Origin of the sequence: Pseudomonas sp. GW456-12-10-14-LB2 (genome assembly GCF_002884345.1) — a bacterium.
In the GTDB taxonomy this organism is placed as follows: domain Bacteria; phylum Pseudomonadota; class Gammaproteobacteria; order Pseudomonadales; family Pseudomonadaceae; genus Aquipseudomonas; species Aquipseudomonas paraglycinae.
In genome coordinates, this window is sequence record NZ_POHV01000006.1 from 115,343 (window position 1) to 170,891 (window position 55,549).

General features: G+C 59.9%; 55 protein-coding genes and 4 tRNA genes (2 of these 59 cut by a window edge). 25 read left to right on the forward strand and 34 right to left on the reverse strand.

Translation table 11 applies throughout. From position 1 onward, the window contains the following. Positions 1-583: the beginning of an MFS transporter gene (locus C1X29_RS05740; protein ID WP_102717038.1), read on the reverse strand. 743 nt of this gene lie to the left of the window's left edge; only the first 583 of its 1,326 coding nucleotides appear in the window; its start codon is at positions 581-583; its stop codon lies off the left edge, out of view. 289 nt (positions 584-872) lie between these two features. Between C1X29_RS05740 and C1X29_RS05745 the strand changes: the two genes are divergently transcribed. Then, positions 873-1,772, forward strand: coding sequence for a LysR family transcriptional regulator (locus C1X29_RS05745; protein ID WP_007951543.1), 900 nt, complete (start codon positions 873-875; stop codon positions 1,770-1,772). On the opposite strand, the gene C1X29_RS05750 is transcribed toward C1X29_RS05745, so the two are convergent. After that, positions 1,742-2,602, reverse strand: coding sequence for a LysR substrate-binding domain-containing protein (locus tag C1X29_RS05750; protein ID WP_102717039.1), 861 nt, complete (start codon positions 2,600-2,602; stop codon positions 1,742-1,744). The two genes, C1X29_RS05745 and C1X29_RS05750, sit on opposite strands and share 31 nt — an antisense overlap. A gap of 113 nt (positions 2,603-2,715) precedes the next feature. On the opposite strand from C1X29_RS05750, the gene C1X29_RS05755 reads away from it, so the two are divergent. From C1X29_RS05755 to C1X29_RS05770, 3 genes are all read left to right on the forward strand, one after another. Further along, entirely contained in the window at positions 2,716-3,825 is a 1,110-nt protein-coding gene (locus C1X29_RS05755; protein WP_102717040.1) for a 2-aminoethylphosphonate--pyruvate transaminase, read from the forward strand. A gap of 152 nt (positions 3,826-3,977) precedes the next feature. After that, the gene (gene phnX / locus C1X29_RS05765; RefSeq protein WP_102717041.1) at positions 3,978-4,805 is read left to right on the forward strand and encodes a phosphonoacetaldehyde hydrolase; all 828 of its coding nucleotides are present in this window, start codon (positions 3,978-3,980) and stop codon (positions 4,803-4,805) included. Positions 4,806-5,001: 196 nt separating this feature from the next. After that, complete coding sequence (locus C1X29_RS05770; RefSeq protein WP_102717042.1) at positions 5,002-5,556, forward strand: cytochrome b; 555 nt, start codon at positions 5,002-5,004, stop codon at positions 5,554-5,556. Here the strand turns inward: C1X29_RS05770 and C1X29_RS05775 are convergent. Next, positions 5,553-6,461 (reverse strand): 1-aminocyclopropane-1-carboxylate deaminase/D-cysteine desulfhydrase, encoded by a 909-nt coding sequence (locus tag C1X29_RS05775; RefSeq protein ID WP_085745921.1) that lies wholly within the window; start codon positions 6,459-6,461, stop codon positions 5,553-5,555. The two genes, C1X29_RS05770 and C1X29_RS05775, sit on opposite strands and share 4 nt — an antisense overlap. A 41-nt stretch (positions 6,462-6,502) precedes the next feature. Beyond that, entirely contained in the window at positions 6,503-8,542 is a 2,040-nt protein-coding gene (locus C1X29_RS05780; RefSeq protein WP_085745920.1) for an NADPH-dependent 2,4-dienoyl-CoA reductase, read from the reverse strand. Between the two features lie 205 nt (positions 8,543-8,747). Here C1X29_RS05780 and C1X29_RS05785 point away from each other — a divergent pair, with 205 nt between their 5' ends. Continuing rightward, complete coding sequence (locus C1X29_RS05785) at positions 8,748-9,872, forward strand: nitrilase-related carbon-nitrogen hydrolase (RefSeq protein ID WP_102687140.1); 1,125 nt, start codon at positions 8,748-8,750, stop codon at positions 9,870-9,872. A 3-nt stretch (positions 9,873-9,875) separates the two neighbouring features. Next, a complete protein-coding gene (locus tag C1X29_RS05790) occupies positions 9,876-10,916 on the forward strand; it encodes an AraC family transcriptional regulator (protein WP_102717043.1) in 1,041 nt (346 codons plus the stop codon). A 320-nt stretch (positions 10,917-11,236) separates the two neighbouring features. On the opposite strand, the gene C1X29_RS05795 is transcribed toward C1X29_RS05790, so the two are convergent. Both C1X29_RS05795 and C1X29_RS05800 read right to left on the reverse strand, forming a co-directional pair. Beyond that, on the reverse strand, positions 11,237-12,094 hold the full coding sequence (locus C1X29_RS05795; protein ID WP_102717044.1) for a DUF2242 domain-containing protein: 858 nt from the start codon (positions 12,092-12,094) through the stop codon (positions 11,237-11,239). A gap of 92 nt (positions 12,095-12,186) precedes the next feature. Next, positions 12,187-13,086 carry a LysR family transcriptional regulator gene (locus C1X29_RS05800; protein ID WP_102717045.1) on the reverse strand — a complete coding sequence of 300 codons (900 nt, stop codon included), beginning with the start codon at positions 13,084-13,086 and terminating at the stop codon, positions 12,187-12,189. A 122-nt stretch (positions 13,087-13,208) separates the two neighbouring features. Here C1X29_RS05800 and C1X29_RS05805 point away from each other — a divergent pair, with 122 nt between their 5' ends. Continuing rightward, the gene (locus tag C1X29_RS05805) at positions 13,209-14,414 is read left to right on the forward strand and encodes an MFS transporter (RefSeq protein ID WP_102687136.1); all 1,206 of its coding nucleotides are present in this window, start codon (positions 13,209-13,211) and stop codon (positions 14,412-14,414) included. Positions 14,415-14,474: 60 nt separating this feature from the next. Here the strand turns inward: C1X29_RS05805 and C1X29_RS05810 are convergent, their stop codons facing one another. The 10 genes from C1X29_RS05810 to C1X29_RS05855 form a co-directional block, all read right to left on the reverse strand. After that, positions 14,475-16,346: a SurA N-terminal domain-containing protein gene (locus C1X29_RS05810; protein ID WP_102717046.1), complete on the reverse strand. Its 1,872-nt coding sequence runs from the start codon at positions 16,344-16,346 to the stop codon at positions 14,475-14,477. 231 nt (positions 16,347-16,577) lie between these two features. Then, a complete protein-coding gene (locus tag C1X29_RS05815) occupies positions 16,578-16,850 on the reverse strand; it encodes an HU family DNA-binding protein (protein ID WP_002552737.1) in 273 nt (90 codons plus the stop codon). 148 nt (positions 16,851-16,998) lie between these two features. After that, positions 16,999-19,395 carry an endopeptidase La gene (lon, locus tag C1X29_RS05820; RefSeq protein ID WP_085745914.1) on the reverse strand — a complete coding sequence of 799 codons (2,397 nt, stop codon included), beginning with the start codon at positions 19,393-19,395 and terminating at the stop codon, positions 16,999-17,001. Between the two features lie 163 nt (positions 19,396-19,558). Then, positions 19,559-20,842 (reverse strand): ATP-dependent Clp protease ATP-binding subunit ClpX, encoded by a 1,284-nt coding sequence (gene clpX / locus C1X29_RS05825; RefSeq protein WP_007951558.1) that lies wholly within the window; start codon positions 20,840-20,842, stop codon positions 19,559-19,561. A gap of 113 nt (positions 20,843-20,955) precedes the next feature. Next, positions 20,956-21,591 (reverse strand): ATP-dependent Clp endopeptidase proteolytic subunit ClpP, encoded by a 636-nt coding sequence (gene clpP / locus C1X29_RS05830; protein WP_007951559.1) that lies wholly within the window; start codon positions 21,589-21,591, stop codon positions 20,956-20,958. A gap of 92 nt (positions 21,592-21,683) precedes the next feature. After that, positions 21,684-22,994, reverse strand: coding sequence for a trigger factor (gene tig / locus C1X29_RS05835; protein ID WP_011335037.1), 1,311 nt, complete (start codon positions 22,992-22,994; stop codon positions 21,684-21,686). Between the two features lie 400 nt (positions 22,995-23,394). Then, positions 23,395-23,470, reverse strand: a tRNA-His gene (locus C1X29_RS05840). A 76-nt stretch (positions 23,471-23,546) separates the two neighbouring features. Then, positions 23,547-23,631, reverse strand: a tRNA-Leu gene (locus tag C1X29_RS05845). Positions 23,632-23,689: 58 nt separating this feature from the next. Continuing rightward, positions 23,690-23,765, reverse strand: a tRNA-His gene (locus tag C1X29_RS05850). A 32-nt stretch (positions 23,766-23,797) separates the two neighbouring features. Continuing rightward, positions 23,798-23,874: transfer RNA gene (locus C1X29_RS05855), tRNA-Arg, on the reverse strand. A gap of 274 nt (positions 23,875-24,148) precedes the next feature. Between C1X29_RS05855 and folD the strand changes: the two genes are divergently transcribed. Continuing rightward, the gene (gene folD / locus C1X29_RS05860) at positions 24,149-25,003 is read left to right on the forward strand and encodes a bifunctional methylenetetrahydrofolate dehydrogenase/methenyltetrahydrofolate cyclohydrolase FolD (protein ID WP_085608325.1); all 855 of its coding nucleotides are present in this window, start codon (positions 24,149-24,151) and stop codon (positions 25,001-25,003) included. A gap of 229 nt (positions 25,004-25,232) precedes the next feature. Further along, on the forward strand, positions 25,233-26,171 hold the full coding sequence (gene pbpG / locus C1X29_RS05865; RefSeq protein ID WP_007951562.1) for a D-alanyl-D-alanine endopeptidase: 939 nt from the start codon (positions 25,233-25,235) through the stop codon (positions 26,169-26,171). A 52-nt stretch (positions 26,172-26,223) separates the two neighbouring features. On the opposite strand, the gene C1X29_RS05870 is transcribed toward pbpG, so the two are convergent. From C1X29_RS05870 to C1X29_RS05880, 3 genes are all read right to left on the reverse strand, one after another. Continuing rightward, on the reverse strand, positions 26,224-26,430 hold the full coding sequence (locus tag C1X29_RS05870; RefSeq protein WP_085745912.1) for a hypothetical protein: 207 nt from the start codon (positions 26,428-26,430) through the stop codon (positions 26,224-26,226). 12 nt (positions 26,431-26,442) lie between these two features. Further along, on the reverse strand, positions 26,443-26,649 hold the full coding sequence (locus tag C1X29_RS05875; protein WP_064380821.1) for a DUF6021 family protein: 207 nt from the start codon (positions 26,647-26,649) through the stop codon (positions 26,443-26,445). 94 nt (positions 26,650-26,743) lie between these two features. After that, entirely contained in the window at positions 26,744-27,415 is a 672-nt protein-coding gene (locus C1X29_RS05880) for a peptidase C39 family protein (RefSeq protein ID WP_085648231.1), read from the reverse strand. Between the two features lie 231 nt (positions 27,416-27,646). Between C1X29_RS05880 and C1X29_RS29390 the strand changes: the two genes are divergently transcribed. Then, positions 27,647-27,814 carry a hypothetical protein gene (locus C1X29_RS29390; protein ID WP_007951566.1) on the forward strand — a complete coding sequence of 56 codons (168 nt, stop codon included), beginning with the start codon at positions 27,647-27,649 and terminating at the stop codon, positions 27,812-27,814. Between the two features lie 74 nt (positions 27,815-27,888). Here C1X29_RS29390 and C1X29_RS05885 read toward each other — a convergent pair whose 3' ends face one another. After that, entirely contained in the window at positions 27,889-28,638 is a 750-nt protein-coding gene (locus tag C1X29_RS05885; RefSeq protein WP_085745910.1) for a TerC family protein, read from the reverse strand. Positions 28,639-28,667: 29 nt separating this feature from the next. Beyond that, positions 28,668-28,907 carry a hypothetical protein gene (locus C1X29_RS05890; RefSeq protein ID WP_007951568.1) on the reverse strand — a complete coding sequence of 80 codons (240 nt, stop codon included), beginning with the start codon at positions 28,905-28,907 and terminating at the stop codon, positions 28,668-28,670. A gap of 146 nt (positions 28,908-29,053) precedes the next feature. On the opposite strand from C1X29_RS05890, the gene nhaR reads away from it, so the two are divergent. After that, positions 29,054-29,953, forward strand: a complete 900-nt coding sequence (nhaR, locus tag C1X29_RS05895; RefSeq protein WP_102717047.1) for a transcriptional activator NhaR — start codon at positions 29,054-29,056, stop codon at positions 29,951-29,953. On the opposite strand, the gene C1X29_RS05900 is transcribed toward nhaR, so the two are convergent. Then, positions 29,950-31,110, reverse strand: a complete 1,161-nt coding sequence (locus C1X29_RS05900; protein ID WP_102717048.1) for an MFS transporter — start codon at positions 31,108-31,110, stop codon at positions 29,950-29,952. The two genes, nhaR and C1X29_RS05900, sit on opposite strands and share 4 nt — an antisense overlap. Before the next feature lie 335 nt (positions 31,111-31,445). On the opposite strand from C1X29_RS05900, the gene sstT reads away from it, so the two are divergent. Further along, positions 31,446-32,678, forward strand: coding sequence for a serine/threonine transporter SstT (sstT, locus tag C1X29_RS05905; RefSeq protein ID WP_064384078.1), 1,233 nt, complete (start codon positions 31,446-31,448; stop codon positions 32,676-32,678). 65 nt (positions 32,679-32,743) lie between these two features. Here sstT and C1X29_RS05910 read toward each other — a convergent pair whose 3' ends face one another. Continuing rightward, positions 32,744-33,253: a DUF1993 family protein gene (locus C1X29_RS05910; RefSeq protein ID WP_007951572.1), complete on the reverse strand. Its 510-nt coding sequence runs from the start codon at positions 33,251-33,253 to the stop codon at positions 32,744-32,746. A 126-nt stretch (positions 33,254-33,379) separates the two neighbouring features. Between C1X29_RS05910 and C1X29_RS05915 the strand changes: the two genes are divergently transcribed. Beyond that, on the forward strand, positions 33,380-34,030 hold the full coding sequence (locus C1X29_RS05915) for a YceH family protein (RefSeq protein ID WP_085745907.1): 651 nt from the start codon (positions 33,380-33,382) through the stop codon (positions 34,028-34,030). A gap of 16 nt (positions 34,031-34,046) precedes the next feature. Here C1X29_RS05915 and C1X29_RS05920 read toward each other — a convergent pair whose 3' ends face one another. Beyond that, a complete protein-coding gene (locus tag C1X29_RS05920) occupies positions 34,047-34,565 on the reverse strand; it encodes a cupin domain-containing protein (RefSeq protein ID WP_102717049.1) in 519 nt (172 codons plus the stop codon). A gap of 97 nt (positions 34,566-34,662) precedes the next feature. Further along, positions 34,663-35,481: a shikimate 5-dehydrogenase gene (locus tag C1X29_RS05925; protein WP_102717050.1), complete on the reverse strand. Its 819-nt coding sequence runs from the start codon at positions 35,479-35,481 to the stop codon at positions 34,663-34,665. A 254-nt stretch (positions 35,482-35,735) separates the two neighbouring features. On the opposite strand from C1X29_RS05925, the gene C1X29_RS05930 reads away from it, so the two are divergent. The 3 genes from C1X29_RS05930 (at position 35,736) to C1X29_RS05940 (ending at position 36,824) form a co-directional block, all read left to right on the forward strand. Then, positions 35,736-36,086, forward strand: coding sequence for a hypothetical protein (locus tag C1X29_RS05930; protein WP_007951578.1), 351 nt, complete (start codon positions 35,736-35,738; stop codon positions 36,084-36,086). 258 nt (positions 36,087-36,344) lie between these two features. Next, positions 36,345-36,539: a hypothetical protein gene (locus C1X29_RS05935; protein WP_085745904.1), complete on the forward strand. Its 195-nt coding sequence runs from the start codon at positions 36,345-36,347 to the stop codon at positions 36,537-36,539. A 102-nt stretch (positions 36,540-36,641) separates the two neighbouring features. Beyond that, entirely contained in the window at positions 36,642-36,824 is a 183-nt protein-coding gene (locus C1X29_RS05940) for a hypothetical protein (protein WP_085745903.1), read from the forward strand. Here C1X29_RS05940 and C1X29_RS05945 read toward each other — a convergent pair. Next, the gene (locus C1X29_RS05945) at positions 36,821-37,882 is read right to left on the reverse strand and encodes an AI-2E family transporter (RefSeq protein ID WP_102687130.1); all 1,062 of its coding nucleotides are present in this window, start codon (positions 37,880-37,882) and stop codon (positions 36,821-36,823) included. The genes C1X29_RS05940 and C1X29_RS05945 overlap by 4 nt on opposite strands. Positions 37,883-38,038: 156 nt before the next feature. Between C1X29_RS05945 and yegQ the strand changes: the two genes are divergently transcribed. Both yegQ and C1X29_RS05955 read left to right on the forward strand, forming a co-directional pair. Beyond that, complete coding sequence (gene yegQ / locus C1X29_RS05950; protein ID WP_102717051.1) at positions 38,039-39,367, forward strand: tRNA 5-hydroxyuridine modification protein YegQ; 1,329 nt, start codon at positions 38,039-38,041, stop codon at positions 39,365-39,367. Between the two features lie 185 nt (positions 39,368-39,552). Next, positions 39,553-40,560: a hypothetical protein gene (locus tag C1X29_RS05955; protein ID WP_102717052.1), complete on the forward strand. Its 1,008-nt coding sequence runs from the start codon at positions 39,553-39,555 to the stop codon at positions 40,558-40,560. 59 nt (positions 40,561-40,619) lie between these two features. Here C1X29_RS05955 and C1X29_RS05960 read toward each other — a convergent pair whose 3' ends face one another. Further along, on the reverse strand, positions 40,620-41,486 hold the full coding sequence (locus C1X29_RS05960) for a LysR family transcriptional regulator (RefSeq protein ID WP_102717053.1): 867 nt from the start codon (positions 41,484-41,486) through the stop codon (positions 40,620-40,622). Between the two features lie 102 nt (positions 41,487-41,588). Between C1X29_RS05960 and C1X29_RS05965 the strand changes: the two genes are divergently transcribed. Continuing rightward, positions 41,589-42,482, forward strand: coding sequence for a DMT family transporter (locus C1X29_RS05965; protein WP_102717054.1), 894 nt, complete (start codon positions 41,589-41,591; stop codon positions 42,480-42,482). 18 nt (positions 42,483-42,500) lie between these two features. Here the strand turns inward: C1X29_RS05965 and C1X29_RS05970 are convergent, their stop codons facing one another. Then, on the reverse strand, positions 42,501-43,217 hold the full coding sequence (locus tag C1X29_RS05970) for a FadR/GntR family transcriptional regulator (protein ID WP_102717055.1): 717 nt from the start codon (positions 43,215-43,217) through the stop codon (positions 42,501-42,503). A gap of 364 nt (positions 43,218-43,581) precedes the next feature. On the opposite strand from C1X29_RS05970, the gene C1X29_RS05980 reads away from it, so the two are divergent. Then, the gene (locus C1X29_RS05980) at positions 43,582-44,928 is read left to right on the forward strand and encodes an MFS transporter (RefSeq protein WP_102687128.1); all 1,347 of its coding nucleotides are present in this window, start codon (positions 43,582-43,584) and stop codon (positions 44,926-44,928) included. A gap of 14 nt (positions 44,929-44,942) precedes the next feature. Next, positions 44,943-46,286: a glucarate dehydratase gene (gene gudD / locus C1X29_RS05985; protein WP_102687127.1), complete on the forward strand. Its 1,344-nt coding sequence runs from the start codon at positions 44,943-44,945 to the stop codon at positions 46,284-46,286. Here the strand turns inward: gudD and C1X29_RS05990 are convergent. Next, the gene (locus C1X29_RS05990) at positions 46,283-47,158 is read right to left on the reverse strand and encodes a LysR family transcriptional regulator (RefSeq protein ID WP_096822360.1); all 876 of its coding nucleotides are present in this window, start codon (positions 47,156-47,158) and stop codon (positions 46,283-46,285) included. The two genes, gudD and C1X29_RS05990, sit on opposite strands and share 4 nt — an antisense overlap. Before the next feature lie 159 nt (positions 47,159-47,317). Between C1X29_RS05990 and ampC the strand changes: the two genes are divergently transcribed. Beyond that, the gene (gene ampC / locus C1X29_RS05995) at positions 47,318-48,484 is read left to right on the forward strand and encodes a class C beta-lactamase (RefSeq protein ID WP_102687126.1); all 1,167 of its coding nucleotides are present in this window, start codon (positions 47,318-47,320) and stop codon (positions 48,482-48,484) included. 61 nt (positions 48,485-48,545) lie between these two features. Here ampC and C1X29_RS06000 read toward each other — a convergent pair whose 3' ends face one another. Next, positions 48,546-48,854 (reverse strand): hypothetical protein, encoded by a 309-nt coding sequence (locus tag C1X29_RS06000; protein ID WP_256584326.1) that lies wholly within the window; start codon positions 48,852-48,854, stop codon positions 48,546-48,548. A 487-nt stretch (positions 48,855-49,341) separates the two neighbouring features. Between C1X29_RS06000 and C1X29_RS06010 the strand changes: the two genes are divergently transcribed. Further along, positions 49,342-50,709, forward strand: a complete 1,368-nt coding sequence (locus C1X29_RS06010) for an AAA family ATPase (protein ID WP_102687124.1) — start codon at positions 49,342-49,344, stop codon at positions 50,707-50,709. Continuing rightward, positions 50,702-51,322, forward strand: a complete 621-nt coding sequence (locus C1X29_RS06015; protein ID WP_102717058.1) for a retron system putative HNH endonuclease — start codon at positions 50,702-50,704, stop codon at positions 51,320-51,322. The genes C1X29_RS06010 and C1X29_RS06015 overlap by 8 nt, the downstream gene beginning before the upstream one ends. A gap of 88 nt (positions 51,323-51,410) precedes the next feature. Here C1X29_RS06015 and C1X29_RS06020 read toward each other — a convergent pair whose 3' ends face one another. Continuing rightward, positions 51,411-51,977, reverse strand: a complete 567-nt coding sequence (locus tag C1X29_RS06020; protein ID WP_007951594.1) for a DUF4174 domain-containing protein — start codon at positions 51,975-51,977, stop codon at positions 51,411-51,413. A 210-nt stretch (positions 51,978-52,187) separates the two neighbouring features. Between C1X29_RS06020 and C1X29_RS06025 the strand changes: the two genes are divergently transcribed. Then, complete coding sequence (locus C1X29_RS06025) at positions 52,188-52,664, forward strand: GNAT family N-acetyltransferase (protein WP_085745894.1); 477 nt, start codon at positions 52,188-52,190, stop codon at positions 52,662-52,664. On the opposite strand, the gene C1X29_RS06030 is transcribed toward C1X29_RS06025, so the two are convergent. From C1X29_RS06030 to C1X29_RS06040, 3 genes are all read right to left on the reverse strand, one after another. Next, entirely contained in the window at positions 52,646-53,431 is a 786-nt protein-coding gene (locus C1X29_RS06030; RefSeq protein ID WP_011335062.1) for a sulfite exporter TauE/SafE family protein, read from the reverse strand. The two genes, C1X29_RS06025 and C1X29_RS06030, sit on opposite strands and share 19 nt — an antisense overlap. A gap of 105 nt (positions 53,432-53,536) precedes the next feature. Then, on the reverse strand, positions 53,537-54,751 hold the full coding sequence (locus C1X29_RS06035; RefSeq protein WP_102717059.1) for an MFS transporter: 1,215 nt from the start codon (positions 54,749-54,751) through the stop codon (positions 53,537-53,539). 81 nt (positions 54,752-54,832) lie between these two features. Further along, positions 54,833-55,549 carry the 3' portion of a hypothetical protein gene (locus C1X29_RS06040; protein ID WP_102717064.1) on the reverse strand. Its footprint extends 33 nt past the window's final position, so only the last 717 of its 750 coding nucleotides appear in the window; the start codon falls outside the window, past its right edge; the stop codon is at positions 54,833-54,835.

Below are 55,549 nucleotides of genomic sequence, written 5' to 3' on the forward strand. Positions count from 1 at the left end.
CACGCTGAAAGATGAAGAACAAAACCGCCACCACCGCGACCACCGCCGCGCTGGAAATGAACGCCGCGTGCCACGAACCGATCAGCGTGTACGCCCACCAGCCGGCGAACGGCGACGCCACCAGACCGCCGAATGCATAGCAGGAACTCCACAACCCGAGCACTCGCCCGCGTTGTTCGGAGGGGAAGAAACTGCCGAGGTTCTTGCACAGCCCCGACCAGCCGGTGGACTGCGCCAGCCCCTGAATCAGCATGCAGGTGGCGAAGATCGGCAAGGTTGCGAAGCTGCCCATCACCAGCGCCGCCGCGGCGGAAATCAGCAAACCACCGAGCACCACAACCCGCGGGCCGAAGCGGTCGGCGAGCATGCCCCAGGTGAACTGGCCGATGGCGTAGGCCGCCAGGTAAATCGCGTCGAGGTTGGCCATGGCCATTTTGTCGAGGGTGAAGCTTGGGTCTTCGGCGATGCCCAGTTTGGCCACCGAAAAGGCTTTGCGGGTGAAATAGAACGCGGCGTAAGCGAGCCAGGTGACAGCGAAGATCTGCATGCGCCAACGCGCAATGGTGCCGATGTGCTTGTTCATTGTGGTTCTGACCTCAGGGTGTGAGTGTGCCGGCAGAATCGATGAGTAAACGCCTGTGTTTTTTATTGTTGAGCACTGCGATATCACCCCGTCCCTTCGGCGATACCGGTCAGATGAGTCCTGGTGTTGCACGCACAGGCTCATGGCCAGCGTCGCTGCCCGACCGGGCAGTCAGCGTTGGCGTGAGCCGATCAAAGCAATTACTGTTTAATAAATAAAATCGATTTATCGTATTTCACACATAAGCTCAGCTTGTTACTGAAGTTCGCCTGTAAACGAGGAATCAGCCATGTCGGTTTCCCACGCCCAGCTCAAAGCCTTTCACGCCGTGGCCGTGCACGGAAGCTTCACCAAGGCCGCCGAGCGGCTTTATCTGACGCAACCGGCGATTTCCGACCAGGTGCGCAAGCTGGAAGAACGCTTCGGTGTGTTGCTGTTCCATCGCAACAAGCGCTCGGTGCGCCTGACGGATCTGGGGGAACGCTTGCTGGCGATCACCCAGCGCTTGTTCGTGGTCGAAGCCGAAGCCCAGGAGTTGCTGCAGGAATCCCAGGCCTTGCAGACCGGCAGCCTGATTCTGGCGGTGGATGCACCGGTGCATGTGCTGCCGCAGATTGCCCGGTTTTGTGAGCGCTATCCGGGGATCAGCGTGAAGATCGAGACCGGTAACACCGATGAATCGCTGTTTCGACTGTTCAACTATCAGGCTGATCTGGCGTTGCTCGGGCGCGATGTCAGCGATGAACGCCTGCTGTGCGTGCCGCTGCGCAACGATCCGATGGTGGCGTTCGTCTCGCGCCATCATCCATGGGCCGAGCGTGAATCGATCTGCCTGGAGGATCTGGACGACACGCCGCTGGTGCTGCGCGAACACGGCTCGGTCACCCGCCAGACCCTGGAAGAAGAAATGGCCCGCGCCGGTTTCCGCATCCGCCCGGCGATTCAGGTCGAAGGCCGGGAAGCGGCGCGGGAGGCAGTGGTGGTGGGGATTGGCGTGGGTGTGGTGTCGGCGGCGGAGTTTGGTGCGGACTCACGGGTTTGCGCGCTGCCGATCACCGATTGCACCCGCCGATTGACGGAGACACTGGTGTGCCTGCGCGAGCAGAGTTCGCGGCGGGTAGTGGCGACATTTCTCGAGATGGTTCGCGAAAGTCTTGTTCAGACCGGCGCCAACCCGAAAAACGCCTGAATCAACCGCAACTCTCGCCGCCGCTCCACGCAGCCAATCATGTGCCGGTTCACCAGCCCTTCTCCCGCGATGGGAATTGCGACGACACGGGGGTCATGACTGACCTCCACCGATGACACCACCCCAACCCCCAACTCAGCCGCCACCGCTTCCGTCACCGCCTCGCGACTGTCCAGTTCCAGCAACACCCGTGGGTTGACCGACGCCTGCGCACAGGCCTGATCAAACGTGCGCCGGGTAATCGAACTCGGCTCGCGCAACACCATGATCACCTGATCCAGCTCCTTGAGCCTGACCTCGCCGGAACGCGTCGCCCACGGATGCGCGGCCGGCACCAGCGCGCAAATCCGCGATTCACTCAGCGCTTGCAGATGCAGGCCCTTGCGTGGCTCGACCTCGGTCAGCACCGCCACATCGGCATGCTCGGACAACAACGCCGCCAACGTTTCCTGAGCATTGCCCAACCGCAGATTCACCGTAATCCCCGGATAACACGCCCGCAGGCTGGCAAGCATCGGCATGACCATGTGCGGACCGTCCGCCGCCACCTCAAGGCGTCCGGTCAGCAATTGCCGATTAGCCTCAAGCAGCGCCTGCGCCTCTTCGGCCATACCGAACATCGCCCGGGTGATCGCCGCCAGTTTGATGCCCTCTTCTGTCAGCTCGACCCGGCGCGCCGTCCGTCGCAACAGCGTGATCTGGTAATGCTCCTCCAGCGCCTTGATGTGCCCGGTGACCGCCGGCTGGCTGATGAACAAGCGTGCGGCGGCACGGGTGAAGCTGCCTTCCCGGGCCACGGCGTCGAAGGCGCGGAGCTGGAACAGGTTCATGAATAACCCTCACTGATGGCTGGCATAACAACAAACAATTTGATTGATGATCCGCCGAATTGCAACGTAGGCCCCGTAGCTTCATCCCACAGCGCTATCGCGAGGACACACGAATGAGTACTGCCGCACCCATCCTGCTCACTCCCGGCCCGTTGACCACCTCGGCCCGCACCCGCCAGGCGATGATGGTCGACTGGGGTTCATGGGATGACCGCTTCAACCAACTGACCGCCAGCCTGTGCGAACAACTGCTGGCGATCCTCAACGGCGCCGACAGCCATCACTGCGTACCTTTGCAGGGCAGCGGCACCTTCGCTGTCGAAGCCGCGATCGGCACCCTCGTCCCCCGCGACGGCAAGGTGCTGGTGCTGATCAACGGCGCCTATGGCAAGCGTCTGGCGAAAATCTGCGAAGTGCTCGGCCGCTCGTTCAGCACCTTTGAAACCGCTGAAGACGAACCGACCACCGCCGCTGACGTCGACCGCCTGCTGCGCGCCGACAGCGACATTACCCACGTCGCGCTGATCCATTGCGAAACCAGCACCGGCATTCTCAATCCTTTGCCGGAGATCGCCCAGGTTGTCGAGCAACACGGCAAACGCCTGATCATCGATGCCATGAGCTCGTTCGGCGCGTTGCCGGTGGATGCGCAAAAAGTCCCGTTCGATGCGCTGATCGCCGCATCGGGTAAATGCCTGGAAGGCGTGCCGGGCATGGGCTTCGTGTTTGCCCGCAAGGAATCTCTGGCTGCAGCCGCCGGCAATTCGCATTCGCTGGCGATGGACCTGTTCGACCAGCACAGCTATATGAAGAAAACCGGTCAGTGGCGCTTTACCCCGCCGACCCACGTGGTGGCGGCGCTGCATGAAGCGCTGCTGCAATACAACGAAGAAGGTGGTCTGCCGGCGCGGCATGCGCGTTACGCCGCCAACTGCCAGGCACTGATGGAAGAGATGGGCAAACTCCGCTTGCGCAGCTTCCTGCCTGCTGCGATTCAGGCGCCGATCATCGCGACCTTCCACGCACCGAAAGATCCGCGCTACCAGTTCAAGGACTTCTACGAACGGGTCAAGGCCAAGGGTTACATCCTCTACCCCGGCAAGCTGACCCAGGTCGAAACCTTCCGCGTCGGCTGCATCGGCCACGTCACCCCGGCGCAGATGCGCGAAGCCGTCGCGGCGGTGGGTGAAGTGCTGCGCGAGATGGAAGTGTTAGAGATTTAAACCACACCTCAAATCCCCTGTGGGAGCGGGCTTGCCCGCGATGAGGCCCTGGCAGTCGACATCCATGGTGAATGTCAGACCGCCATCGCGGGCAAGCCCGCTCCCACAGGTACACCGAACGCCAAAACAACTCATTCCTGCAGGATTTCTCCATGAACTACGACAACCCAACCCAGCTGCAAGCCGCCATCCTCGACTGGGCCGGCACCGTGGTCGATTTCGGTTCTTTCGCACCGACCCAGATCTTCGTCGAAGCCTTCGCCGAGTTCGACGTCCAGGTTTCCATCGAAGAGGCCCGTGGCCCGATGGGCATGGGCAAGTGGGATCACATCCGCACCCTGTGCGATCAGCCGCAGGTTGCCGAGCGCTATCGCAAGGCGTTCGGCCGCACCCCGACCGACGATGACGTGACCGCGATCTACAACCGCTTCATGCCGCTGCAGATCGAGAAAATCGCCGAGCATTCGGCGCTGATTCCCGGCGCGCTGGAGACCATCGCCAACCTGCGTCAGCAAGGGATCAAGATCGGTTCCTGCTCGGGTTATCCGAAGCAGGTGATGGACAAGGTTGTGGCACTCGCCGTCACCAACGGCTACGTCGCCGACCACGTCGTCGCCACCGACGAAGTGCCGAACGGCCGCCCATGGCCAGCCCAGGCGCTGGCCAACGTGATTGCGCTGGGCATCGACGATGTCGCCGCCTGCGTGAAGATCGACGACACCGTGCCGGGGATTCTCGAAGGCCGTCGCGCCGGCATGTGGACCGTGGCGCTGATCTGCTCCGGCAACGCGCTGGGCCTGGATTACGAAGGCTATCGCGCACTGGGCAGCGACGCCTTGGCCAGTGAGCGCAAGCGCATTCACGCGCTGTTCGAAGGTTCGCGCCCGCACTACATGATCGACACCATCACCGATCTGCCGGAAGTGATTGCCGACATCAACAAGCGCCTGGCCAACGGCGAGATGCCGCAAAGCAGCTGATAGCGCCGTCTGCCGCAAACAAAAACGCCAGTGTCTGCCCGACACTGGCGTTTTTTCATGGGCGTTTTCAGTCAAATCGCTGACTCAGCTCAGTGAAAGCTTTTTTAGCCTCGGGCAAACGCGCCAAAGGTGATTACAGTTAAGGCATGCCGTCGCAGAACGGCACGCTTGAGCCCTGAACCGTGAGGAACGCCGTATGCCGTGGACAAATTCCGAATCCCGTTACAGCACCGTGTCGATCCTGTTGCACTGGCTGATGCTGGTGCTGTTGGTGCTGGTGTACGCCAGCATGGAATTGCGCGGGCTGTTTCCCAAGGGCAGCGGTGGCCGCACGCTGATCCGCGAAGTGCATTACATGCTCGGGCTGACCGTGTTCGTGCTGGTCTGGTTTCGCCTGTTCGCCCGCAGCCTGGGCCCGGCGCCGAAAATCTTCCCGGCTTCGCCACAGTGGCAAATTACCCTCGCACGCCTGATGCACTGGGCCTTGTACCTGTTCATGATCAGCATGCCGATTCTCGGCTGGCTGATCACCAGCGCCGAAGGTCATCAGGTGATGTTCTACGGTTTCGACCTGCCGTTGCTGGTGAGTGAAGACAAGGTGTTCGCCAAAGACGTCGAGCACTGGCATGTGCTGATCAGCACCATCGGCTACTGGCTGATCGGCCTGCATGCGCTGGCGGGGATCTATCACCATTACGTGGTGCGCGATAACACGCTGCTGCGGATGATGCCCAAGCGCAGCCAGGGTTAACCGTCGAATCCACGCCGACCCTGCAAGCCGCCGGTGTGGACGAAGATCAAGCGTGAACCGCGGGCAAAGCGACCCGCCTCGATCTGTTGTTTGAGCGCCAGCAAGGCTTTGCCGGTGTACAGCGGTTCGAGGGGAATGCCGCTGGCCTGTTCGGTTTGCGCGATGAATTCAAGCAACGCCGGATCGACCTTGGCGAAACCGCCACGACTGGCGTCGATCAGTTCGTAGCCTCCAGCCTTGCCCACAATTGCCTCGAGATTGGCCGCGACGCCGTGATCGTCGGGCACGGCCATTGCGCCGTACACCGCATGTTGTCCGGACTCGGCCAACACCAATCCCGCGAGCGTGGTGCCCGTGCCGCAGGCCAGCCACCAACCGTGGTAGTCGTCCCAGCCGAGCTTACCGAGTTGTTGACTGACCTGATCCTTCAGTGCCGCGCAGCCCTGCGCGCCCGGCAACCCGCCGCCCCCTTCAGGCACCGGATGCAGCGTCGGATACTGCGCCAGCCACGGCTGCCAGAACCCCGGCTCGTGCCGCGCCCTATAGCCGCCGTAACCGAGCCAGTGCAGCTGCATGCCGAAATCCCGCAGATCCCTCACCGTCGGCGTGTCCTGCTGATGCCCGCGCAACAGCCCGACCGTTGCGAATCCCAGGCGTTTGCCCGCAGCCGCCAGCGCATGCAGATGATTGGAGTGCGCACCGCCCAGGCTGATGATGCCTTCGGCGCCCGCACGGTCGGCAGCTTTGAGATGTTCGACGAGTTTGAACCACTTGTTGCCGCTGATCAGCGGATCGATCCGGTCGAGACGCAGGATCGCGACTTCAACGCCGGCGGCGGTGAGCCAGTCCAGATGAAGCGCTTCGAGGGGGGCTTGAGGTAGCCAGTCGGTGGGAGGCAGAAACATGAAGGCCGGCTCTGTGCAAAGAGCCGGCATTCTAGGGTGGATCAGAGCTCGGCGGCCAGACGCGAACCCTGATTGATCGCACGTTTGGCATCCAGTTCGGCCGCCACATCGGCGCCGCCGATCAGGTGCACGTTCTGCCCGGCTTCGACCAGACCGTCGTGCAGCTCGCGCAGCGGATCCTGGCCGGCGCAGATGACGATGTTGTCCACCGGCAGCACTTGCGGCTCGCCGGTTTCGCCGATGCGGATGTGCAGGCCTTCGTCGTCGATCTTCAGGTATTCGACGCTGTTGAGCATCTGCACCTGCTTGTTCTTGAGACCGGTGCGGTGAATCCAGCCGGTGGTCTTGCCCAGACCGTCGCCGACCTTGGATTTCTTGCGTTGCAGCAGGAACACGTCGCGCGCCGGTGCGTGCGGTGCAGCCTTGATCCCGGCCACGCCACCACGGGCTTCCAGATTCGTGTCGATGCCCCACTCTTTCCAGAACGCGGCGCGATCCTGACTGGTGGCCACGCCTTCATGGACGAGGAATTCCGAGACGTCAAAACCGATACCGCCGGCACCGATCACCGCCACACGCTTGCCGACCGGTTTGCGCTCAAGCAACACATCCAGGTAGCTCAGCACCTTGGCGTTCTCGACACCCGGAATCGCCGGCAGACGCGGCGCAATGCCGGTCGCCAGGATGACTTCGTCGTAACCGCCCTCGACCAGTTTCGCCACGTCGACGCGGGTGTTCAGGCACACCTCGACGTTGGTGGTCTGCAGTTTGCGTTTGAAGTAGCGCAGGGTTTCGTAGAACTCTTCCTTGCCCGGCACACGTTTCGCGACGTTGAACTGGCCACCGATTTCGCTGGCCGAATCAAACAAGGTCACCTGATGCCCGCGCTCGGCGGCCACGGTGGCAGCGGACAGACCGGCAGGACCGGCACCGACCACGGCGATCTTCTTGATCTGCTTGACCGGCAGGTAGTTGAGTTCGGTCTCGTGGCAGGCACGCGGGTTGACCAGGCAACTGGTGAGCTTGCCGCCGAAGGTGTGATCGAGGCAGGCCTGGTTGCAACCAATGCAGGTGTTAATTTCGTCGGCGCGGCCTTCAGCTGCCTTGTTGACGAAGTCCGGATCGGCGAGGAACGGCCGCGCCATCGAGACCATGTCGGCATCGCCTTCGGCGAGGATCTGCTCGGCGACTTCCGGGGTGTTGATACGGTTGGTGGTGATCAGCGGAATACTCACCGAGCCACGCAGCTTGGCGGTGACCTTGCTGAACGCCGCACGCGGCACTTTGGTGGCGATGGTCGGGATCCGCGCTTCGTGCCAGCCGATACCGGTGTTGATGAGGGTCGCGCCGGCCTGCTCGATGGCTTTGGCCAGGGTGACGATTTCTTCCCAGGTGCTGCCGCCTTCCACCAGATCGAGCATCGACAGACGGAAGATGATGATGAAGTTCGGGCCGACCGCTTCACGTACGCGGCGTACGATTTCCACCGGCAGGCGCATGCGGTTTTCGTAGCTGCCGCCCCAACGGTCGGTGCGGTGGTTGGTGTGGGCGGCGAGGAACTGGTTAATGAAATAACCTTCCGAGCCCATGATTTCCACGCCGTCGTACTCGGCGGTCTGGGCCAGTACCGAGCAGGTGACGAAATCGCTGATCTGCTTCTCGATGCCTTCCTCGTCCAGCTCTTTGGGCTTGAACGGGTTGATCGGCGCCTGGATGGCGCTCGGCGCGACCTGTTTCGGGCTGTAGGCATAACGGCCGGCGTGGAGGATCTGCATGCAGATCTTGCCGCCCGCATCATGCACAGCGCGAGTGACGATGCGGTGCTTGAGCGCTTCTTCCTCGGTGGTCAGCTTGGCTGCGCCGGAGTACACACCGCCCTCGTCGTTCGGGCCGATACCGCCGGTGACCATCAGGCCGACACCGCCACGGGCACGCTCGGCAAAATACGCCGCCATGCGTTCGAAACCACCCGGCTTCTCTTCAAGGCCGGTGTGCATCGAGCCCATCAGGGTGCGGTTGCGCAACGTGGTGAATCCCAGGTCCAGCGGGGCCAACAGGTGCGGGTATTGAGTGGCGGTCATCGTTAACTCCACAGCGAGCGATCACGGAAAATGCGGGAGCTCTGCGTCCCCCGTCAGTCATGTTCGACAGATTAGGAGTCGCATCGCTGTCACTCAATGACCGTAACTGACAAGTTATTGATCCAAATGCGCAGCGCCCCTTGGCAAGCCGGGGCTGGCGCCCTACCCTGTCCGCACACCCTGTACCCGGTTGTTGTTGGATTTCATGCGCAAACTTCTGTACCTGACTTTTTCCATGGCGCTCATCGCCGCGCTCACCTTCTACGCCATGTGGGCGGCTGACCGCCCGGCCGGTCATTACCTGTCGGACCTGCGGATCAAACTGGCGGTCGATCAGGGCACGCCCGCCGATCGCGGCAACCTGCTGGGCATCCAGCCCGAGCTGTTCCCCACCGACTACCAAAGCCCCGAACGCCTGCACCGCAAGCTCGCCGCCTATTTGCAGCAGGCGCAGGATCAGGGGCTGTTGAATGATAAAACCGTGGTCATCCTGCCCGAGCATGTCGGCACCTGGCTGATGATCAGCGGCGAGAAAGACGAGCTGTACCAGGCCGCCACCCTCGCCGAAGCGATGAACTGGCTGGCCGCGAGCAATCCGGTGCAATTTGCTCGCGCCTGGCTCGCCGCCAAGGGCAGCAGCCGTCTGGATGACGCGCACCTGCGGATGAAATCCCGGGACATGGCCAAGAACTATCAGGCGCTGTTCGGTGGCCTGGCCAAGGAATTCCACATCACCCTGGTGGCCGGCTCGATCGTATTGCCTGAACCGAACATCATCGATGGCCGGCTCAAGACCGGCAGTGGTGAGCTGTACAACAGCACCGTAGTGTTTGGCCGCGACGGTGCCCCGCTCGGCCAGCCACAACGGCAGATGCGCCCGATCTTCGATCAGGACGACAGCTCCGGCGAGGCTTCCCGGATCAATGTGGTCGATACCCCGGCCGGGCGCCTCGGCGTGCTCATCGGCAGAGACAGCTGGTATCCGGACAACTACCGCAAACTGGACGAGCAAGGCGCGCAACTGATTGCGGTCCCGGCGCTGATCACAGGTCATGGCGTGTGGGATCAACCGTGGAAGGGTTACAAAGGCTTGAGCGTGCCGGACTCGGTCAGCCTGAAACCGGGAGCCGTCAGCGAGGGCCAGGCCTGGCACCAATTGACCCTGACCGCGCAACCGTCGGCCAGCAAGGCGCTGGCCGGCATGAGTGTGTTCCTGCGCGGGCAGTTCTGGGACAAACCGAGTTCCGGGCAAAGTTTCCTCAGCAGCAACGGCCAGCAATTCGCTGACAGCGAAGCCCGTGGCGCGCGCCTGCTGAACCTCTGGTTGTAACCCATGAAACCGCAGCCCATGCGTCTCGGGGATCTGTCGGTGGGCTTCGTCCACAGCCTGGCCGATGCCGTGCGCAGCCATGACGTCGATCCGCTGCCATTGCTCGAGCAGTACGGCCTGGATGCCGCACGACTGGCCGAAGCCGGGGCGCGCCTGTCGATCCCGCGCTACATGCGCCTGGGGCATGGCGCGATCCAGCTTACCGGCGATCCGGCACTGGGTTTGCGCATGGGCCGGCTCAGTCGCCTGAGTCAGGCCGGGCTGGCCGGTGTGACCGCCGCGCAGGCGCCAACCGTGCGCGAAGCCGCTCGCTGCCTGACTCGCTTCGAACCCTTGTACGGCTCCAACTATCGCGGCCAGTCGAGTTTCCACGAAGACGCCAGCGGTGCGTGGCTGCGCTTCTACTCGATCAGCCCGTACAACGCCTACAACCGCTTTGTGGTGGATTCGATCATCGCCGGCTGGCTGCAGCAGTTGTCCAGCGTCAGCCCCGAGCCCTTGCGCGCCGGGCGGATCGAGATCGAGTTCGACAGCCCGGATTATCGCGACGCTTATGCGGTGCTGGGCGATTGCCCGATCCAGTTCGGCGCCGAACACAATCAACTGCGTCTGAGCCTCATCAGCCTGGCCCAACGCAACCCGGAGCATTGCCCCAGCACCTGGAAACATTTGCTCGGTCTGTGCGAACGGGAACTGGAGCAATTGACCCGCACCCGCAGCCTGCGTGAACGCATCACGCAATTGCTCGGGCCATTGCTCAATGGCGGCCGGGAACCGGACCTGGAAGAAGTGGCGGCACGCCTGAAGCTGCCGACCTGGACGTTACGGCGAAAGCTGGCCGAGGAAGGCACGCAGTTTCGCGCGATCCTCAATGACACCCGCCGTGATCTGGCGATGACCTACATCCGCGACACCGAACTGGCATTCGGTGAAATTGCCTACCTGCTGGGTTTTGCCTCGGCCGAAGCTTTCCAGCGCGCCTTCAAGCGCTGGAACGGCCAGACACCGGGCGAATTTCGCCGCAGTCACCGCAAGACAGGCTGACGCCTCACAGCTCGGTGGCGTCTTCCGCAGGCTCTGGTGAATCCAGTTCGTAAGCCTGGAATTCGAGCAGTTCTTCTTGATAGTCATCCATTGCGTAATCCCCCTACTGCTTGCTTGAAATGGCCTGGAACAAATGACCAGTGCCTCGAGCATAAAGTGCCCGTGTGAAGGAAAAATGAAACGCGTCCTTCATGAAATAAACGTAGCAGGCGGTCAGGAATTTATCGCGGGAAATTTTTCGACACGGCTGGCAGGAAGAAGCTCAAGGGAGATAACAAAACGCCACGCGTCCGACAGAGGTCGGAGGCGTGGCGTTAAGTTTACTGCCCGGAGGCAGGCATGGCCGGAATCGGCTCGGAGGGCGGCGGCATGTCCGTCGGGTTGGCCGGCGGCGTGATGGTTTCCGTCGCAGGCGCAGGCTCCGCAACCGGCGCCGGGGTGATCGGTGCAGCTTCGGCCGGCGGTGCTACAGGTTCGGAGCTGGCCGGGGCCGCTTCTGCAGGCGCTGGTGCCGCAGCGGGCTCAGCGGCCGGCGCTGGGGCCGTGGTCGGTTCAGCCGCAGGGGCTGGAGCCAGCGGAGCCGGTGCCGCTTTGGCTTCCGGCACACCCAGGTCAGTCTTGGGTTTTTCGGTGATGTGCGCAGCTTTCTTCGCATCGGCCGGCAGGAACAGCTCAACCAGGGTGAAGAAACGCTCGTAGAACTTCTGCGACGACACCGTTTCGCTGGCCACCTTGACCATCGAATCGTCAGACGAGCCGATCGGCATCGACACCGAGCCCAGCACGCCGACACCGAGGCTGGCCGAGTTGTTGGTCTTCTTCAGCGCGTAGCGGTCCTGCAGGGCGTTGGCGAACACGGTGGCGTGATGGCCGGCGCTGCCATCATCGGCGCACACCACGTTGAAGCTGATCTCAAGGTGGGTTTCGCCGGTCTGCTGGAAGCTCTTGTGCCCGCTGACCAGTTTCGGGTCGTTGCTGGTAATGATATAGCCCTGGCTGAGCAACGCTCGGCGGGCCGCTTCGCAACTGGCGGTGTCGGTCACCGGGTAATTGCGCGAAAAGGTGCCGGAGTCGTCGAAATTCTCATGCTCGTAGATGGGCTTGTCCTTGGAGCAGCCGGCAGCGGCGGTCAGCAACAACGCCAACCCGATGAAACGCACGGGAATAGAATTCAACATTAAACATCCTGAGGGAAAACGGTCCGGGGCGTATTGTGCAACAGATCGCTGCCCCGCGGCGTATGGATTAGTGTCTTAAAACAGTTACAACTCTACCGGTCATGAGCGACAGGAAAAAGTCGCGCCGATAAATGATCGATGAACACCCGCAATTTGGCAGTTGCGTGCCGGCTCGACGGCCACAAAACCCAGAACTGCCCGACGTGCTGCAGATGCTCCTCCAGTACGCGCTGCAGGCGACCCTGTTGCTGAGATTCATGGATCATGAAGTCCGGCAGACAGGCGATGCCCATGCCCGCCAGCGCCGCATGCCGCACGGCTTCGATCGAGGTACTGACCAGACGTGTCGGCAGGGTCGGCTCGGGCGCGCCCTCCTCGCGTTTGAGCGGCCAGGACTCCAGTTTGCCCGTGGCGTGAAACGTATGGCGCAGGCAGGCGTGCTGCGTCAGTTCGGCCGGGGTCTGAGGTTCGCCGCACTCGCGCAGATACGCGGGACTGGCCACCAACACCATATGAAACTCGCCCAACGGTCGTGCCATCAGTCGCGAGTCTCGCGGTTTACCCGTTCGGATCACCGCATCGAAACCTTCGTCCACCACATCCACCATGCGATCGGTCAGGTCCAGATCCAGCTCGATCTGCGGATACAGCGCCATGAACTCGTTCATGACCGGCATCACCAGGTCATGCACCTGCGGCAGGCTGACCCGCAACTTGCCGTGAGGCGCCGCTGCGGCATCGCACATTTCAAATTCAGCCGCTTCGACCTCCGCGAGGATCTTGCGGCAACGTTCAAGAAACAGCGCGCCTTCGCTGGTCAGCGTGATGCTGCGAGTGGTGCGGTAAAACAACCGCACATTGAGCCGTGCCTCCAGGCGGGCGATGCTTTTGCCGACCGCCGACGAAGACACGCCCTGCAAGCGACCGGCCTCGGTAAAACTGCGGGTTTCCGCCACCTGCACGAACACCGAAATACTGCCCAGGCTGTCCATTTATCCCTCCCTGATTCACGACATTCTTGTCCGAGATGTTCGGAACCCTAACCTGTTTTTCCCGAATGTGCAGCGCCCTACCCTATGGCCTTCGTCTCCTTTGGCAAAATGGAAACCCGCCCATGAACGATGCGCCACTCACTTCCCCCACGCTCGCCGGCACCGTCGAGCCCGCAGAACGATTACCGCTGGGTGCATTGCTCGCACTGGCCACCGCCGGATTTATCACCGTGCTGACCGAGGCGATGCCCGCCGGCCTGTTGCCACAGATGAGCGCGGGGCTTGATGTCTCTCAGGCCCTGATCGGGCAACTGGTCACGCTGTACGCCATTGGTTCGATGCTGGCGGCCATTCCACTCACCATTGCCACCCGGGGTTGGCGTCGACGCCCGCTGCTGCTGTCGGCCATTGGTGGGTTCGCCATTGCCAACAGCATCACTGCGCTGTCGGAGCTGTACTGGCTGACCCTGATTGCACGCTTGATCGCGGGCGTATTCGCGGGGCTGCTGTGGGCGTTGCTGGCCGGCTACGCAAGCCGGATGGTCGCACCCCACTTGCAAGGCCGGGCCATTACGGTGGCCATGCTCGGGGCACCCCTTGCGCTGTCGCTGGGCATTCCGGCCGGGACGCTGCTGGGCACGGCGGTCGGCTGGCGCCTGAGCTTCGCGATCATGACCGGGCTGACCGTGCTGCTGGTGATCTGGGTGCGTTGGCAAGTACCGGACTTCGCCGGTGAACGCGCCGGCAAACGCCTGCCACTGCGCCAGGTGTTTACCCTGCCGGGCGTGCGATCCGTGTTGTTTGTAACCTTGTCCTACGTCGTCGCGCACAACCTGCTGTACACCTACATCGCGCCATTTCTGGAGCCATCGGGACTTGGCGGAGAAATCGACCGAGTGTTGCTGGTATTCGGCCTGGCGTCAGTACTGAGCCTGTGGATCGTCGGCAGTCTGATTGATCGCTGGCTGCGTCAGTTGGCGCTGGTCAGTGCAATGCTGTTCCTGCTGTCAGCGATCGCACTGGGCCTGTGGCGCGAATCGCCGGGCGTGGTCTACACCGCCACCGCCGTCTGGGGTCTGGCGTTCGGCGCGATGCCCTCGCTGTTGCAGACAGCCCTGGCGAAAACTGCCAAGGAGGCTGCCGATACCGCGCAATCGATGCTGGTGACTCTATGGAATGTCGGCATTGCCGGCGGCGGGCTTGCGGGCGGTCTGCTGCTGAACAACCTGGGCGTCGGGAGTTACCCGTGGATTGTCGCGGGTCTGTTGCTGCTGACTCTGTATGCGACCACCAATGCCCGGAGCCATGGTTTCCCGAACGCCGGATAGCGTGCATAAAAAAGCCCCGGATTTGCATCCGGGGCTCGGGTCTTGCGGCTCAGCCAGGCATCAGAAACGCTTGATGTCGGCTTCGGCTTCCAGCTGTTTGCGGTACGCCGCGAAGTCTTGCTGGCCCACACGCGATGCGAGGAAGCGACGGTATTGCGCTTTCTCTTCATCGGTCGGAGCCGCTGCTTCGTTCACGCCGTTCAGGCGCACGATGGTCAGGCTGCCGTCCGCCAGCGTTACGCTGGTGAAGGTCGGCTTGTCCTTCGCGGCCGGTTTCGGCATGCGGAACAACGCTTGCAGCACCGCCGGATCAACGCCTTCCTGAGCGCGGTTTGCTGCTTCGGTAACTTTCCAGCTCTGACCGTCCACCGCCTTGTCCAGCGGGGTCTTGCCATCACGCAGACTGGCGATCAGTTGCTCCGCCTTGGTCTTGGCAGCCGCGCTGGCGTGCTCTTTGGTCAACTGGGCGCGAATGGCGGTGGCCACGCTTTCCAGCGGCAATTGAGCAGGCTTCAGGTGCTCCTTGGCGCGCAGCACGATCACGGTTTCCGGATCCAGCTCGATGGCGGTGCTGTTGGCACCCTCTTCCAGCACTTCGGTGCTGAACGCAGCAGTCACAACGGCACGGTTGGCTGCAACGCCTTCGCCACCTTCACGGCCAAACGGCTTGGAGGTGTACACGGTCAGTTTCAGGTCCTGCGCTGGCTGGGCCAGGTCGGATGCTTCGAACGAAGAGTCTTCCAGTTGCTTGGTCGCCTCGACGAAACGCTGCTCGACTTGCTGGGTTTTCAGCTCGCGGGTCAGCTTGTCTTTCAGGCTGGCCAGCGTCGGCACTTCAGGCGCCTCGACACCCAGCAGCTTGATCAGATGGAAACCGAAGTCGGTGCGAACCGGCTCGGACACCTGATCCTTGTTCAGCGAATACAGGGCTTTCTCGAAGGCTGGATCGTAAACGCCAGGACCGGCATAACCCAGATCACCGCCGTTGTTGGCCGAACCCGGATCCTGCGAGAACTCCTTGGCCAGCGCTTCGAATTTCTCGCCCTTGGCCAGACGCGCCTGGACTTCTTCGATCTTCGCCTTGGCCTGAGCTTCGGTGGTCTTGTCGTTGACTTCGATCAGAATGTGCGCCGCACGACGCTGTTCCGACAGGTTGGCGATCTCTTTCTGATACGCCGCCTGCAGGTCTTCGTCCTTGACGGCGACCTGATCGAAGAACGAAGCCTTCTTCAGCTCCAGGTAATCGATGACCACTTGATCCGGGGTCATGAATTCCTTGGCATGCTCGTCGTAGTAAGCCTTGACCTCGTCATCGGTCAGCTTCACGGCCGAAGGGTCAGCCTTGATGTTCAGCGTGGCGAAATCGCGGGTCTGTTTTTCCAGACGGGCGAAGGCCAGCACCTGAGCGTCGGTCACGAAACCGCTGCCCGCCACACCAGCGCGCAGTTGGCCGATCAGCATTTCCTGAGCCAGCATCTGGCGGAACTGCATGCGGCTGTAGCCCAGTTGACGGATCACCTGATCGAAACGGTCGGAGCTGAACTTGCCGTCGACCTGAAATTCAGGCGTCTGCAGGATCACTTGATCCAGGGCCGCTTCGGAGAAAGCGAATTTCGATTGTTCTGCGCCTTGCAGCAGCAGCTTGCGATCGATCAGACCCTTGAGGGCCGATTCGCGCAGCATTTTTTCGTCCAGCAAGGAAGCGTCGAAGTCCTTGCCCAGTTGTTGCATCAGCTGACGGCGTTGCATATCCACCGCCTGGCTCAGCTCGTTCTGGCTGATTTCTTCACCGTTGACCTTGGCCGCCTCATTCTTGTGAGTCGTGGCCTGGAAAATGGCGTCGAAACCGGTCAGAGCCATCAGTGCAACGATGACTCCGATAATGGTCTTGGCAATCCAGCCTTGTGAATTGTCCCTGATATTCTGCAGCATGCGTCCCCCAGAAACGGTTGAACTTCAAAATTAGGCAACCGTGGAGCGTGGGTAGAATCCGGATAGAAGAAAGGCGCATCCGAGGATGCGCCTTCTCGTAACTGGCGGAGCGGACAGGGCTCGAACCCTCGATCCCGGTGTGACAGGCAGCTATTCCAACCGCCTGCTCTACCGCTCCGCTGCCAAGTCAGGCATGACCCCGACCCGGATGGGTAAAAACCTGAATCAAACTTAGTTGACGGCTTCTTTCAGGGCTTTACCGGCTTTGAAACCTGGCTTTTTGGCTGCCGCGATTTCCAGAGTCTTGCCGGTCTGTGGGTTACGACCAATGCGAGCTGGACGATCAGTCACGGAGAAAGTACCGAAACCAACCAGAACAACGGAGTCGCCAGCCTTGAGAGCGCCAGTGACGGATTCGATTACAGCGTCCAGCGCACGGCCAGCAGCAGCTTTCGGGATATCAGCGGATGCAGCGATAGCATCAATCAGTTCCGACTTGTTCACTCTAAGTCCCCTTATATCTATTTGAGTATGATTCTAAGTTTTTTGGTGAAAGCAAAAACGAGTGCTGAATGGCCTACAGACACTTAAGAGCCGCTTTATAACAAGGGCTCTAAAAAGCTGTCAAGGAAGCCCCCCAGGCAAAAGCGTATTAATGCGTGCTAATTCTTTCCTTAGAGTCAGACTCACGTTTTTCGTCCTTGGCAACTATCTCCGGAGCCACATCCGGCAAGGGCTCCGGCGCGTATTGCAGCGCAATTTGCAGGACCTCGTCAATCCATTTAACCGGTTTGATCTGCAGATCCTGCTTGATATTGTCAGGAATCTCCTTCAGATCGCGCACGTTCTCTTCCGGAATAATCACTGTCTTGATTCCGCCACGGTGAGCGGCCAGCAGTTTTTCCTTCAGACCACCAATGGCAAGGACTTGACCACGCAGGGTGATCTCGCCGGTCATGGCAACATCGGCGCGCACAGGAATACCCGTCAAAGCCGACACCAGCGCAGTACACATGCCTACACCGGCGCTCGGGCCGTCTTTCGGCGTAGCGCCTTCCGGCATGTGGATGTGCGTGTCACGCTTCTCGTGGAAGTCCAGCGGAATGCCCAGGCTCTTGGCACGGCTGCGCACCACGGTCAGGGCCGCAGTGATCGATTCGACCATTACGTCACCCAGCGAACCGGTCTTGATCAGTTGACCTTTACCCGGCACCACGGCGGCTTCGATGGTCAGCAGTTCGCCGCCCACCTGAGTCCAGGCCAGGCCGGTCACTTGACCGATCTGATCCTGTTGCTCGGCCAGACCGTATCGGAACTTGCGAACGCCGAGGAAATGCTCCAGCAGATCAGCTGTCACTTTTACCGAGAAGCGTTTTTCCAGCGCGTGCTCTTTGACCGCCTTGCGGCAGACCTTGGCAATCTGCCGCTCGAGGCCACGCACACCGGCTTCGCGGGTGTAGTAACGGATGATGTCGCGGATCGCTTCTTCGTCGAATTCCAGCTCGCCCTTCTTCAGGCCGTTGGCTGCAATCTGCTTCGGCGACAGGTACTTGACCGCAATGTTGATCTTCTCGTCTTCGGTGTAACCCGGCAGACGGATCACTTCCATCCGGTCCAGCAGCGCCGGCGGAATGTTCATCGAGTTCGAGGTGCACAGGAACATAACATCCGAAAGGTCGTAATCGACTTCCAGATAGTGGTCGTTGAAGTTGTGGTTCTGCTCAGGATCGAGCACTTCCAGCAACGCCGACGCCGGGTCGCCACGCATGTCGCTGCCCATTTTGTCGATTTCATCGAGCAGGAACAGCGGGTTGCGCACACCCACTTTTGTCATCTTTTGAATCAATCTTCCTGGCATCGAACCGATGTAAGTCCGACGGTGACCACGGATTTCCGCTTCATCACGCACGCCACCGAGGGCCATGCGCACGAATTTGCGGTTGGTGGCATGGGCGATCGACTCGGCCAGCGAGGTTTTACCCACGCCCGGAGGACCGACCAGGCACAACACCGGGCCACGGATTTTCTTCACGCGTTTCTGCACGGCGAGGTATTCAAGGATGCGTTCCTTGACCTCTTCGAGGCCGTAGTGATCGGCGTCGAGAATGTCTTCGGCACGAGCCAGGTCCAGACGCACCTTGCTCTGGGCCTTCCACGGCACCTGAACCAGCCAGTCGATGTACGAGCGCACCACGGTGGCTTCGGCAGACATCGGCGACATCTGCTTGAGCTTGTTCAGCTCGGCAGTGGCCTTGGCCAGAGCATCTTTCGGCAGACCGGCAGCGTCGATACGCTTTTTCAGGTCTTCGATTTCGTTGTGGCCTTCGTCGCTGTCGCCGAGCTCCTTCTGAATGGCCTTCATCTGCTCGTTCAGGTAGTACTCGCGCTGACTGCGCTCCATTTGCTTTTTGACGCGGCCACGAATGCGTTTTTCGACTTGCAGCAGGTCGATCTCGGCGTCCAGCAAGGCCAGAACGTGCTCGACCCGGGCCGACAAATCGATGATTTCGAGGATTTCCTGCTTCTGCTCGATCTTCAGCGCCATGTGCGCGGCCATGGTGTCTACCAGGCGGCCAGGCTCGTCGATGCTGTTGAGCGACGACAGGACTTCAGCCGGGACTTTCTTGCCCAACTGCACATATTGTTCGAACTGCGACAGCAGGCTGCGCACGAACACTTCGGATTCGCGCTCGGCGGCGTCGACTTCCTCGATCAGCGAGACTTCGGCACGGCAGTGGCCATCGACTTCGCTGAAGCGCTCGACAGCGCCACGCTGCTCGCCCTCGACCAGAACCTTGACGGTGCCGTCAGGCAGCTTGAGCAGCTGCAGAACAGTGGCGATGGTACCTACGCGATAGAGAGCTTCTTCACCGGGATCGTCGTCAGCCGGGTTTCTCTGGGCCAGCAGCAGGATCTGCTTGTCGCCCGTCATCGCGGCCTCGAGGGCTTCGATGGATTTCTCGCGCCCCACGAACAGCGGGATAACCATGTGCGGATACACAACGACATCACGCAATGGCAGGAGAGGCAATTCGATGGTGGTCTTCATGATTTCGCCTCTACGGCGGCCATATGGCCGTAATCAGATGGAATTAAGCTTGAAACCAAGATGGGGGCTGCCTTGAAAAAAAACAAGCGCAAAGCGGATGTAAAAAACGACATAAAAAAAAAGAGGCCCGAAGGCCCCTTCTTTGTACCGGCAGACCGGGCGCTTACGCGTCAGGTGCAGCCTTGGCAGCCGGCTCACTGTTTTCGTAGATATACAGTGGCTTGGACTTGCCTTCGATCACGCTTTCATCGATCACGACTTTGCTCACCTCGGACTGCGAGGGGATTTCATACATCGTGTCGAGCAGCACACCTTCGAGAATCGAACGCAGGCCACGGGCACCGGTTTTACGTTCCAGGGCACGCTTGGCGACCGATTTCAGCGCGTCGGAACGGAATTCCAGATCCACGCCTTCCATCTCGAACAGCTTGGCATACTGTTTGGTCAGGGCATTTTTCGGCTCGGTGAGAATCTGCATCAGCGCAGCCTCATCCAGCTCGTCCAGCGTCGCGAGGACCGGCAGACGACCGACGAATTCCGGGATCAGACCGAACTTGACCAGGTCGTCAGGCTCGACTTCACGCAGGGACTCACCGACTTTCTTGCCTTCTTCCTTGCTGCGCACTTCTGCGTTGAAACCGATGCCACCCTTGGTGGAACGGTTCTGAATGACCTTCTCCAGACCGGAGAATGCGCCACCGCAGATGAACAGGATGTTGCGGGTATCAACCTGAAGGAATTCCTGCTGCGGATGCTTGCGGCCACCTTGCGGCGGAACCGAAGCGACCGTGCCTTCGATCAGTTTGAGCAAGGCCTGCTGCACGCCTTCCCCGGAAACGTCCCGGGTAATCGACGGGTTGTCGGACTTGCGGGAAATCTTGTCGATTTCGTCGATGTAGACAATGCCCATCTGGGCTTTCTCTACGTCGTAATCACACTTCTGCAGCAGCTTCTGAATGATGTTCTCGACGTCTTCACCCACATAACCCGCCTCGGTGAGGGTGGTTGCGTCGGCGATGGTGAACGGAACGTTCAGCAAGCGGGCCAGGGTTTCGGCCAGCAGGGTTTTACCGGAGCCTGTCGGGCCGATCAGCAGGATGTTGCTCTTGCCGAGTTCGACGTCGTCAGCCTTTTTGTCACGCTGGTTCAGACGCTTGTAGTGGTTGTACACCGCTACTGCCAGAACCTTTTTGGCACGTTCCTGACCAATTACATACTGATCAAGGATGCCGCTGATTTCTTTAGGCGAAGGCAATTTATGCGCGCTGCTTTCGGCCTGTGCTTCCTGCACCTCCTCGCGGATGATGTCATTGCACAGGTCGACGCACTCGTCGCAGATAAAGACCGAGGGGCCGGCAATCAATTTGCGCACTTCATGCTGGCTTTTGCCACAGAAGGAGCAATAGAGCAGCTTGCCGTTGTCCTCGCCGTTGCGGGTGTCAGTCATTCGTTCGATCCAAATCCGATAGGCTTGCAACACAAGATGAAGGCTATTGCGGGCTTTTTCAAGCCCGCCGCTGATCAGACGCGCCGACCAAGCCTATTTTGAGCTGCTTATTTTTAAGCTGGGCGCTGGTTGATCACTTCGTCGATCAGACCGTATTCCTTCGCAGCTTCTGCACTCATGAAGTTGTCGCGGTTGGTGTCGCGCTCGATTTCTTCAAGCGTACGGCCGCTGTGCTTGGCCATCAGCGTGTTCAGACGCTCGCGGATGAAGAGGATTTCCTTGGCATGGATTTCGATGTCCGATGCCTGGCCCTGGAAACCGCCCAGTGGCTGGTGAATCATCACGCGCGAGTTCGGCAGGCAGAAACGCTTGCCAGGTGCACCGGCCGTCAGCAGGAATGCGCCCATGCTGCACGCCTGACCGATACAGGTAGTCGATACGTTTGGCTTGATGAACTGCATGGTGTCGTAGATCGACATGCCCGCTGTCACCGAACCGCCCGGGGAGTTGATGTAAAGATGGATGTCCTTGTCCGGGTTTTCCGCTTCAAGGAACAGCAATTGCGCGCAAATCAGGTTGGCCATGTAGTCCTCTACAGGACCCACCAGAAAGATCACTCGTTCCTTGAGAAGACGCGAGTAGATGTCATAGGCGCGCTCGCCACGAGCAGATTGCTCGACAACCATCGGGACCAGGCCGCCGGCGGCCTGGATATCAGAGTTCTGCTGAATATAGGAATTACGGAACATGCTCTGCAGTCACTCCCAAATAGTCATGTCTTGAATACGCATAAGCCAGCTCGAAGGCTGGCTTATGGTGTGTGCTTCTAACGCAAAAACAATCAGTCGGCTTTTGGAGCTTCTACCGGCTTGACCGCTTCTTCGTAAGAGACCGATTTGTCGGTCACGCTAGCTTTCTGCAGAACAGTATCCACAACTTGTTCTTCCAGCACAACCGAACGGACTTCGTTCAGTTGCTGCTCGTTCTTGTAGTACCAGGACACGACCTGCTCAGGCTCTTGGTAAGCCGAAGCCATTTCCTGAATCATTTCGCGAACGCGGGCTTCGTCTGGCTTCAGGTCGAACTGCTTGACCACTTCAGCAACGATCAGACCCAGTACAACGCGACGCTTGGCTTGTTCTTCGAACAGCTCGGCCGGCAGTTGGTCTGGCTTGATGTTGCCACCGAACTGCTGAACAGCCTGCACGCGCAGACGATCAACTTCGTTGGACAGCAGAGCCTTAGGCACTTCGATCGGGTTGGTGGCCAGCAGACCGTCCATTACCTGATTCTTGACCTTGGATTTGATCGCCTGACGCAGTTCACGCTCCATGTTCTTGCGAACTTCGGTGCGGAAACCGTCGATGCCGCTTTCCTTGATGCCGAATTGAGCGAAGAACTCTTCGTTCAGCTCAGGCAGTTTTGGCTCGGAAACGGTATTTACAGTCACGGTGAACTCGGCGGTTTTGCCAGCCAGGTCCAGGTTCTGATAGTCCTCTGGGAAGGTCAGGTTCAGAACGCGCTCTTCGCCGGCTTTAGCACCAACCAGGCCTTCTTCGAAGCCAGGGATCATGCGGCCGGAACCCAGTACCAGCTGAGTGCCCTTGGCGGAACCGCCAGCGAACACTTCGCCGTCAACCTTGCCAACGAAATCGATGTTCAGCTGGTCTTCGTTCTGGGCAGCGCGATCGGCTACTTCAAAACGGGTGTTCTGCTTGCGCAGGATGTCCAGCATCTTGTCCAGATCGGCGTCAGCCACGTCAGCGCTCAGGCGCTCGACGGTGATGCCTTCGAAGCCGGCAACGGTGAACTCGGGGAACACTTCGAATACGGCTACGTATTCCAGGTCCTTGCCAGCTTCGAGCGACTTAGGCTCGATCGACGGCGAACCGGCCGGGTTCAGCTTCTGCTCAACCACAGCTTCGTAGAAGGAGGACTGGATCACGTCGCCGATCGCTTCCTGGCGCGCATCAGCACCGAAACGGCGCTTGATTTCGCTCATTGGCACTTTGCCTGGACGGAAGCCAGCAATCTTGGCCTTTTGGGCAGTCTGCTGCAGACGCTTGTTGACCTGAGTCTCGATGCGCTCAGCCGGCACGGTGATGCTCATGCGGCGCTCAAGAGCAGTAGTATTTTCAACAGAAACTTGCATGGATATTCCTCGTTGCACAGACGTTAGCCGGCCGTTTCCGACCCAAGAATCAAGGGCAAGCATTCTAGTAGGTCAAACTCAAGAAGTCACCCTACTGAAAACGGGTAAAAAAACAGCAGGCCATTTGAAGGCGGGGACAAACGGTTGCGCCTCGCCCTGTTAGCAAATACAGCCAATTCAAGCCAGGGCTCTGCGCCAACCTCTTCTATATATAGAGGCGGTTGAATCATCTCCCTGACAGCCGACCTCGCAAGCAAGACCGGCAGGCAGCGCAGCATCATCGAGCAACATTGATACGACGAAGCACCCTGCCCTGCGACCCGAAACCTGCAGCCGCCAAAATCCGAAACCGTAAAACAAAAAAGGCGCCAGACTGTTAAATCTGGCGCCTTTCGGAATATGGGGTGGACGATGGGGATCGAACCCACGACAACGGGAGTCACAATCCCGTGCTCTACCAACTGAGCTACGCCCACCATATTGCGTGCCAAAGAAGCCAAACAACTTCTTTGTAGAACTTCACCCGGCCAACGGCATGAATGAAGCTTTGATTGGTGCGGATGAAGAGACTCGAACTCTTACGCCTCGCGGCGCTGGAACCTAAATCCAGTGTGTCTACCAATTCCACCACATCCGCGGATGAAGCTTTTTAAAGCAAAGGCGCCAGACTGTTACATCTGGCGCCTTTCGAAATATGGGGTGGACGATGGGGATCGAACCCACGACAACGGGAGTCACAATCCCGTGCTCTACCAACTGAGCTACGCCCACCATATCGCGTTACTTGTGCCAATGCTGCCTAATGGCGCACCCGGCAGGACTCGAACCTGCGACCATCCGCTTAGAAGGCGGATGCTCTATCCAGCTGAGCTACGGGCGCCTTGTTAGCTGTACCCTTGGAGGACTACAAACTAAGTGCTTTCCAGTCGTTCGAAACCTTGATTTCGTTCGACCTTCTTAACCAGTGCTAGGCTGTGCCCGACAAGTGCGACGAATAGTATAGAGCGACCTGAAGGTCGTCAAATCCTTTTTGAAAAAAATTCATTTAATTAAAGGGCTTAGGGGAATTTGCTGACCAAGCGCCTTTGCCCTCACCGTTTGACATGCGAGAATGCGTTCTCTTTTTTTCCCCTCTCGATGGTTAATCACGCGCAATGACTGCACAACTAATCGACGGCAAATCAATCGCCGCCAGCCTGCGCCAGCAGATCGCCCAACGGGTAGCCGAACGTCGCGAGCAAGGCTTGCGCACTCCCGGCCTCGCGGTGATCCTGGTCGGCAGCGATCCTGCCTCTCAGGTTTATGTCTCGCACAAGCGTAAAGACTGTGAAGAGGTCGGCTTCCTCTCTCAAGCCTACGACCTGCCTTCCGAAACCACTCAAGAAGCGCTGACCGATCTGATCGATCGACTGAACGACGACCCGGCAATCGACGGCGTTCTGCTTCAACTTCCCCTGCCGGAGCACCTGGATGCCTCCAAACTGCTGGAGCGCATCCGCCCGGACAAGGACGTCGACGGTTTCCATCCTTATAACGTCGGCCGTCTGGCCCAGCGCATTCCGCTGCTGCGCCCGTGCACCCCGAAGGGCATCATGACCCTGCTGGAAAGCACCGGTGCCGATCTGTACGGGATGGACGCAGTCGTTGTCGGCGCTTCCAACATCGTCGGTCGCCCGATGGCGATGGAACTGCTGCTGGCCGGTTGCACCGTGACCGTCACCCACCGCTTCACCAAGGATCTGGCCGGCCACGTCGGCCGCGCCGATCTGGTGGTCGTGGCCGCCGGCAAGCCGGGCCTGGTCAAGGGCGAGTGGATCAAGGAAGGCGCGATCGTGATCGACGTCGGCATCAACCGTCAGGACGACGGCAAACTGGTCGGTGACGTCGTGTATGAAACCGCCCTGCCCCGCGCTGGCTGGATCACTCCGGTCCCGGGCGGCGTCGGTCCGATGACCCGCGCCTGCCTGCTGGAAAACACCCTCTACGCGGCAGAAACCCTGCACGCCTGAGTCGCGTTTTCCGCACTCCGAGAACCCCGCCTTGTGCGGGGTTTTTCATGCCCTCGAAAAAACCTTTACCGTTCGCCGGAAACCCCTATTTTTACAGGGCTTTTCACGACTTTTTCATGCCCTTCAAACAACCATCGACAGTTCTTCAGCCATACTCCTAAAATGCGTCGTTTTTACGACACAGGCCGTTACAAAATACGGCATTTCCAACCTTCATGAGTTCGCCCGCGTGAATATTCGTCTGTCCATCCTGAGCCTGGTTTTTGCATTTTCAGGCACGCTCCTCACGCCAACGGTCAACGCCGCCGAAACTACCGCTGCCCCTCGAGACGCTTCGCAATTGAAGATTGCCTCCGGCAGCGCCCTGCTGATGGATCTGCAGACCAACAAAGTCATTTATTCCAGCAACCCGGACGTGGTGGTGCCCATCGCTTCCGTGAGCAAATTGATGACCGGTTTGGTAGTGGTCGAAGCGCACCAGAACATGGACGAATGGATTGACGTCGACATCAGCCGCACACCGGAAATGAAAGGCGTGTTTTCCCGCGTCAAACTGCGAAGCGAACTGCCCCGCCGAGAGATGCTGCTGATTGCCCTGATGTCCTCGGAAAACCGCGCTGCCGCCAGCCTGGCTCACCATTACCCGGGCGGTTACGCGGCGTTCATCGCAGCGATGAATGCCAAGGCCAAGGCGCTGGGCATGACCAGCACCCACTTTGTGGAACCCACCGGCCTGTCCGAGCGCAACGTTTCCACCGCTCGCGACCTGAGCAAGTTGCTGGTGGCTGCGCACAAACAGCCGCTGCTCATCGAGCTGACCACCACCAAGGAAAAGACCGTCTCGTTCCGCAAACCCAATTACACCCTGGGTTTCCGCAACACAGATCACCTGGTCAACAAGGCTGACTGGGATATCCGCATCACCAAAACCGGCTTCACCAACCCGGCCGGTCACTGCCTGGTGCTGGTGACCCGCATGGCCAACCGTCCGGTAGCCCTGGTGATTCTCGACGCGTTCGGCAAATACACCCACTTCGCCGATGCCAGCCGCATCCGCAGCTGGGTGGAAACCGGCAAGAGTGCCAACGTCCCGGCCGTGGCTCAGCAATACAAGGCCGACAAAAACCTCAAGAGTCGCCAGAGCGGAGTGATCGAAGCCTCCAAGTAATCCGTCACCCATGAAAAAGCCCCGAATCATCGGGGCTTTTTCATTTATGCAGTCAGTCGTTGGGCAACGGCATCTTGTCGTCATCGGGAATGCCGTCACCGGCACTCGAGTCGCGGGAATGCTCTGGCGTGACCACCGCCGGACGCGCCAGCGGATCGCGCATGGGGCTGTCCGGATCCAGCACCGGATCAACTTCCGGCTCAGGGGTGGTGGGCACACTGTCAGGTTTGTGGTCGTCGAAACTCGAATCGGTACTCATACGCACCTCGCTTCAAGGCTTGAGATCAGCCAAGGGATCGTAAGGCTTGGCCGGACGCTTGGGATCATCGCCCGGTTGCACATCCTTCGGCGCCTTCGCCGGGCCAATGGGATCGACTTGCGGATCGTCCAGGTCAGGCGAGTCCGGATCGAAACCCAGGTCGTCGCCACTGCCATGTTCTGAAGAATGCGGCCCACTGGGTGAATTTGGAATTGCCATGTTCATCTCCTGATACCAGGCCCGTAAAACACGGGACGCTACAGTTCAGAAGCGCATCCTCCATCAGGGTGCCCGACAGGCGACGAACGGAACCTCAATGCGCCGCCAGCGCCTTCCTCGCCTGCGCCGCTTCCCGCTCCTGCCCGGCTTGCGCCAGTGCGTCGGCAGCCTTGAGCCAGCGCTGTTGATCGACCGCCGCCGGAATCTGCGTCGGCTTCTGGATCAACACTGCCCAGCCGCCGGATTTTTCCAGGGCCGACTCGAACGAGCTGAAGCTCATCAATTCACGGCGATTCATCCCGGCGCGCAGCAGCACCTTCTGCTTCAAGCGATCGTAGCCGGAGAGGATCGCGTAGCGCGGCTCCGCCCAAAACGCCGAACCCTCGCTGAAACGCACCATCACCGGATACCCGGCCGCCACCTGAGTCAGCAGCGCCGGCAGATTGCTGTCCAGCGGATACACGACCATGCCGTATTCACGGGCAAGGTTCTGCAGATTCTGTTGCAGCTTGTCCTCGGCGCCCGGCAAATGCAGCGGCTTTTCCAGCAGACCCGGCGTGATCACGATGCCCTGCTGCGACAGCAGACTGGCCAGCACTTGCGGCCCGCTTTGATAGGCCTCACCGCGATAGAAGGTGCCACTGAGCTCGACCCGCTCCGGCAGGCGCTTGACCTCTGGCGCCACACTGCCCGCACACCCCACCAATGCTGTTACGCAACCGGCCACCAGCAGCGCCGCGCGAATCCGGGAAAATAGCTGCACCATCGTCACTCTCTTGATCAGTTACCGGTCATCGTGTTCCGGCTTGGTCGAGGATCATAGGACGGCGCCACGCTGCGGTATAGCCCAAAGCGGCAGATGCGTCGGTTGCATAGAGCGAACTGATTGGTCACCACCGACCTTTGGTCAATAGCCTGAAACACGCCAGCGACTAGACTGTCACTCAGACAAGAGCCAAAGAAAGAGCGCCCGACGCAGGGCAAAGAGGAGGCACAGATGAGCCTGACCATGACCATCGTAATGCTGATTGCCGGCTGGCTGGCCGTTGCCGCCGCCATGCTGTGGGGCGTGTTGCGGATTTCCCGCCGCCATCACCACCCGGTACAACCCGCACCGACCCGGAAGATCGAGAAACACGACGCCCGTCACGCCACCGCGCACTGACTTTCCGTAACCGATACAAACAAAAAGGCCGCCTGGACTCTCGCGAGTTCAGGCGGCCTTTGCTTTTCCAACGATTACGCTTCGGCAGTCAGTTTCTTCTGCTTGGCGCGGCGCGACATCATGTTCAGCACTTCAATCGCAGCCGAGAACGCCATGGCGGCATACACATAACCTTTTGGTACGTGGGCGCCGAAGCCTTCGGCGATCAGCGTCATGCCGATCATGATCAGGAAGCCCAGAGCCAGCATCACCACCGTCGGGTTGTCGTTGATGAACTTGGCCAGCGGGTCAGCTGCGAACAGCATCACCAGCACCGAGACAACAACCGCGATCACCATGATCGGCAAGTGTTCGGTCATGCCGACAGCGGTAATGATGCTGTCGATCGAGAACACCATGTCCAGCATCAGGATCTGCCCGATGGCGGCGGCGAAGCCCAGGGTCACCTTCGACGTCGCAGTCTTCGGATCTTCCGGTGCCGGGTCCATGCTGTGATGGATTTCCGTGGTGGCTTTCCACAACAGGAACAGGCCGCCGGCGATCAGGATCATGTCCTTCCAGGAGAACGCGTGGCCGAGAATCTCGATGACCGGCGCGGTCAACTGAACGATGAACGCGATGGTGCTCAACAGGGCCAGACGCATGATCAGCGCCATGCCGATCCCCAGACGGCGAGCCTTCTGCCGGTACTGCTCAGGCAGCTTGTTGGTCAGGATCGAGATAAAGATCAGGTTATCGATGCCAAGCACGATCTCCATCACCACCAGTGTGGCCAAGGCAATCCAGGCGGTCGGGCTGGCGGCGAGTTCTAACAGATATTCCATGGGTCAGTCCTGACTCTGTGTAAGACGGTTTAGATTTCCTGAGAGGACGATTCGGATTTTTCTTCGTCGTCTTTCGGTTCTTTCTTGCTGATCAGATTGCCGGTGGCATCGCTAAGCGCCTCTTCGGCGGCTTTGTGCGTGTCGTCGATGGCTTGCTTGGCCGCTTCGGCCGCCTGCCCCATCAGTTGCTGCGCGCTCTTTTCGGCCTGGTCGCAACCGGCCAGTACCAGTAAAGACGCGATCAGTAACGCCGTGGTTTTTAGTTTCATGATGCTTCCCTCGATAGAACAGACAGCGCCGTACAGAACGGCCGTCGATGGCTGGGCATTCTAGGGAGACAAACACTTCAGGAAAATTCGTATTTTTAGCGGCTATACTTCGATTTATACGAACTGTATTTGACGGACCGAACCCCATGCTCAATTACCGACAACTGCATTACTTCTGGGTGGTGGCCAAGACCGGCAGCATCGTGCGCGCCTGCGAGCAACTGAACCTGACGGCGCAGACCATCAGCGGGCAGATTTCCCTGCTCGAACAGACCTATGGCATCGAGTTGTTTCAACGGGTCGGCCGGCAACTGGAGCTCACCGAGGCCGGGCGCCAGGCCCTGCCCTACGCCGAGCAAATGTTCCAGCTCGGCGGCGAACTGGAGCTGATGCTGCGCGCCCAGCCCAATGAACAGCAGATCCTGTTCCGGGTCGGCGTGGCAGACGTGGTGCCCAAATCCATCGTCTATCGCCTGATCGCGCCGACCATGGAGTTGAGCGAGCCACTGCGCATCACCTGCCGCGAAGACAAACTCGAACGCCTGCTGGCGGATCTGGCGATCCAGCGTCTGGACCTGGTGATCTCCGACAGCCCGATGCCCTCGCACCTGGACATCAAGGGCTACAGCCAGAAACTCGGGGAATGCGGGATCAGTTTCTTCGCCACCGCCGAACTGGCAGCGCAATACGGTCAGGATTTCCCGCGCAGCCTGCACGGTGCGCCGCTGTTGATCCCCGGCGCGGAAACCGTTGTGCGCAGCCGTTTGCAGCGCTGGTTCGCCGAGCAGCAGATTCAGCCAAGGATTGTCGGGGAATTCGATGACAGCGCCTTGATGCAGGCGTTCGGCCAGTCCGGCAGCGGTATTTTCATCGGCCCGAGCGTCATTGCCGATGAGGTGAAACGCCAGTACGGCGTCGAGTTGATCGGCCAGACCGATGCGGTGAGCGAGTCGTTCTACGCGATCTCGGTGGAGCGCAAGGTCAAGCACCCCGGCATCAAAGCGATTACCGAAGGTGCCCGACGCGAGCTGTTTACAGCCTTTTAAGCCGGCGCGCAGACGTCGCGCGGCTTGAGCACCATCAGCACCATGGCGAGGAAAATCGACAGCAGAATGAACCCGGCAGCGGCGAAACCCACAAAGCCGAGGCCGGCGCTGTCGATCACTCGACCGCCAATGATCGCGCCCAAACCAATCCCGAGGTTGGCCCCGGCAATGTTCAGCGACGCGGCAAAGGCTGGCGCTTCCGGTGCGGCTTTCATCAAGCGCACGTGACTGACCAGAAACAGCGCCGCCTGCGTCACGCCCCAGATGCCCATCGCCGCCGCCAGACCCAGCGACGAATTGATGTTCGGCACCAGCGCCACCATCCCGGGAATCATGAATGCGCAGAACATCACCGACGCCATCAGCGGATGACGATCCACCGCGCGACCACCCAGCGAGTTGCCGATCAGACCGACCGCGCCAAAGCCCATCAGGCACCAACCGACCACGGTGCCATTGAAGCCGGCCAGACGCTCGAGGATGTCCGCCAGATAGGTGTAGGCGGTGAACATGCCGCTGAACACCAGGATCGACAGCAGCACATGGCCCAGCATCAGCGGGCTGCGCAGGATCTTGAACTGCGAGGCGAAACTGACCTGATGCTGGTGCAGGCTGGTTTTCGGCAGATAGACAAACAGCAGCAGCGCCTTGGCGAACGCGATCACCGCCAGAATGGCGAACGCACTGCGCCAGCCGAACGCATCGGAAATCAGCGTGCCGACCGGAATGCCGAACACGGTGGCGCAGACGATGCCGAAGCCGATCTTGGCGATCGCGCGACCGGCGAAGTCCGGGCCGACGATGTCCACCGCCGTTTCACTGGCCAGCGCCCAGAACACCGGCAGCCCCAGCGCCGGGATCAGTCGGGCAATCGCCATGACCCAGATGTTCGGCGCCAATGCCGCGACGGTATTGGCCAGACCGAACATGATCAGGATGGTGATGAACAGTTTGCGGCGCTCGAAGCGGGCGAAATATGCGGTCAAGAAAGGACCGAACATTGCCACGGTGAAAGCGAATAGAGTCACCAGCAGCCCGGCCTGCGGGATGGTGACGGTCAGGTCGCGAGCAATCGCCGGCAGCAGGCCGACGATGACGAACTCCGTGGTCAGCACCGTGAACCCGGCGGCGGACAACAGAAGGATGGGCAACAGCATGAGGAACTCCAGCAAAACGACGACACCAGCGTTGACCCGAGGGCCCGCTGGCAGAACTTGAAAATAAGGATGCGCAATCTTAACAGAGTGTTTCCCGAGTGACTTGCACAAACCTGTCTAAGTTGCAGAGGGATCGGGTGGCAGATCGTCACAGGTCTGAAGGATCCGGACGACGCTGTGATAAAGTCCGCGCCCTGCAAAACGTACACCCTGTTCAACCACCCGTTTAACGGTGTGGCTGGCGCGTCAGTCCTTTCGGTTTGTGTCCGTGGCCTGCCCCCGATCAATCGCCCGGATCACGTAACCTTGCACCCTATAAAAACAGAGATGCCGTTATGACCGCTTCATCCCCTTCTCTATTGCAACGTCTTAAAAGCCTCAGCCTGGTCACCCAGATCCTGATCGGCCTGATTGCCGGCATCGCCCTCGCGCTGTTCGCGCCGGAAGCGGCCAAAGGCACGGCCTTCATCGGCAAGGTGTTCGTCTCGGCCCTGAAAGCCGTGGCGCCGATCCTGGTGTTCGTGCTGGTCATGGCCTCGATCGCCAACCACAAGCACGGCCAGGAAACCCACATCCGGCCGATTCTGTTCCTGTATCTGCTGGGCACCTTCGCCGCCGCCGTGGTCGCGGTGATCGCCAGCATGATGTTCCCGTCGCATCTGGTGCTGTCCACCGACAACATCGCCGTAAGCGCGCCGGGCGGCATCAGTGAAGTGCTGCAAAGCCTGTTGCTGAGCGTGGTCGACAATCCGGTGAGCGCACTGATGAACGCCAACTTCATCGGCATTCTGGCCTGGGCCATCGGCATGGGCGTGGCGATCCGGCACGCGGGCGACACTACCCGCGAAGTGCTGGGTGATCTGTCCAACGGCGTGACAGTGATTGTCCGGGTCGTGATCCGTTTTGCGCCGCTGGGTATTTTCGGCCTGGTGGCATCGACCCTGGCCACCTCCGGATTTGGTGCATTGATCGGTTATGCGCATCTGCTGGCAGTGCTGCTCGGCTGCATGCTGTTCGTGGCGCTGGTGATGAACCCGCTGATCGTGTTCTGGAAGCTGCGTCGCAACCCTTATCCACTGACGCTTCAGTGCCTGCGTGAAAGCGGCATCACTGCGTTTTTCACCCGCAGCTCGGCGGCGAACATTCCGGTCAACCTGGAACTGAGCAAGCGCTTGGGCCTGCATGAAGACACCTACTCGGTGTCGATCCCGCTCGGCGCCACCATCAACATGGCGGGTGCGGCGATCACCATCACCGTGCTGACCCTCGCCGCCGTGCACACCTTGGGTATCGCCGTGGACATCCCGACCGCGATCCTGCTCAGCGTCGTCGCTGCGATCTGCGCCTGCGGTGCCTCGGGCGTGGCCGGTGGTTCGCTGCTGCTGATCCCGCTGGCGTGCAGCCTGTTCGGCATCCCGAGCGAAATCGCCATGCAGGTGGTGGCCGTCGGTTTCATCATCGGCGTGCTGCAGGATTCGGCCGAGACGGCGCTGAACTCCTCTACCGACGTGCTGTTCACCGCCGCCGCGTGCCTGGGCGAAGAGCAGAAAGCCCAGCGTCCGGCGTAAAAACCCGGCGCAACAAAAAGCCCGCCAAGGCGTAAACCTTGGCGGGCTTTTTGTTGCAGAACGTTTTAGAACGCGCCCATGTAATCGCGCTTGCCCACTTCCACACCGTTGTGACGCAGCAATGCGTAGGTGGTGGTGACGTGGAAGAAGAACTGCGGCAGGCCGTAACTCAGCAGATAAGCCTGGCCGCTGAAGCGCTTCTCTTTCGGGGTGCCCGGACGAGTCACGATCTCGATGCCTTCCTTGCCATTGATCTGCTCTGGCTTGATCTCGCCGATGAAGGCCAGAACCTTGGCGATCAGCGCTTGCAGCTCGGCGAAGGTGGTTTCGGTGTCGTCATATTTCGGGATTTCGATTTCGGCCAGACGCGAGGACACGCCCTTGGCGAAGTCCACGGCGATCTGCACCTGACGCACCAGCGGGAACATGTCCGGGTACAGACGCGCTTGCAGGAAGGCGTTCGGGTCGATGTTTTTCTCGGTGGCGTGGGCTTCAGCCTTTTTCAGCACATCGCTCACGGCGTTGAGCATTTGTTGGAAAACCGGGACGGATGCGGCGTACAGGGAAATGGTCATGGCAGTCTCACGTGGTGGCTGGTTGAATCGTGGGGGCGATTATAGCCATGCTCGCAGGGCGGCGCGGCTTGTCTTTTATCCAGCAAGGATTAGGCTAGGCGCCTTCGACTGCAGAGGGAACGCGCGATGACCACCGAATTTGAAACCCGCTCCGACGAACCACGGCTCAACGCCACGGAAATCCGCATTCTGGGCTCGTTGATCGAGAAACAGGCCACCAGCCCGGAAACCTACCCGTTGACCCTCAACGCGCTGGTGCTGGCCTGCAACCAGAAAACCAGCCGGGAACCGGTGATGAACCTGACCCAGGGCCAGGTCGGCCAGAGCCTGCGCGCTCTCGAAAGCCGCGGTTTCGCCAAACTGGTGATGGGCAGTCGCGCCGACCGCTGGGAGCACAAGGTCGACAAGGCGCTGGAGCTGGTGCCGGCGCAATTGATTCTGACCGGATTGATGTTCCTGCGCGGCCCGCAGACCGTCAACGAACTGCTGACCCGCAGCGGTCGCATGCATGAGTTCGAAGATTCAGAACAAGTGGTGCATCAGCTGGAACGCCTGATCGCCCGGGAGCTGGCGGTATTGATTCCGCGTCAGGCCGGCCAGCGCGAAGATCGCTACACCCACGCGCTGGGCGATCCTGCGGACATCGAGGCGATTATCGCGGCGCGCCAGAACCCGAGTGATCGCGGGGCTGCCAGCGGCGTGTCAGTGGAGCGCATCGAAGAGCTGGAGGCGCGGATTGCGGCACTGGAAGAGCGTCTGGCCCGCCTCGAAGAATAAGCGCACCGGGGCGGCGTTATTCGCCGTCCCAGTAATCCACCCCATCCGCCTGCCGCGCCACCGCGACGAATCCCGAGGCATTGCCTTCGGCATCGACGCTGAAGTTGTCCATCACCGCGTATTTGTTCGAATCCGGGTACTCGCAGATTTCCGGTTGCTGCTGGGTGCTGACCGCCAGATAGCGCAGCTCCGCAGCACTGGTATTGATGATCTGATGCGCGGCTTCCGGGCCGCCCGGCGGACAGGCGATCACGTCACCGGCGCGGATCGGGAAACGTTCGGCGCCGAGGCGCACCTCCCCTTCCCCGGCCACCACGTAAAACATTTCCTCATTGACCCGATGACTGTGAAACGGACTGCCGCGCATGCCCGGCGGCAGCGCATACAGACGATATCCGAGCTTCTGCGCGCCCAATTGCTGGCCGACCCGGGCGAACCGTTGCTGATAACGCCCGGCGGTTTCGCCCTCGGGGGACAGGGCTTCGGGAAGCGGTTCGAGTTCGACGTCATTCAGGTTGAGAATGGGCGGATGCATGCAAACCTCGGCTTTTGTGATGGGCAAGTCTGTGCTTGCTGATCCGGCAGTATAGGCAACGACAAATCCGGGCGAATATGCCGTTGCTCAGACTCCATCAGCTACGGGCAAACGCCACCGCCGCATCGAACTGCTCGACAGTCGGCCGCACGCCGGTGTACAGCACGAACTGCTCCAGCGCCTGGATCGCTATCACTTCCAGCCCGGTGATCACTTTTTTGCCTTCGGCACGACCGCGCACGATCAGCGGGGTTTCCGAGGGGATCGCCACCACATCGAACACGGTGTCGGCAGACTTGATCACATCCACCTCAAAAGAAAGCTGACCCGCTTCCGGACCGCCATCCATCCCGACCGGAGTTACGTTGATCAACATCTGCGGGCGCTCGTCACCCAGTTCCGCCTGCCAGCGATAGCTCAGGGAATCCGCCAGCGCGCGGCCGGCGCGCTCGTTGCGGGCCACGATCAAACCATTTTTGTAACCGCCATCGCGCAAGGCACTGGCCACAGCCTTGGCCATGCCGCCGCTGCCGCGCAGGGCGAAAGTCGTGTCCTTCGGCACCGCGTGGGTTTCCAGCAACTGAGCAATGGCGATGTAATCGGTGTTGTAGGCCTTGAGATGGCCGTTGGTGTTGACGATGGTGTTGATCGACTGGATCGCCGCCGCCGAAGCATCCAGTTCATCGACCAGCGCAATGCAGGCTTCCTTGAACGGCATCGACACGCCGCAACCGCGAATCCCCAGCGCGCGGATCCCGCCGACCGCACCGGGAAGGTCCTGGCTGCTGAACGCCTTGTAGTAGAAATTCAGACCCAGTTGTTCATACAAATGGTTATGAAAACGCAGACCGAAATTCCCGGGACGCCCAGACAGGGACATGCACAATTGGGTGTCTTTGTTGGGGTTCATCTGCATGGGAGGCTCCTTCGAATGCACTTTCGGATGGACGGGATTAGCCAGGCCATCGGGTTCTGAACGATCATAAGGCGGTCTGTTCCGGGCATCACAGCCGATGCCGGAAATCCGGTAAACAAACCGGTACAGACCTTACACAAAATTTACTTAGCGGCCGTGCTGTTTTTCAAAATGTTGCTGTCTTAGAAGTATCCCCGCGCCATCCCGAGCCTGTTGCAGGCCCGGACGCCGGGTCGAAGAACCGAGGAATTATCATGATTCGTAAACTCCCCATCGTGGCCTTGTTGATTGGTGCATTCGCGATCACGGGTCAGGCAGAAGCCCACGGCGGTGGCTGGCAGGGCCCGGCGGTATTTGGTGCGATCGTCGGCTCGGCCATCATCGGCTCGGCGCTCATCAACCAGGATCGGCCGGTGTACGTCCAACAGCCTGTTTACGCTCAACCGGCACCGGTCTACGTGCAGCAACCGCCGCCACCGGTCTACTATCAGCCGGCCCCGGTTTATGTGCAGCAACCGGTCTACGTCCAACCGGCCCCGGTCTATTACGGCCCGCCGCGCGGTTATTACGGCCGGCCACACTATTACGGTGGCCCGCGCTGGTAACCGAAACACAAAGCCCCGCTTGAGAGCGGGGCTTTTTATTGCTCGCAGATTATTGCCCACGGAAAAGCCAACCGTCCGTCGGCCAAGGTCTGAAAAAATCTCGCCAAGGTCGCTGTGGGGACAGTTTGAACCGTTAAAGTCGGCATGATGGACTCGACCGTCGGGGGCAAAACACAAACGGTCATCTATTTGTCATGACGGAACCGCACTCTGAATCCGTCCGCATACAACAGGTTGATAACAACAAGGACGACTTGAATGCCTACACAGAATCCACACCGCATCGTCGGTTTATGCACCTCGAGCAAGGTCTACAACGCCCTGACCGAGCTCAAGCACCTGGAAGGCCACCGCACGGCGAAGTTTCTCTCGCTACTGGCGGAAAACCTGGTGCGCAAGGGTTTTATCAACGAACACGAGATTGTGCACATGCTCGATCAAGTGGTGGATTGAGCCAGTCCTCACTGGCGTCAATGACCACTATCGAAAGCGTTGATTGTTCCTGAAAAGGCCAATTCCCTAAGGTAGCTCCATAGATTGATGGAGGTACTTCTCATGGCTCAGGTTCAAATCATGTCCGTTATCGGCAGCGCCGTTCCCGCATCGCTCAGAGAGCTGGGCTTGCTCGCCTGCTGGTATCTGGTTCGCGACGGCGAGCCGGTCAGCGGCCCGCTCACATCCTTGCCGGCCGCCCAGGCACTGTCGCAGCAACTGGTCAACGATCCGTTCAAGGCCTAAGGCAGCTGCACTTTCGGTTTGCTCTCGATGAACAGCGCCCAGCTCGACATGAACAGGGCCGCGATCAGCGGCCCGATCACAAAGCCGTTGAGCCCGAAGACGGCCAATCCGCCCAGGGTCGAGATCAGGATCATGTAGTCCGGCATCCGGGTGTCCTTGCCCACCAGGATCGGGCGCAACAGGTTATCCACCAGACCGATCACGAATACCCCGAACAACCCCAGCACCACCCCCTGCCAGATCATCCCGCTGAGCAGAAAGTACGCCGCGACCGGTACCCAGACAATTCCCGCCCCCACCGCCGGCAGCAACGACAGAAACGCCATCAGCACCGCCCAGAGCAATGAGCTGGGAATGTCGAGAAACCAGAAAATCGCCCCGCCCAGCGCACCCTGCGTGATCGCCACCAGCAGATTGCCCTTCACCGTGGCGCGCACCACGCGGTTGAATTTCAGCTGCAAACGACGCTTGTGATGCTCCTCCAGCGGGATCGCGGTGCGCACCTTGCGCGCCAGTTCGGCGCCGTCGCGCAGGAAGAAAAACAACAGGTACAACATGATGAAAAAACTCACCACGAATTCGAACGTGCCTTGGCCGAAACTGAAGGCTTGGCTCGCCAGCACCTGACTGCCCTGCATGGCGGCCTTGACGATCTTTTCGCGCAGGGCATTGAGCTCGCCCATGCCGAAACGGTCGAGCAGATGCTGAAAGTACGGTGGCAGGCTGTGCTTGAACTGCGCCAGATAGGCGCCGATATCGAGCTTGCCGCTTTCGATATTGTCGTAGAGCGTGGCCCCTTCCTGCACCAGCAGCACACTGAGGATGATCACCGGCAAGATTGCGATCACCAGGCAGATGCTCAAGGTACACAAGGATGTGAGGTTGCGTTGCCAGCCGAATTTCAGTTGCAACTGGCGCTGCATCGGTGCGAACAGGATGCCGAGGATCACCGCCCAGAACACCGCGCCGTAGAACGGCAGCAGGATCCAGATAAAAGCGACCGTCACCAGAAACAGCAGCACGGTGAGGGATTTGAATTGCAGACTCTTTTGGTTCATGTCCGGTCCAGGTCAGTCAGGCGCCACCCGCGCCCGTCCCGTTTAGTCAACCAGCGTCAGCACGAGTGCCCTGTTTCTTCATGGAGCATAGATCCAGATCAATAAACCCTCGGCACAACTGCTCTACCCTGCCGCGCTTTTGCGACCGACGCCGCCATGACGACCTCCTTCACCCCCGAACTGCTCGCCCCCGCCGGCACCCTGAAAAATATGCGCTACGCCTTCGCCTACGGGGCCGATGCAGTGTATGCCGGCCAGCCGCGCTACAGCCTGCGGGTGCGCAACAACGAGTTCGATCACGCCAATCTCGCGCTCGGCATCCGTGAAGCCCAGGCCCAGGGCAAGCGCTTCTACGTGGTGGTCAACATCGCGCCGCACAACGCCAAGCTGAAGACCTTCCTCAAGGATCTTGCACCAGTGATCGAGATGGCGCCGGATGCGCTGATCATGTCCGACCCCGGACTGATCATGCTGGTACGCCGACACTTTCCGCACATGCCAATCCACCTGTCGGTGCAGGCCAACACGGTGAACTGGGCGAGTGTCGAGTTCTGGCAGCAACAAGGGCTGAGCCGAATCATCCTGTCCCGTGAACTGTCGCTCGAAGAGATCGGCGAAATCCGCGAACAAGTGCCGGGCATGGAGCTGGAAGTGTTCGTCCACGGCGCACTGTGCATGGCCTACTCCGGCCGCTGCCTGCTCTCGGGTTACATGAACAAGCGCGACGCCAATCAGGGCACCTGCACCAACGCCTGCCGCTGGAAATACTCGGCGCAGGAAGCCAGCGAAAACCATCTCGGCGAAATCGTGCAGACCTTCGAACCGCAACCGACCCTCGGCCTCGGCGCCCCCACCGATCAGGTGTTCCTGTTGCAGGAAGCCAACCGTCCCGGCGAGCTGATGCCGGCCTTCGAAGACGAACACGGCACCTACATCATGAACGCCAAGGACCTGCGCGCGGTGCAGCACGTCGAACGCCTGACCCGCATGGGCGTGCACTCACTGAAGATCGAAGGCCGGACAAAATCGCACTTCTATTGCGCACGCACCACCCAGGTCTATCGCCGGGCCATCGACGATGCGGTGGCCGGCCGCGAATTCAACCGCAGCCTGATGACCGATCTGGAATCCCTCGCCCAGCGCGGCTACACCGAAGGTTTCCTGCGCCGCCATGTGCATGACGAATACCAGAACTATCAGAACGGCAGCTCAGTGTCGGAGCATCAGCAGTTTGTGGGTGAACTGACCGGCGAGCGCCGGGATCGACTGGCCGAGGTCAAGGTGAAAAACCGCTTCGCACTGGGCGATCATCTGGAACTGATGACGCCCAAGGGCAACTTCCATTTTGATCTGCATGAACTGCAGAACCTGAAAGGTGAAGCCATCGACGTGGCGCCGGGGGACGGGCACACGGTGTACCTGCCGATTCCGGATGCGGTGGATTTGCGCTTCGGGTTATTGATGCGGGATATCGGCGCCGCCTAATTATCCAATCCGCCCTACTCAGAGTAGAAACCTCCAATCGGGCAAGGCGACATGGATGGCGGCCATCAAGACTTGTCGAGTAACGCCGATAAACAGAGAGATCAAAAAACACTTCCCTTGCCAGGAATCGATCACAAAATGACGGCGGGGCAACCAAGTGCTTGGCCTACAAGGAGCGTTATCCAATGCTAGACCTCATATACATCGTCGAAGACCAGCCTGCATCCGCCCCCTCTGAAATAGATGACTCACGCTACACCCCAAACTTCACACTCTCAGGTCAAGACCCTGCGCTCCTGAGTGCAAAACCCAACTATTCAGGGCCAACTGCGGCTGCGCTAGCGGCCCTGTCCGCGTCGTCATTCCTGACTCCTATGCTGCCAATTTCTCTGATAGCTGGCGCCGCTGCAGCGGGTGCAGCAAGCATTGGCGGATCGCTTTTCACAAAAGATCGCAGTGCCACACCCGAGCAACCGCTCCCAGTCATAACAGAGGAATCACGTTCGCTCGCAGCGTACATACGACACCATTCGTTGTCCCGCAGCCAAGCAAAAGACGCTGGATATCGCTTCCAGCCTGGGCACCCCGTTGTTGGCAAGGCGTACCGTAAACACCCACTGAATGACTACCCAAATCCGGAAAATGGGAAACTGTACATCCCAAGCGACAGCTACGATGCAATCCTTCTGGAAGAGCGCGAGTCAGAACTGATCAAGCTGCTAGTCCATCTCGGGGCTACGAAAATCAGCATTACCAAAAAAGCCTCGGACAAAACCCGCAATACCATTACCGGAGGAGTGTCGGTGCAAGCCGGCTCCCTGGGAGGTGGAGATGCCAGTTACATGGGTAAAACTGAGCGCGACACTGACACACTCGACACTCGTGAATTCTCGCTAACTGGCAGATCCTGGAAAGCAGACAGCAAAGCCGATCGAGACAACTTCTTTTGGCTTTCCTACGAGCCATCCTGGAAGGCTGTCGTATTCGCCCGCGAAGTCGGCGGGTGCCTGACAGCCTCACTGGAAATAAAAGAGACCACGTCATTCTCCACGGACAAAAACCTGGAACTGTCAGTTAAGGCAAAACTAGTTGAAGTCGGCGCACAGGCAGGCAATTCGAATCTGGAAGCTGAAGAAAAAACATATTTCGTAAAAGCAGAATTCGCGCCGGTAAACCATAGCGCCGATGGTTGATGCAAGACCGTCAAGTCGCCCCGTATCCCTCATGAGGGGTCAGGGTGAAGGTGATTGCTTTATCCAGCGAACTCCTCGCGCAACATCGCCACAAATGCCTCACGCGCCGGGTGCACCCCGGCGTTTTCATGCCAGTAGAACAAGTTGTCGATGGCCGCCAGTTCCGGGAATTCGTAACCCGCACACCCCGCGCCTTTGGCGTATTGCTCGAACACGCCTTTAGGCACCAGGGCCACGCCGGCGCCGGCACTCACGCAACCGACAATCGCCCCGTAACTGGCCAGACTGACAATCGGCAACGCCAGGCCCTTACGCAACAGCCAGTGCTCCAACGCGGCGCGATACGGACAGCCTTGCGGCCACATGAACACGGTTTTGTCCTGCAAATCGTCGAGGTCGCGCACCGGCCCGAACGAGGTCGATGCGATCAGCAGCAATTCTTCGCGATACATCGGCGTGCGCTTGAGCTGCGAGCGCTCGACGTCCACCGCAACGATCGCGCCGTCGAGTCGATGGCTGACGGTATCGTCGAGCAGTTGCCCCCAGGTGCCGGTGGTCAGTTCCAGCGCCACGTTCGGGTAGCGCTTGTGAAATTTTGCCAGCAGGCGCGGCAAACGCCCGGTCGCCGAAGATTCGATGGCGCCGATGCGTAGCGGCCCGGAAGGTTCGGCGGCAGGATCGACTGCGCGCTTGGCTTCAGCCGTCAGTGCCAGAATCTTCTCTGCATAAGCGAGAAAGGTCTGCCCCGCCGGACTGATCCGCAGCCCGCGCCCTTCGCGCAGAAACAACGCCACACCCAGTTCCGCTTCCAGGGATTTGATCCGTGCCGTGATATTCGACGGGACGCAAAACAGCTTTTCAGCCGCTTTGGCGATGCTGCCGACCTCGGCCACGGTCTTGAACATGCGGATCTGCGCCAGCTCCATAATTCGTCACTCACAGTGAATGGTTGGCGCAGTATAAGTCAGTTGTGACGAATGATTGACCGCCCGGATACTTGGCGCATCAACCCTCTTGGTGCCTCGCTCATGCCTTCCACTTCGCCTTTGAAAATTCTGTTGGCCATGGCTTTCGTGGTCGGTTGCTGGGCCTATTCGCCGACCGGCATCCACATCGGCCTGCAAGCCTACGACCCCGGTCATCTGGCCTTGCTGCGGTTTCTGCTGGCGTCGCTTTTCATGGCGGTGATTGCAGGTTTCAAGGGCATTCATCTGCCGCGCCTGCAGGATTTGCCGCTGTTGTTTGCCCTGGGCTTCTTTGCCGTCAGCCTGCATCACGTGGTGCTGAACATTGGTCAGCAAAGCGTCAGCGCTGGCGCGTCGAGTGTGCTGGCGCAATCGACGCCACTGTTCAGCACGCTGCTGGCGCGGTTCCTGTTCAAGGATCGGGTCAGCGTCTGGCGCTGGGGTTGTGTGTTGCTGGGATTCGTCGGCGTGGTGATCGTGGTCAGCGGCGATCGCGGCCTCGGCAGCCTCGACGCGCACGGTTTATTGATCCTGCTGGCCGCCGTGTCATGGAGCGTTTACTTCGCTCTGCAAAAACACCACGCCGGACGCTACGACGGGCTGACGCTGGTTTGTTACACGGTGTGGTCCGGCACACTGTTGCTGTTGATCTACTTGCCGGGGCTGGCCGACAGCGTGGCCAGTGCGCCACTGCGGGTGCAATGGGCGGTGCTGGGTCTGGGCGTGTTTCCCAGCGCCCTCGCCTATCTGGCGTGGGCATTCGTGCTCAAGCATGTGGATCTGAGTCGGGCGACGATGACGCTGTACCTGATTCCGCCGACCGCGATGGGGATTGCCTCGGTGGGTTTAGGTGAGCGCCCGACGCTATTGGTGCTGGTGGGCTCGGCGGTAGTGCTGATCAGTGTCCTGGCGTTGAATCTGGAGCGGCCGACGGTGGTGCGGGCCATAGAGACTTGAGTCGCGGGGGGGGGGGCGTTAGGCGCCGCCCGCCGAAAACCGGTCACGACTATTGGTCAGGTGCAGCCACATCGCCGCACGCGCCGCGTCCGGGTCCTGACGCTTGATCGCATTGAGGATCGCTTCATGCTCAAGATTCGCCAGTTGCCCGAGCTTGCTCAAATCCACCGCCCCGCGCTCGGCCGCGTTGACCCGGGTGCGCGGGATCATTGCGCTGCCCAGGTGCTGCATGATTTCGGTGAAGCAGACATTGCCGGTGGCTTCGGCAATCAGCAGGTGGAAGCGCCGGTCGGCCTCGACGCAACTGTCGTTGTTGGCCAATAGACGCTGATAGTCGTCCAGCGCCTGACGCATCTGCGCCAGTTGTTGCTCGGTGCGGCGCTGCGCAGCCAGTGCCGCCGCTTGCGTCTCCAGTCCCATGCGCAATTCGAGAATGCTGCGCACGCCCAGCGCGGTGTCGACATTCAGCCGCAATCCCTGCTCCGGCGCGCGCTCGATCACGAAGGTGCCGATGCCGTGCCGCGTCTCCACCAGCCCCGACGCCTGCAATTTTGAAATCGCCTCACGCACCACGGTGCGACTGACGCCGTGTTCCTGAACGATCGAGTTTTCCGACGGCAACTTGTCACCGGGCAACATCTGGCCGAGCAGGATGCTCTGGGTGAGTTTTTCCACCAGATCATGGGCCAGGTTGTGCGCGCGTTTACGAGCGGGAGCGTCGAGGTCTTCTTGCATGGTCGGTTCCGGTGATCGAGGCAAACCGATCGTAGCACTGGCGGCGATGACTTGTATGAGCTCCTATGAATTTCGGGGCCAAACTTGTATGACAACACTCGATTTTAGCTAGAAAACCACGCACTTCGCCGAGCAATCGCCCCACGATCACTGCCCTAGAAAGCTTTCTCATATCTGACACAACCCTTACCAAAGCCAACAAATACGGCAATTAATATCTGAAAAAGCATAAAAACCACTCCCCGTAGACAAATTTGATTGAGCACTCCCGCTTGTAGGACAAAAAAACCTAGTTGTATGATGTCTATCAACAACGCAACACCAGACATACCCCGCATAAAAATAACGAGTGGGAGAAAACCAAGTGAAATCATCCATTGCCGGGATGAACGAGGGCGCCGATTCCGTGCTGTCCTCCGCCATTGCCAAAGTCAAACGCCACGTCCTGCCGCTGTTCGTCATCATGTTCATCGTCAATTACATTGACCGGGTGAACATCGGCTTCGTCCGCACCCACATGGAACACGACCTCGGCATCGGTGCCGCGGCCTACGGTTTCGGTGCCGGACTGTTCTTCATCGGTTACGCGCTGTTCGAAGTCCCCTCCAACATGCTGCTGCAAAAGGTCGGCGCACGAATCTGGCTGACCCGCATCATGCTCACTTGGGGCCTGGTGGCCGCCGGCATGGCGTTCATCCAGAACGAAACCCACTTCTACATCCTGCGATTTCTGTTGGGCGTGGCCGAGGCCGGGTTCTTTCCCGGGGTGATCTACTACTTCACACGCTGGTTGCCGGGGGCCGAGCGCGGCAAGGCGATTGCGATCTTCCTCAGCGGTTCGGCCGTGGCCTCGCTGATTTCCGGCCCGTTGTCCGGTCTGCTGTTGCAGATCGAAGGTCTGGGCATGCACGGCTGGCAGTGGATGTATTTCATTGAAGGGATGTTCTCGGTTGGCCTGTGCGTATTCGTCTGGTTCTGGCTCGACGCCAAACCCCACGATGCGAAATGGCTGACCCGCGCCGAGCAGGATGCGCTGGTCAAAGCGATCGACGATGAACAGAAAGCCCGCGAAGCCGCGACCCCGATCCGGCCGTCGCTGGGCAAACTGCTCAAGGATCGCCAGATCATCCTGTTCTGCCTGATCTACTTCTTCATTCAATTGACCATCTACGCCGCGACGTTCTGGCTGCCGAGCATCATCAAGAAGATGGGCGAGATGAGCGACTTCCAGGTCGGCCTGTTCAACTCGATTCCGTGGCTGCTGTCGATCATCGGCATGTATGCGTTCGCCTCATTCTCGGCGAAGTGGAAACACCAGCAAGCGTGGGTCGCCACTGCATTGCTGATCGCCGCCGCGGGGATGTTCATGTCCACCACCGGTGGGCCGATTTTTGCCTTCGTCGCGATCTGCTTTGCCGCACTGGGTTTCAAATCCGCCTCGTCACTGTTCTGGCCGATCCCGCAGGCCTATCTCGATGCGCGGATCGCCGCTGCCGTGATCGCGCTGATCAACTCGGTGGGCAACCTCGGCGGCTTCGTCGCCCCCACCACTTTCGGTTTGCTGGAACAACACACCGGCTCGATCCAGGGCGGCCTCTATGGTCTGGCCGCGACCTCGATCATCGCCGCGATCATCGTGTTCGCCGCTCGTATGACACCCAAATCCGCACCTGAAGTCGCCGTGGCCGATGCCGCGCCAAAACACGCTTGAAAGGACAATCCCAAATGACCGCACACGACATCGCCAAAGCCCCGATCATCACCGAGATGCAAGTCATCCCGGTAGCCGGCCACGACGGCATGCTGCTCAACCTGAGCGGCGCCCACGGGCCGTTTTTCACCCGCAACATCGTCATCCTCAAGGACAACGCCGGCCACACCGGGGTCGGTGAAGTGCCCGGCGGCGAACGTATCCGCCAGACTCTTGAAGACGCGCGCAGTCTGGTGGTCGGCAGCCCGATCGGCACGTATCAGAAGATCCTCAACCAAGTGCGCCAGACCTTTGCCGACCGCGATGCCGGTGGCCGTGGCCTGCAAACCTTCGACCTGCGCATCACCATTCACGCGGTCACCGGGCTGGAAGCCGCCCTGCTCGACCTGCTCGGCCAGCATCTCGACGTGCCGGTGGCGGCATTGCTCGGCGAAGGCCAGCAGCGTGATGAAGTGAAGATGCTCGGTTACCTGTTCTACGTGGGCGATCGTCGGGAAACCGACCTCGCCTACCGCAGCGAACCGGATGCCGACAATGACTGGTTCCGCGTGCGTCACGAGAAAGCCATGACCGCCGACGCCGTGGTGCGCCTGGCCGAGGCTGCCCACGCGCGTTATGGCTTCAAGGACTTCAAGCTCAAGGGCGGCGTACTCAGCGGTGATGCCGAAATCGAAGCGGTGACCGCACTGGCCGAGCGCTTCCCCGACGCCCGCATTACCCTCGATCCGAACGGCGCGTGGTCATTGAAAGAAGCGATCCGTCTGTGCCGCGACCAGCATCATGTGCTGGCCTACGCCGAAGACCCGTGCGGTGCAGAAAACGGTTACTCGGGCCGTGAAGTGATGGCTGAATTCCGTCGGGCCACCGGGCTGAAAACCGCCACCAACATGATCGCCACCGACTGGCGTGAAATGGGCCATGCGATCCAGTTGCAGTCGGTCGACATTCCGCTGGCCGACCCGCATTTCTGGACCATGCAGGGTTCGGTGCGCGTGGCGCAGATGTGCCACGAATGGGGCCTGACCTGGGGCTCGCACTCCAACAACCACTTCGACATTTCCCTGGCGATGTTCACCCACGTCGCGGCCGCCGCGCCGGGCGACATCACCGCCATCGACACCCACTGGATCTGGCAGGACGGCCAGCGCCTGACCAAGGCGCCGCTGCAAATCGTCGACGGCTGCGTGCAAGTGCCGAAGAAACCGGGGCTGGGCGTGGAACTGGACATGGATCAAATGGCCAAGGCCCACGAACTCTATAAAGGCATGGGCCTGGGTGCGCGGGATGACAGCGTGGCGATGCAGTTTCTGATTCCGGGGTGGACGTTCGATAACAAGAAGCCGTGCCTGGTGCGCTAGGCCTGCGCAGCCTCCAGCAACCAGTGCCTGAACGCCGCCATCGCCGACGTCTCAGGCCGTGACTGCAAGCGCGTCAGCCAGTAGCTGCCGGTGGTGATTTCGATGGCAAAGGGTTGGCGGATCAGATCCGCCGCCAGTTGCCGGGCAAACATCAACGGCGGCGCCAGTGCCACCCCGCCGCCCTGCAACGCCGCCTCCATCATCGCCAGCGACGAGTCGAACACGATGCTCTGGGGCGGCGCGGCATGGGTCGCCAGACCGGCTGCGTGAAACCACTCCGGCCACTCATCGGTGCGATAGGAACGCAGCAAACGCTGCTGCAAAAGATCCCCCGGCGCGTGCAACTGTCGGGCGATTTCCGGCACGCACAGCACCGACAACGGCGCCTCCAGCAAACGGGTCGCCTCGATGCCGTGCCACGCCCCGGCGCCAAACCGGATCGCGTAATCCAGCCCTTCGGCGGCCACGTCCACCCGGTTGTTGTTGGTCGACAGCCGCAAATCTATGAGCGGATGTTTCGCCTGAAAGTCCGCCAGCCTCGGCAACAACCAACCCACCGCGAAGGTGCCTACCGCACCGACCGTGAGCATTTCCCGATATTGCCCGCCCGCCAGACGCTCGAGCATCTGCGCGATATGATCGAACGACGTGGTCAGCACCGGCAGCAGGGTTTCGCCCTCGCCGGTCAGCATCAGCCCACGGGGCAGGCGTTTGAACAGGATCACGCCGAGTTGCGCTTCCAGGCTTTTGACCTGATGGCTGACGGCCGCCTGGGTTACGCACAACTCCACGGCCGCACGAGTGAAGCTCAGGTGGCGCGCAGAGGCTTCAAAGGCTCGTAATGCATTCAAGGGCAATTGAGGTCGAATCATGCCAAATCCCAAATTTTTCTAATGGCTCATCCGAGTTTTCATCGTTTGTCGAAAGACGCCGGACTGCCTAGATTTGGCGGCGCCGATCAGCCGGCCCGACGGAAAACGCTCGCAGTGTAGCGGGATAAACCATCAACACTCATGGAGAGTGGTTCACGCATGTCTTCGATCAACCTGAACAAACTCAAGTCCTACAGCGCTTTCGGACTTTTCTTCAGCGCCGCCACCTGCCTGGCCGCCCCGCAAACCGACGATCAGCTGCAGGCGCTGGTCAAGGCCACCGTGACCCCGGTCATGCAACAACAGGACATTGCGGGGCTGGCCGTGGCCGTGACCGTCGACGGCAAGGCACATTACTTTAACTACGGTGTCGCTGACAAAAGCACCGGGCAAGCGGTGAATGAAAACACCCTGTTCGAAATCGGCTCGGTGAGCAAAACCTTCACCGCAACCCTCGCCGCCTACGCCCAGGCCAGCGGCAAACTGGAGTTCTCCGACAAGGCCAGCCAGCACTGGCCCGAACTGAAAGGCAGCGCCTTCGACCACATCAGCCTGCTGCAACTGGGCACCTACAGCGCCGGCGGCCTGCCGCTGCAATTCCCGGACGCCGCGGATTCCGCCGACAAAATGCTCGGCTATTACCAACAGTGGAAACCGACGTATCCGGCCGGCAGCCATCGCCTGTATTCCAACCCGAGCATCGGCCTGTTCGGCTACCTGGCCGCAAAAAGCCTCGGCCAGCCGTTCAATCAGGCCATGACCGAAACCCTGCTGCCGAAACTCGGGCTCAAGCACACCTTCCTGTCGGTGCCGGCCTCTGAAGAGAAGCTCTACGCCCAAGGCTATGACAAGAACAACAAACCGGTTCGTGTCAGCCCCGGCGCCCTCGATTCCGAAGCCTACGGCGTGAAAACCAGCGCAGCCGACCTGCTGCAATACGTCGAGGCCAACCTCGACACCGCCAAACTCGAAACCCCGCTGCAGAAAGCCATCGCCCTCACCCACACCGGCTACTACACCGTCGGCGACATGACCCAGGGCCTGGGTTGGGAACGCTACGCCTACCCCATCAGCCTCGACCGCCTGCTGGACGGCAATTCGACGCCAATGGCCATGGAGGCGCACAAGGTCAAATGGCTGAATCCGCCACAGCCTGAACCGGCGAACGTACTGCTGAACAAGACTGGCTCCACCGCTGGCTACGGCGCGTATGTCGCGTTCGTGCCGTCGAAGAAAGTCGGTATCGTGATTCTGGCGAACCGCAATTATCCGAATGGAGAGCGAGTGAAGATTGCGCACAGGATTCTGGGTGAATTGACCCGGTAATCACGCCATAAAAAAACGGGCGACCTGAGAAGGTCGCCCGTTTTGGTTTGAGGGTTTGAAACTACGCCTGTAGCTTCCAGCCCAGCACATCCATCAGGTCGCAGCTGTCGCGTAGAGGGATTGCCAATACCCGGGCGAAGTCCTGCAGCAGCAAGGCGTCATGGCCAATGCCGTCGCCTAACGAAAGTGTTTCCAGCAACTGGGTCACGCTGCGCAAGCGGTAGGCGGCGGTGCCGTGGAGTACATCTACCGGGGCTTCGCGGTCGATCAGGAGGTAGGGGAAGTGGCAGTCGATGCCGGTGATAGGGATGTAGCGGGGTTTGGTTGATTCGGTGGAAATGTCAGGTGATTCGAAATCCGTTTTCTTCACGGGTGTAACTCCGATGGGATTGTAAAAAACGCTACCCATCTCACTTCCACATGAGGGTGGCAGCTGTACGCAGGTGTGGAAGACCGAGCCAATCACCCGAACCCGGTGCACTCGAAAGCGCTCCCGCGTACAGCCACCATAAGGCCGCGATGTTGACATAAAAGATGTCGCCATGCGCTTTACGGTGCTTGGTGAATGAGTCTGAAAACCGGACTTCCACATCCGACCGCTGATTTTGCAGCGGCCCAATGAGGTTATCGGCGTACGACTCAAGCCACCAGTTCACCAACGCCCCCGCGTTTTGAAGGAAATGTCCGACGGGATTGAAGGGTGTTGCGCAGCTCATCAAGCTGGAATATGCGGCAACTATTTTCATGAGTGACCGGGTGAGATGGAGTATCTACACTCCATCGAATCAATCCGTGGCCGGGGATGACATAATGCGCGCCAAAGCTTTTAAACCGACTGACCCTCGAAGGGCGTTGTAATGGAAATTAACAAATTTTTTATCGAAAATATCGGCAGGTTTGCCGAGTTGGAGATTCAGCTAGCACCAACGAACGCGCACCCATCAAATGTCACGGTCCTCGTAGGAAACAACGGCGCCGGAAAAACCACCCTGCTGAAGTCACTAGCTACTTCTTTAAGTTGGTTTATCGCCAGAATTCGTAATGAGAAAGGCAACGGAAACCACATTTCCGACGAAGACATTCGGATGGGTACCAATGGCAGCATTGTCCTCATTCAGATTGCCGATACTTCTCATCCGCGCACAAAACTTCCTAATGCTGATTCTGAAGCCTCTCTGTTCATTTGGGGCCTTGTACGTGTTCGTCGTGGACGAAAAGCTAATCTTCATAGCTCACTGCTGGAAGCGAGCCTACTGGCAGATCATTACCGCAATCAACTAACCACTAATGAAAGGGCATCGTTACCGTTAGTTGCCTACTATCCAGTAGAACGCTCGGTTCTAGAAATCCCGCTAAAAATAAAAACCAAACACACCTTTGACCAACTAGACGGCTACGACAACGCACTAAACCGAGGTGTCGACTTTCGCCGCTTCTTCGAGTGGTTCCGCGAGCGCGAAGACAGCGAAAACGAAACCGGCATTTCCGATTCGGCGCTGGCTGAAATTTCAGAAAAATTTGGCCCGAACAGCGAGGTCTGGCAAACCCTGTCCAAACTGAAAGCCTCCTCCCGCGACCGTCAACTAACAGCCGTCCGCTCAGCCATCGCCGCTTTCATGCCCGGCTTCACCAACCTGCGCGTGCAACGAAAACCACGCCTGCACATGGCCATCGACAAGGACGGCGTCACCCTCAACGTCGCCCAGCTCTCCCAAGGTGAAAAGTCGATGATGGCGCTGGTCGGCGATATCGCCCGCCGCCTGGCAATGATGAACCAGTCCCTGGACAACCCACTCCACGGCGACGGAATTGTGCTGATCGACGAAGTGGATCTGCACTTGCACCCGAAATGGCAGCGCAGTCTGATCCGCCAACTGAGCGAAACCTTCCCCAACTGCCAGTTCGTGCTGACCACTCACTCGCCACTGGTCATCAGCGACGCCAAGGATGTGCTGGTTTACGTGCTCAATGACGGAGAACTCCACGAACACAACGGCCTGTACGGACTCGATGCCAATCAGGTGCTGCTGGAAGTCATGGACACCGATATCCGCAACAGCGACGTTCAAAAACGCTTGAACGCACTGCTCGAACGCTTGCAGGACGGTGATCTGGAAACCGCACAGAAGCTATTCGCCGAACTGGCAGAAGAACTTCCAGACGGTCATATCGAACTGGCGAAAGCAGCGCTGTTGCTGCGCAAGCTGGAGTTGCGCCGTGCGTAAGATCACTAAGGGACCCGAGCCGGACCAACTCATCAGGTGGAAGCGAGCCAACACCACATCGCGTTACCGGGACCTGCCCAGCGAAGAACGTGTGAGCGTGCGCACGGCCTGTATAGCGGAACAGTTCAGCCTTTGCGCCTATTGCTGCCAAACCATTGCAGGCGACAACTCACATAACGAGCACGTTGAAGCCCAAGATAAAGCCCCCAATCGCACATTGGAGTTCACCAACATCGTCGCCAGTTGCCAGCGCCAGAATCAATGTGGACATCATCGAGGCACCCGCCCACTAGATCTGACGCCTTTGATGGAGGAATGCGAGGCGGAATTGAAGTTTTATCTGTCCGGTAGAGTGACCGGCAAAACTGACCGCGCAAATTCAGCTCTGGAAATTTTGAATCTCGGTCATACCGAAGAAAGCAATCGCGGACTCATAGGGGCGCGGAAACAGCTGGTTGATCAGCTGATCTTTACAGGAGGCATGCAACCCGATGACCTTGAAGATGAAGAGCTACTGGGCATTCTCCTTGATGACATGTTGACTCCCAAGAATGGCCAGCTCGCGGCTTTTTCTCCGGTTCTGGTCAATGTCATCCGTCAGCTCCTGCCCTGATATTCAAAGCATCGGGGTCATTCCGGCGGGCAAAAAAAATGGCGAACGCTTTATAACGTTCGCCATTTTTATTCAGAGCCAACCTCAATCAGTCATCTGGCATTTCCGGCGGCTTGGCCGGTTTGGTCGGCTTCGCCGGTTTAGTTCCTTTCGCGCCTTTGGCCGGCGCCGGTTCTGCAGCAGCCGGGGCCGTCACCACGGTGGAAGTAGTTTCTTTCTCGGCGGCAGGCAGCGCATCAATGGTGTCGAAAATCTTCTTCAAATCGACCGCCGCCGCTTCATCCCCCGAAGCCGTCAGTTTGGTCTCTCCATCCTTGCCCACCAGGAAGACTTTCGGATACGCCCCGGCGCCCAGCTTCAGCGAGCGCAGCAACGCCATGGTTTGCTGCTGCTCCAGACTTTTGCCATCGACCTGACCACTCATGCTCAGGATGGTATAAACCTTGATCTTGCGGTCGGCGATGCCTTGTTTGTTGGCCGGGTCGTCCAGCGCTTTTTTCAGGCTGACCCAATAAGAATCGACCGTACTGGAAGCGATCACGATCACCGGGCGGTTGATGCCCTTGTCGACGTCCAGAGGGGAATCGCCGTCGGCGGCGAACAGGGGGCCGGCAATCGCCAGCAAGAGTGTCAGGGTCAGTGACCTGATGAGCATGCGCATCTCCTTTTGATATCCACGCTCTAATGATTGCGCATCGCGGCGATTGTTCCGGGGGGTGCCCGGCAAAAGTGTTTCGCCTTGCCCAAAGCTTAGGTCAGCACCGATTTTGCGCAACCGGATACGCGCGATCCTCTCGCGCATTTGATTACCTTTTATGACCGCATTAGGGTGGCTGTTCAACCTGTGAAATGGAGTTCAACGCACATGCACATCGACTACCTCTGCCATCACCCGCAACTGATCGAGGAACTGGCCGAACTCAACTTCAAGGAATGGGGCCAGTACAAACCCGAAGACACCCTCGCCAGCCGCACCGAACGCATGCGCGCCGCCTGCGGTAAAGGCGCGATCCCCAGCGTGGTGGTGGCGATCGAAGACGGAAAACTGCTCGGCGGTGCGCTGCTGATCGACCGCGACATGGACACCCGTCCGCAACTGACGCCGTGGCTGGCCGGGGTCTACGTGAAGGCCGAACAGCGTGGTCGCGGCATCGCCTCGCAACTGGTCAACCGCATCGTCGAGGAAGCTGCCGCACTGGGCGTGCCGCAGTTGTACCTGTACACCGATGCCGCGCAGTCGCTGTATGCGCGGCTGGGTTGGGAGGTGCTGGAAGAAACGGAGTACGACGGATTGCCGGTGACGGTGATGAAGCGCGCGCTCGATCAGAACGCCAGCTTGTAACCGATCAACACCAGCATCGTCGCGAGGCACGGGCGCAGCAGTTCATCGGAGACGCGGCCGGTCAGGTGGCTGCCGAGCCAGATGCCCGGCAGCGAGCCGACCAGCAGAAAGCCCAGCACGCCCCAGTCCATGTTGCCCATGCTCGCGTGGCCGAGGCCGGCGACCAGGGTCAGCGGTACGGCGTGGGCGATTTCGGTGCCGACCAGACGACGGGTCGGCAGCAGCGGATAGAGGATGAACAGCGCGACGGTGCCGAGAGCGCCGGCGCCGATGGACGTCAGGGCGACCATGGTGCCGAGGATCAGACCGGTGATCACGGTCATGACATTCAGGCGCGCGCCGCTCGGGTTGTAGTTGCCGCCGGCACGTTTGTGGGCGAATTCCAGCAGGCGCTTCTTGAACAGAATCGCCAGCGCCGTGGCGAACAGCACGAAGCCCAGGGCCTGCTTGATGATGGCGTTCATCGCGTCCGGTGCGGTGTGCAGGGTGCTGAGGAACCACAAGGTCATCGCCACCGCCGGGACACTGCCCAGGGTCAGCCAGCCGGTGATGGCCCAGTCGATGTTCTTGTTCTTCCTGTGGACCAGCACGCCGCTGGATTTGGTGATGGCTGCGTACAGCAGATCCGTGCCCACCGCCGTGGCCGGATTGATACCGAACCACAGCAGGATCGGCGTCATCAACGAACCGCCGCCGACACCGGTCATACCGACGATGAACCCCACGACCAGCCCGGCAATCACCAGGCCGAAATTTGCCAATTCCATTAAGACGTCCAGACAAACCACAGGAAAAATCCGGCCCGCAGGATAACCAGTTTTCTTATAACGCCCTATATCGATAGGATCTATCGTTATGCCATTTCTTCAGCATCAGTGCTGTCGTCGGCCCGGTTTGAAACTGTGAGTGCTGTTCAGCCAGACCGTGGCCAGTGCGATCAGCGACAGGATCAGCAACGCCCACGGAAACGACATCGCCCCTGCCCGGTCCAGCAGCAAACCACCGAACAATCCGCCGCCAGCAATCGCCACGTTCCACGAAGTGGTGAGCATCGCTTGCACCACATCCACATGTTCTCCGGCGGAGTCCGCTGCAGCCGTCAGCAGCAACGTCGCCGAGCCACCGAACGACAGGCCCCACACCGCCATGCATGCATAAATCAGCCAAGGCGACGGCGCGACCAGTGCCAGCACCAGTGCGGTCACGGCAAACACCGCGAGGCTGATCAGCGCCAGCCCGCGCAGCCAGCGATCCACCAGCAGGCCGATAATCCAGATCCCCAGCAGCGAGCACAGACCGAAGACCAGCAGCACCAGATCGACACGTTCGCCAAGACCGGCCTGCGTCAGAAACGGCGCGATGTAGGTGTAGAGAATATTGTGGCCAAGCATCCAGGTCAGCACCACGAACAGCACCGGGCGCACGCCGGGCAAGCGCAGCGACTGCATCAACGGCAAACGCTCGGCGCGGGCCTGACCCGGGCGATCCGGCACCGCAATAACGATCCACGCCGCCAACACCAGCGCCAGTGCCGACATGATCCCGAACGAGGCGCGCCAGCCGATCACGTTGCCCAGCCAAGTGCCGGCCGGCGTGCCCAGCGACAAGGCCACCGGGGTGCCGAGCATGGCAATCGCCAAGGCCCGGCCCTGCTGATGCACCGGCACGATCCCGCGCGCGTAACCGGCCATGATCCCCCACGACAGCCCCGCCGCCATCCCGGCCAGAAACCGCGAGGCCAGGGTCAAACTGTAATGGCTGGAAAACGTGGTGATGGTGTTGAACAGCAGAAACCCGCCGACCGTCATCAGCAGCACCCGCTTGCGCCCCCAGCCACGGGTGGCGACCGTCAGCGGAATCGCCGCGACAATCGAGCCCAGCGCATACAGCGTCACCAGTTGCCCGGCCAGCACTTCGCTGACGTTCAGACCGGCGCCGATCTGTGGCAACAGACCGGCCGGCAGGGTTTCGGTGAGGATGGCGATGAAGCCGGTCATGGCAAACGCCAGCAACGCGGCGTAAGGCATTTTGTCGGTGCGGGTGGCACGTTCCAGGCTCGTGTAATCGGCGCTTGCGGGGTCGGTCATGACAGGTGCAGCTCCCTTTGAGTCAAATCGGACGACGGATTGTATACAAACACGATCATCCGCCACTCTAACCGACTTGGCTCACTGCACTGGCAAAAAATTCAAAAACAGCAGGCTCTGGGCGTAATTCAGGCCAATGCGCCGGTAGCGCTCGTCGAGCATCTGGGTCAGCAGATCCAGACGCGCCACGACTTTACCGAACTCCGTGGCGAAACTCAGGTTGCTGCCCTCCTCGGAAATTTCGTTGGAAAACAGCAGCGGCTGGCCTTCCTTGTTCTGCCGCTGGGCGAGGATCCACGTGGCTTTCTCGATGTTGCGCGCGGCGTTGTTGACGAAGGTCGGGTTGATCGCATCGGTCATGTAAAACTCGGTGCGATTGCCGTGAGCGGTGACCAGCATGCTGCCGATCGCATAGATGAATGCGCCGACCCGGTCGCCGAGGAACTCCGGGCTCATGGCATAGCTCAGCGCCGCCAGGTCTTTTTTGCCGCCGAGGGTCGGCAAAGGCTGTTGCTGCTCGATGGCCAGCCGCACCTGCTTGACCGCCGTGCGGATGTCGAGGAAGCCGGATTTGCGCAGCTCGTCCGGGTTGCGCAGGTACAACTTGCCCATCAAGCGATAGAGGCTGTCGAGGTTGTCGCGCATCGCCAGCGTAGCCATGCGGTCGACGCTGGTCTGGAGGAATTCCTGAGGCCTGCCCTCGCGCATCTGGGTGATGAAATCGTTGCCGTCCTGATGGCTGCAAGCGCCGAGCAACAGCGTCGACAGCAAGGCCAGCAGCAGGCACGGGCGATGAAT

Excerpts from the sequence above, each read along its gene's own strand:
- C1X29_RS05745 (WP_007951543.1), top strand. The coding sequence starts at position 873 with ATGTCGGTTTCCCACGCCCAGCTCAAAGCCTTTCACGCCGTGGCCGTG.
- C1X29_RS05750 (WP_102717039.1), bottom strand. The coding sequence starts at position 2,602 with ATGAACCTGTTCCAGCTCCGCGCCTTCGACGCCGTGGCCCGGGAAGGC.
- C1X29_RS05755 (WP_102717040.1), top strand. The coding sequence starts at position 2,716 with ATGAGTACTGCCGCACCCATCCTGCTCACTCCCGGCCCGTTGACCACC.
- phnX (WP_102717041.1), top strand. The coding sequence starts at position 3,978 with ATGAACTACGACAACCCAACCCAGCTGCAAGCCGCCATCCTCGACTGG.
- C1X29_RS05770 (WP_102717042.1), top strand. The coding sequence starts at position 5,002 with ATGCCGTGGACAAATTCCGAATCCCGTTACAGCACCGTGTCGATCCTG.
- C1X29_RS05775 (WP_085745921.1), bottom strand. The coding sequence starts at position 6,461 with ATGTTTCTGCCTCCCACCGACTGGCTACCTCAAGCCCCCCTCGAAGCG.
- C1X29_RS05780 (WP_085745920.1), bottom strand. The coding sequence starts at position 8,542 with ATGACCGCCACTCAATACCCGCACCTGTTGGCCCCGCTGGACCTGGGA.
- C1X29_RS05785 (WP_102687140.1), top strand. The coding sequence starts at position 8,748 with ATGCGCAAACTTCTGTACCTGACTTTTTCCATGGCGCTCATCGCCGCG.
- C1X29_RS05790 (WP_102717043.1), top strand. The coding sequence starts at position 9,876 with ATGAAACCGCAGCCCATGCGTCTCGGGGATCTGTCGGTGGGCTTCGTC.
- C1X29_RS05795 (WP_102717044.1), bottom strand. The coding sequence starts at position 12,094 with ATGTTGAATTCTATTCCCGTGCGTTTCATCGGGTTGGCGTTGTTGCTG.
- C1X29_RS05800 (WP_102717045.1), bottom strand. The coding sequence starts at position 13,086 with ATGGACAGCCTGGGCAGTATTTCGGTGTTCGTGCAGGTGGCGGAAACC.
- C1X29_RS05805 (WP_102687136.1), top strand. The coding sequence starts at position 13,209 with ATGAACGATGCGCCACTCACTTCCCCCACGCTCGCCGGCACCGTCGAG.
- C1X29_RS05810 (WP_102717046.1), bottom strand. The coding sequence starts at position 16,346 with ATGCTGCAGAATATCAGGGACAATTCACAAGGCTGGATTGCCAAGACC.
- lon (WP_085745914.1), bottom strand. The coding sequence starts at position 19,395 with ATGAAGACCACCATCGAATTGCCTCTCCTGCCATTGCGTGATGTCGTT.
- clpX (WP_007951558.1), bottom strand. The coding sequence starts at position 20,842 with ATGACTGACACCCGCAACGGCGAGGACAACGGCAAGCTGCTCTATTGC.
- clpP (WP_007951559.1), bottom strand. The coding sequence starts at position 21,591 with ATGTTCCGTAATTCCTATATTCAGCAGAACTCTGATATCCAGGCCGCC.
- tig (WP_011335037.1), bottom strand. The coding sequence starts at position 22,994 with ATGCAAGTTTCTGTTGAAAATACTACTGCTCTTGAGCGCCGCATGAGC.
- folD (WP_085608325.1), top strand. The coding sequence starts at position 24,149 with ATGACTGCACAACTAATCGACGGCAAATCAATCGCCGCCAGCCTGCGC.
- C1X29_RS05870 (WP_085745912.1), bottom strand. The coding sequence starts at position 26,430 with ATGAGTACCGATTCGAGTTTCGACGACCACAAACCTGACAGTGTGCCC.
- C1X29_RS05875 (WP_064380821.1), bottom strand. The coding sequence starts at position 26,649 with ATGGCAATTCCAAATTCACCCAGTGGGCCGCATTCTTCAGAACATGGC.
- C1X29_RS05880 (WP_085648231.1), bottom strand. The coding sequence starts at position 27,415 with ATGGTGCAGCTATTTTCCCGGATTCGCGCGGCGCTGCTGGTGGCCGGT.
- C1X29_RS29390 (WP_007951566.1), top strand. The coding sequence starts at position 27,647 with ATGAGCCTGACCATGACCATCGTAATGCTGATTGCCGGCTGGCTGGCC.
- C1X29_RS05885 (WP_085745910.1), bottom strand. The coding sequence starts at position 28,638 with ATGGAATATCTGTTAGAACTCGCCGCCAGCCCGACCGCCTGGATTGCC.
- C1X29_RS05890 (WP_007951568.1), bottom strand. The coding sequence starts at position 28,907 with ATGAAACTAAAAACCACGGCGTTACTGATCGCGTCTTTACTGGTACTG.
- nhaR (WP_102717047.1), top strand. The coding sequence starts at position 29,054 with ATGCTCAATTACCGACAACTGCATTACTTCTGGGTGGTGGCCAAGACC.
- C1X29_RS05900 (WP_102717048.1), bottom strand. The coding sequence starts at position 31,110 with ATGCTGTTGCCCATCCTTCTGTTGTCCGCCGCCGGGTTCACGGTGCTG.
- sstT (WP_064384078.1), top strand. The coding sequence starts at position 31,446 with ATGACCGCTTCATCCCCTTCTCTATTGCAACGTCTTAAAAGCCTCAGC.
- C1X29_RS05910 (WP_007951572.1), bottom strand. The coding sequence starts at position 33,253 with ATGACCATTTCCCTGTACGCCGCATCCGTCCCGGTTTTCCAACAAATG.
- C1X29_RS05915 (WP_085745907.1), top strand. The coding sequence starts at position 33,380 with ATGACCACCGAATTTGAAACCCGCTCCGACGAACCACGGCTCAACGCC.
- C1X29_RS05920 (WP_102717049.1), bottom strand. The coding sequence starts at position 34,565 with ATGCATCCGCCCATTCTCAACCTGAATGACGTCGAACTCGAACCGCTT.
- C1X29_RS05925 (WP_102717050.1), bottom strand. The coding sequence starts at position 35,481 with ATGCAGATGAACCCCAACAAAGACACCCAATTGTGCATGTCCCTGTCT.
- C1X29_RS05930 (WP_007951578.1), top strand. The coding sequence starts at position 35,736 with ATGATTCGTAAACTCCCCATCGTGGCCTTGTTGATTGGTGCATTCGCG.
- C1X29_RS05935 (WP_085745904.1), top strand. The coding sequence starts at position 36,345 with ATGCCTACACAGAATCCACACCGCATCGTCGGTTTATGCACCTCGAGC.
- C1X29_RS05940 (WP_085745903.1), top strand. The coding sequence starts at position 36,642 with ATGGCTCAGGTTCAAATCATGTCCGTTATCGGCAGCGCCGTTCCCGCA.
- C1X29_RS05945 (WP_102687130.1), bottom strand. The coding sequence starts at position 37,882 with ATGAACCAAAAGAGTCTGCAATTCAAATCCCTCACCGTGCTGCTGTTT.
- yegQ (WP_102717051.1), top strand. The coding sequence starts at position 38,039 with ATGACGACCTCCTTCACCCCCGAACTGCTCGCCCCCGCCGGCACCCTG.
- C1X29_RS05955 (WP_102717052.1), top strand. The coding sequence starts at position 39,553 with ATGCTAGACCTCATATACATCGTCGAAGACCAGCCTGCATCCGCCCCC.
- C1X29_RS05960 (WP_102717053.1), bottom strand. The coding sequence starts at position 41,486 with ATGGAGCTGGCGCAGATCCGCATGTTCAAGACCGTGGCCGAGGTCGGC.
- C1X29_RS05965 (WP_102717054.1), top strand. The coding sequence starts at position 41,589 with ATGCCTTCCACTTCGCCTTTGAAAATTCTGTTGGCCATGGCTTTCGTG.
- C1X29_RS05970 (WP_102717055.1), bottom strand. The coding sequence starts at position 43,217 with ATGCAAGAAGACCTCGACGCTCCCGCTCGTAAACGCGCGCACAACCTG.
- gudD (WP_102687127.1), top strand. The coding sequence starts at position 44,943 with ATGACCGCACACGACATCGCCAAAGCCCCGATCATCACCGAGATGCAA.
- C1X29_RS05990 (WP_096822360.1), bottom strand. The coding sequence starts at position 47,158 with ATGATTCGACCTCAATTGCCCTTGAATGCATTACGAGCCTTTGAAGCC.
- ampC (WP_102687126.1), top strand. The coding sequence starts at position 47,318 with ATGTCTTCGATCAACCTGAACAAACTCAAGTCCTACAGCGCTTTCGGA.
- C1X29_RS06010 (WP_102687124.1), top strand. The coding sequence starts at position 49,342 with ATGGAAATTAACAAATTTTTTATCGAAAATATCGGCAGGTTTGCCGAG.
- C1X29_RS06020 (WP_007951594.1), bottom strand. The coding sequence starts at position 51,977 with ATGCTCATCAGGTCACTGACCCTGACACTCTTGCTGGCGATTGCCGGC.
- C1X29_RS06025 (WP_085745894.1), top strand. The coding sequence starts at position 52,188 with ATGCACATCGACTACCTCTGCCATCACCCGCAACTGATCGAGGAACTG.
- C1X29_RS06030 (WP_011335062.1), bottom strand. The coding sequence starts at position 53,431 with ATGGAATTGGCAAATTTCGGCCTGGTGATTGCCGGGCTGGTCGTGGGG.
- C1X29_RS06035 (WP_102717059.1), bottom strand. The coding sequence starts at position 54,751 with ATGACCGACCCCGCAAGCGCCGATTACACGAGCCTGGAACGTGCCACC.